This window comes from Ancylobacter crimeensis, from assembly GCF_023016805.1.
Lineage (GTDB): Bacteria > Pseudomonadota > Alphaproteobacteria > Rhizobiales > Xanthobacteraceae > Ancylobacter > Ancylobacter crimeensis.
The window spans coordinates 1-57186 of the sequence record NZ_JALKCH010000013.1; the positions used below are offsets into that span (position 1 = coordinate 1).

Annotated in this window: 48 protein-coding genes, 2 tRNA genes and 1 riboswitch (1 of these 51 only partly in view); of the genes, 16 read left to right on the forward strand and 34 right to left on the reverse strand. The window is 67.1% G+C overall.

What is annotated here, in order from left to right; all coding sequences use genetic code 11:
* Positions 1-463: 463 nt before the first annotated feature.
* A complete protein-coding gene (locus MWN34_RS17080; protein WP_247030517.1) occupies positions 464-1699 on the forward strand; it encodes an MFS transporter in 1236 nt (411 codons plus the stop codon).
* 160 nt (positions 1700-1859) lie between these two features.
* Here the strand turns inward: MWN34_RS17080 and MWN34_RS17085 are convergent, their stop codons facing one another.
* From MWN34_RS17085 to MWN34_RS17115, 7 genes are all read right to left on the reverse strand, one after another.
* The gene (locus MWN34_RS17085; protein WP_247030518.1) at positions 1860-2015 is read right to left on the reverse strand and encodes a hypothetical protein; all 156 of its coding nucleotides are present in this window, start codon (positions 2013-2015) and stop codon (positions 1860-1862) included.
* Positions 2016-2274: 259 nt separating this feature from the next.
* Positions 2275-3654, reverse strand: a complete 1380-nt coding sequence (locus tag MWN34_RS17090) for an aspartate aminotransferase family protein (protein ID WP_247030519.1) — start codon at positions 3652-3654, stop codon at positions 2275-2277.
* 178 nt (positions 3655-3832) lie between these two features.
* Positions 3833-5242 (reverse strand): amidase, encoded by a 1410-nt coding sequence (locus MWN34_RS17095; protein WP_247030520.1) that lies wholly within the window; start codon positions 5240-5242, stop codon positions 3833-3835.
* A gap of 140 nt (positions 5243-5382) precedes the next feature.
* Positions 5383-6417 carry an ABC transporter substrate-binding protein gene (locus MWN34_RS17100; protein ID WP_425532138.1) on the reverse strand — a complete coding sequence of 345 codons (1035 nt, stop codon included), beginning with the start codon at positions 6415-6417 and terminating at the stop codon, positions 5383-5385.
* Between the two features lie 55 nt (positions 6418-6472).
* On the reverse strand, positions 6473-7273 hold the full coding sequence (locus MWN34_RS17105; protein ID WP_247030521.1) for an ABC transporter permease: 801 nt from the start codon (positions 7271-7273) through the stop codon (positions 6473-6475).
* Positions 7266-8186, reverse strand: coding sequence for an ABC transporter permease (locus MWN34_RS17110; RefSeq protein WP_247030522.1), 921 nt, complete (start codon positions 8184-8186; stop codon positions 7266-7268). Before MWN34_RS17110 ends, MWN34_RS17105 begins: the two co-directional genes overlap by 8 nt.
* Positions 8187-8188: 2 nt before the next feature.
* A complete protein-coding gene (locus tag MWN34_RS17115) occupies positions 8189-9295 on the reverse strand; it encodes an ABC transporter ATP-binding protein (RefSeq protein WP_247030523.1) in 1107 nt (368 codons plus the stop codon).
* A gap of 206 nt (positions 9296-9501) precedes the next feature.
* On the opposite strand from MWN34_RS17115, the gene MWN34_RS17120 reads away from it, so the two are divergent.
* Positions 9502-11124 carry an amidohydrolase gene (locus MWN34_RS17120; RefSeq protein WP_247030524.1) on the forward strand — a complete coding sequence of 541 codons (1623 nt, stop codon included), beginning with the start codon at positions 9502-9504 and terminating at the stop codon, positions 11122-11124.
* A 255-nt stretch (positions 11125-11379) separates the two neighbouring features.
* On the opposite strand, the gene MWN34_RS17125 is transcribed toward MWN34_RS17120, so the two are convergent.
* Positions 11380-12828 (reverse strand): amidase, encoded by a 1449-nt coding sequence (locus MWN34_RS17125; RefSeq protein WP_247030525.1) that lies wholly within the window; start codon positions 12826-12828, stop codon positions 11380-11382.
* Between the two features lie 315 nt (positions 12829-13143).
* On the opposite strand from MWN34_RS17125, the gene MWN34_RS17130 reads away from it, so the two are divergent.
* Complete coding sequence (locus MWN34_RS17130; RefSeq protein ID WP_247030526.1) at positions 13144-14601, forward strand: AMP nucleosidase; 1458 nt, start codon at positions 13144-13146, stop codon at positions 14599-14601.
* A 188-nt stretch (positions 14602-14789) separates the two neighbouring features.
* Here the strand turns inward: MWN34_RS17130 and MWN34_RS17135 are convergent, their stop codons facing one another.
* The 5 genes from MWN34_RS17135 to MWN34_RS17155 all read right to left on the reverse strand — a co-directional run bounded on the left by MWN34_RS17135 (position 14790) and on the right by MWN34_RS17155 (position 19530).
* Positions 14790-15668 (reverse strand): helix-turn-helix domain-containing protein, encoded by an 879-nt coding sequence (locus MWN34_RS17135; RefSeq protein WP_247030527.1) that lies wholly within the window; start codon positions 15666-15668, stop codon positions 14790-14792.
* A gap of 65 nt (positions 15669-15733) precedes the next feature.
* A complete protein-coding gene (locus tag MWN34_RS17140; protein ID WP_247030528.1) occupies positions 15734-17044 on the reverse strand; it encodes an NtaA/DmoA family FMN-dependent monooxygenase in 1311 nt (436 codons plus the stop codon).
* A 43-nt stretch (positions 17045-17087) separates the two neighbouring features.
* Positions 17088-17897: an amino acid ABC transporter ATP-binding protein gene (locus MWN34_RS17145; RefSeq protein ID WP_281503072.1), complete on the reverse strand. Its 810-nt coding sequence runs from the start codon at positions 17895-17897 to the stop codon at positions 17088-17090.
* Entirely contained in the window at positions 17894-18610 is a 717-nt protein-coding gene (locus tag MWN34_RS17150) for an amino acid ABC transporter permease (protein ID WP_247030529.1), read from the reverse strand. Before MWN34_RS17150 ends, MWN34_RS17145 begins: the two co-directional genes overlap by 4 nt.
* A gap of 65 nt (positions 18611-18675) precedes the next feature.
* Entirely contained in the window at positions 18676-19530 is an 855-nt protein-coding gene (locus MWN34_RS17155) for a substrate-binding periplasmic protein (RefSeq protein WP_247030530.1), read from the reverse strand.
* A gap of 235 nt (positions 19531-19765) precedes the next feature.
* On the opposite strand from MWN34_RS17155, the gene MWN34_RS17160 reads away from it, so the two are divergent.
* From MWN34_RS17160 to MWN34_RS17180, 5 genes are all read left to right on the forward strand, one after another.
* Positions 19766-21124, forward strand: coding sequence for an LLM class flavin-dependent oxidoreductase (locus MWN34_RS17160; RefSeq protein WP_247030531.1), 1359 nt, complete (start codon positions 19766-19768; stop codon positions 21122-21124).
* Between the two features lie 50 nt (positions 21125-21174).
* A riboswitch (cobalamin riboswitch) is annotated at positions 21175-21401 on the forward strand.
* 163 nt (positions 21402-21564) lie between these two features.
* The gene (locus MWN34_RS17165; protein WP_247030603.1) at positions 21565-24375 is read left to right on the forward strand and encodes a ribonucleoside-diphosphate reductase subunit alpha; all 2811 of its coding nucleotides are present in this window, start codon (positions 21565-21567) and stop codon (positions 24373-24375) included.
* 112 nt (positions 24376-24487) lie between these two features.
* Positions 24488-25603 carry a ribonucleotide-diphosphate reductase subunit beta gene (locus MWN34_RS17170; RefSeq protein WP_247030532.1) on the forward strand — a complete coding sequence of 372 codons (1116 nt, stop codon included), beginning with the start codon at positions 24488-24490 and terminating at the stop codon, positions 25601-25603.
* A 275-nt stretch (positions 25604-25878) separates the two neighbouring features.
* Complete coding sequence (locus tag MWN34_RS17175) at positions 25879-26604, forward strand: ATP-binding cassette domain-containing protein (protein WP_247030604.1); 726 nt, start codon at positions 25879-25881, stop codon at positions 26602-26604.
* Between the two features lie 98 nt (positions 26605-26702).
* Positions 26703-27725, forward strand: a complete 1023-nt coding sequence (locus tag MWN34_RS17180) for an LLM class flavin-dependent oxidoreductase (protein ID WP_247030533.1) — start codon at positions 26703-26705, stop codon at positions 27723-27725.
* Positions 27726-28063: 338 nt separating this feature from the next.
* Here the strand turns inward: MWN34_RS17180 and MWN34_RS17185 are convergent.
* From MWN34_RS17185 to MWN34_RS17225, 9 genes are all read right to left on the reverse strand, one after another.
* Positions 28064-28139: transfer RNA gene (locus MWN34_RS17185), tRNA-Phe, on the reverse strand.
* Between the two features lie 148 nt (positions 28140-28287).
* Positions 28288-28551: a DNA gyrase inhibitor YacG gene (gene yacG, locus MWN34_RS19815; RefSeq protein ID WP_281503073.1), complete on the reverse strand. Its 264-nt coding sequence runs from the start codon at positions 28549-28551 to the stop codon at positions 28288-28290.
* Positions 28548-29171 carry a Maf-like protein gene (locus MWN34_RS17195; protein ID WP_247030534.1) on the reverse strand — a complete coding sequence of 208 codons (624 nt, stop codon included), beginning with the start codon at positions 29169-29171 and terminating at the stop codon, positions 28548-28550. Before MWN34_RS17195 ends, yacG begins: the two co-directional genes overlap by 4 nt.
* Positions 29172-29277: 106 nt before the next feature.
* Complete coding sequence (locus MWN34_RS17200; RefSeq protein WP_247030535.1) at positions 29278-29751, reverse strand: arsenate-mycothiol transferase ArsC; 474 nt, start codon at positions 29749-29751, stop codon at positions 29278-29280.
* Between the two features lies 1 nt (position 29752).
* Positions 29753-30262 (reverse strand): UPF0262 family protein, encoded by a 510-nt coding sequence (locus tag MWN34_RS17205; protein ID WP_247030536.1) that lies wholly within the window; start codon positions 30260-30262, stop codon positions 29753-29755.
* Positions 30263-30271: 9 nt separating this feature from the next.
* Positions 30272-31564 carry a histidinol dehydrogenase gene (gene hisD, locus MWN34_RS17210; protein WP_247030537.1) on the reverse strand — a complete coding sequence of 431 codons (1293 nt, stop codon included), beginning with the start codon at positions 31562-31564 and terminating at the stop codon, positions 30272-30274.
* 124 nt (positions 31565-31688) lie between these two features.
* Positions 31689-32237, reverse strand: coding sequence for a DUF2948 family protein (locus MWN34_RS17215; protein WP_247030538.1), 549 nt, complete (start codon positions 32235-32237; stop codon positions 31689-31691).
* 99 nt (positions 32238-32336) lie between these two features.
* Positions 32337-33626 (reverse strand): UDP-N-acetylglucosamine 1-carboxyvinyltransferase, encoded by a 1290-nt coding sequence (murA, locus tag MWN34_RS17220; RefSeq protein ID WP_247030539.1) that lies wholly within the window; start codon positions 33624-33626, stop codon positions 32337-32339.
* A 131-nt stretch (positions 33627-33757) separates the two neighbouring features.
* Entirely contained in the window at positions 33758-33940 is a 183-nt protein-coding gene (locus MWN34_RS17225; protein WP_247030540.1) for a hypothetical protein, read from the reverse strand.
* Positions 33941-34188: 248 nt separating this feature from the next.
* Between MWN34_RS17225 and MWN34_RS17230 the strand changes: the two genes are divergently transcribed.
* Positions 34189-34263 (forward strand) — tRNA-Thr (locus MWN34_RS17230).
* Between the two features lie 79 nt (positions 34264-34342).
* A complete protein-coding gene (locus MWN34_RS17235) occupies positions 34343-35857 on the forward strand; it encodes a DUF6538 domain-containing protein (RefSeq protein ID WP_247030541.1) in 1515 nt (504 codons plus the stop codon).
* A gap of 152 nt (positions 35858-36009) precedes the next feature.
* Here MWN34_RS17235 and MWN34_RS17240 read toward each other — a convergent pair whose 3' ends face one another.
* The 4 genes from MWN34_RS17240 to MWN34_RS17255 all read right to left on the reverse strand — a co-directional run bounded on the left by MWN34_RS17240 (position 36010) and on the right by MWN34_RS17255 (position 40061).
* Positions 36010-36834, reverse strand: coding sequence for a ParB N-terminal domain-containing protein (locus tag MWN34_RS17240; protein ID WP_247030542.1), 825 nt, complete (start codon positions 36832-36834; stop codon positions 36010-36012).
* A 430-nt stretch (positions 36835-37264) separates the two neighbouring features.
* Entirely contained in the window at positions 37265-37789 is a 525-nt protein-coding gene (locus MWN34_RS17245; protein ID WP_247030543.1) for a hypothetical protein, read from the reverse strand.
* Positions 37790-37841: 52 nt separating this feature from the next.
* The gene (locus tag MWN34_RS17250; protein ID WP_247030544.1) at positions 37842-38549 is read right to left on the reverse strand and encodes a hypothetical protein; all 708 of its coding nucleotides are present in this window, start codon (positions 38547-38549) and stop codon (positions 37842-37844) included.
* A gap of 906 nt (positions 38550-39455) precedes the next feature.
* On the reverse strand, positions 39456-40061 hold the full coding sequence (locus tag MWN34_RS17255; RefSeq protein ID WP_247030545.1) for a recombinase family protein: 606 nt from the start codon (positions 40059-40061) through the stop codon (positions 39456-39458).
* Between the two features lie 670 nt (positions 40062-40731).
* On the opposite strand from MWN34_RS17255, the gene MWN34_RS17260 reads away from it, so the two are divergent.
* The 5 genes from MWN34_RS17260 to MWN34_RS17280 all read left to right on the forward strand — a co-directional run bounded on the left by MWN34_RS17260 (position 40732) and on the right by MWN34_RS17280 (position 44470).
* Positions 40732-40968, forward strand: coding sequence for a hypothetical protein (locus MWN34_RS17260; RefSeq protein ID WP_247030546.1), 237 nt, complete (start codon positions 40732-40734; stop codon positions 40966-40968).
* Positions 40969-41072: 104 nt separating this feature from the next.
* A complete protein-coding gene (locus MWN34_RS17265; RefSeq protein ID WP_425532139.1) occupies positions 41073-42068 on the forward strand; it encodes a zinc-dependent alcohol dehydrogenase in 996 nt (331 codons plus the stop codon).
* Positions 42069-42081: 13 nt separating this feature from the next.
* Positions 42082-42483: a 6-pyruvoyl trahydropterin synthase family protein gene (locus MWN34_RS17270; protein ID WP_247030548.1), complete on the forward strand. Its 402-nt coding sequence runs from the start codon at positions 42082-42084 to the stop codon at positions 42481-42483.
* A gap of 116 nt (positions 42484-42599) precedes the next feature.
* The gene (locus MWN34_RS17275; protein WP_247030549.1) at positions 42600-43673 is read left to right on the forward strand and encodes a glycosyltransferase family 4 protein; all 1074 of its coding nucleotides are present in this window, start codon (positions 42600-42602) and stop codon (positions 43671-43673) included.
* Positions 43670-44470 (forward strand): small ribosomal subunit Rsm22 family protein, encoded by an 801-nt coding sequence (locus MWN34_RS17280; protein ID WP_247030550.1) that lies wholly within the window; start codon positions 43670-43672, stop codon positions 44468-44470. Before MWN34_RS17275 ends, MWN34_RS17280 begins: the two co-directional genes overlap by 4 nt.
* Here MWN34_RS17280 and MWN34_RS17285 read toward each other — a convergent pair.
* The 5 genes from MWN34_RS17285 to MWN34_RS17305 form a co-directional block, all read right to left on the reverse strand.
* Positions 44420-45256: a RibD family protein gene (locus tag MWN34_RS17285; RefSeq protein WP_247030551.1), complete on the reverse strand. Its 837-nt coding sequence runs from the start codon at positions 45254-45256 to the stop codon at positions 44420-44422. The two genes, MWN34_RS17280 and MWN34_RS17285, sit on opposite strands and share 51 nt — an antisense overlap.
* Before the next feature lie 9 nt (positions 45257-45265).
* Positions 45266-46159: an SDR family oxidoreductase gene (locus MWN34_RS17290; protein WP_247030552.1), complete on the reverse strand. Its 894-nt coding sequence runs from the start codon at positions 46157-46159 to the stop codon at positions 45266-45268.
* A 134-nt stretch (positions 46160-46293) separates the two neighbouring features.
* Positions 46294-49473 carry an efflux RND transporter permease subunit gene (locus MWN34_RS17295; RefSeq protein WP_247030553.1) on the reverse strand — a complete coding sequence of 1060 codons (3180 nt, stop codon included), beginning with the start codon at positions 49471-49473 and terminating at the stop codon, positions 46294-46296.
* A gap of 168 nt (positions 49474-49641) precedes the next feature.
* Positions 49642-50910 (reverse strand): efflux RND transporter periplasmic adaptor subunit, encoded by a 1269-nt coding sequence (locus MWN34_RS17300; RefSeq protein WP_247030554.1) that lies wholly within the window; start codon positions 50908-50910, stop codon positions 49642-49644.
* Positions 50911-50926: 16 nt separating this feature from the next.
* Positions 50927-51778, reverse strand: coding sequence for an alpha/beta hydrolase (locus MWN34_RS17305; protein ID WP_247030555.1), 852 nt, complete (start codon positions 51776-51778; stop codon positions 50927-50929).
* A gap of 156 nt (positions 51779-51934) precedes the next feature.
* Here MWN34_RS17305 and MWN34_RS17310 point away from each other — a divergent pair, with 156 nt between their 5' ends.
* Positions 51935-52861, forward strand: a complete 927-nt coding sequence (locus MWN34_RS17310; RefSeq protein ID WP_247030556.1) for a LysR family transcriptional regulator — start codon at positions 51935-51937, stop codon at positions 52859-52861.
* A gap of 23 nt (positions 52862-52884) precedes the next feature.
* Here the strand turns inward: MWN34_RS17310 and scpA are convergent, their stop codons facing one another.
* The 3 genes from scpA to MWN34_RS17325 form a co-directional block, all read right to left on the reverse strand.
* Positions 52885-55044 carry a methylmalonyl-CoA mutase gene (gene scpA / locus MWN34_RS17315; protein WP_247030557.1) on the reverse strand — a complete coding sequence of 720 codons (2160 nt, stop codon included), beginning with the start codon at positions 55042-55044 and terminating at the stop codon, positions 52885-52887.
* Between the two features lie 40 nt (positions 55045-55084).
* Complete coding sequence (locus tag MWN34_RS17320; protein ID WP_247030558.1) at positions 55085-55483, reverse strand: hypothetical protein; 399 nt, start codon at positions 55481-55483, stop codon at positions 55085-55087.
* Positions 55484-55549: 66 nt separating this feature from the next.
* Positions 55550-57186: the 3' portion of a methylmalonyl-CoA mutase family protein gene (locus tag MWN34_RS17325; RefSeq protein ID WP_247030559.1), read on the reverse strand. Its footprint extends 271 nt past the window's final position; only the last 1637 of its 1908 coding nucleotides appear in the window; its start codon lies off the right edge, out of view; its stop codon occupies positions 55550-55552.

The window sequence follows — 57186 nt, forward strand, 5'->3', positions numbered from 1 at the left end:
CATGGCCTAATCGCCAAGGGGGGTGTTTCCTTGCGCACCCACACAAACAACGCGCGACACCAAACCAAAAACCGGAAGACCGGCCACCAGCCCCAACCTCGCCTCCGGCACGGGAAGCCGGCTCAAAACCAGCCGCCGCCAACATGAAAAGATCCCGGCTACCCGCAAGGCAGGTCTTATCGTCCGTCGGCAAAAGATCGACAGCCCACGCAGATCGCCGATCATCTCCGAATGGCAGGCCTGCGGTCAGGCCGCATCCGCATCCGCTCGCGCTGTGCACATCGCGAGCGTGTGAAAGATGATCCACAACCCCGGGCCATCTTGCTGCGTGGCCGCTCGTCTTGCCCTATCCGGAAGGCGCGCGCGCACGTCCACCTCCGAGCCCGCGGGTGACATGGCCGGCATCGGCGTTTATTCCTGAAAACCGGACCGCCCGACACGCTCTCACCGGATGGAGGTGGATGTGTACGCTCAGCTCGGCGCCATCATCGTCGCAACCAGCCTGGTTCAACTCGCGAATGGATTCTTCACGACCGTCATCTCCCTCCAGCTCGCCCTGGGCAGCTTCAGCGCGACGTTCGAAGGGGTCATCCTCAGCGCCTATTTCATCGGCTTCACCATCGGATCGGTGACCTGCGGCGGCATCATCCAGCGCATCGGCCACATCCGGAGCTATGCGGCCTTTGCCGGAATCGTGGTGGCGTGTACAGCCGTCATGGCGCTGTGGGTGAACGATCTCGCCTGGGCGCTGCTGCGAGCGGCCATTGGATTCGGCTGCGTCGGCCTTTTCGTCACGACGGAGAGCTGGCTCAATGCAAAAGCCGTGGCTTCGGCGCGGGGCAGGGTGTTTTCGACCTATATGGTCGGCACCTTCCTGGCTCTGGCGCTCGGCCAACTGCTGGTCGGGCGCCTGTCGCTGGAAGGCGACACGCCATTCATCATCATCATGGGGCTGTTCGCCGGTGCGCTCGCCATCGTCAGCCTCACGCGGGCCGACGCCCCCATCATCACGCGCGAGGAACGCCTGCCTTACGGAACGGTGATGCGGGCCGCGCCTCTGGCGGTGCTCGGCGCCGGCATCGCCGGCATGATTGCGGCGAGTTTCTATGCGGTCGTCCCGATGTGGATGCTCGCCCGGCAGATCGACCAGCGGACGATCGGTCTCGTCATGTTGACTGCCGTTCTGGGCGGGCTGGCCTTTCAGATTCCGGTCGGCTGGCTGTCCGATCGCGTCGACCGTCGGCTTCTGCTCGCTATCCTAGCCGGGGGCTTCGCGGCGAGCGCCGTAGGCCTCGTCTTCGCGCCCCGCGCGCTCGAGGTGGTGCTGCCGCTCGCCTTCGTCTTCGGCGGACAGATGTCCACTCTCTACCCCGTCTGCGTCGCCCACGCGCTCGATCATATGGCGCCCGGGCAAATGGTGTCGGTGAGCGGCCGTCTCATTCTGGTGAGCGGTGTCGGATCCACGATCGGCCCTTTTACGGCCACCTGGATCATGTCGCATCTCGATTTGAACGGGGTGCTCTATTTCATGGCCGCGGCGGCTCTCATCGTCGTCTGCGCCGCGCTGCTTCTGGCGCTGCGGCGGAGCGAGGCACCGGTGATCAGCGCCCCGGCCATCGTCATCGCCCCCCAGGCCGTTCAATTCGAACCCGGCGCGCCGGCCGCAGCTTCCATGGAACGCCGTAACCCGGCTGGTTGACACATGCCGGCGGACAAACCGTTGATCCGGACGATCTGCCGCGTGTGGACGAAAGGGGCAGCATTCCTGATCCGCGCGCTCCGACCGCGCTCCAACGCGCCAGCGGCCCGCTCCCGCCGCCATCGCTGACATTCCATTCGTCGGGCCGGTCTTCCTCGACTCAGCAGCCAGCCTGCATCCGGTGGCGGCTGATGCGCGGGGAGGGGGTGGGCAGCGGGGAGGGGGCCGTCGTGATGCGCGCCTGCGGCTGGCTCACGAATTGCGGCTGTTCGATCGGCTGTTCCGGCGGCGGCGGTGTCTGTTGCTCGAGGTTCATGGCCTGTGGCTCCTGGGATCTCTCCTCCAAGCAACGATGCCATGCGGTTCTCGGTTCCCCTGGAGCCGCCGACGAATGGCGGATAGCGATCGGACGGCGCCCGTCGCCCCTTCATGCGCGAAGCAGCGCGGTCATGGCCGTCCCCAAAAGAAAGGCCCGCCCCGGGTGAGGGACGGGCCGGCCAAGGCGGGATCGCCTCGGGAAACGGTGCCGGGGCTGGACCTATGTGTCCACCCCGGTTGCGCCGCAGCAGCGCGGATCAGGCGTCCGGCATGCCGGCGGCGATCCAGGCGGTGATGTCGTCGAGCGTCGCCTTGAAGCGGCGCAGCATCTCGTCGATCTCGGCCTCGGTGATGATCATGGGCGGGCAGAAGGCGATGGAATCGCCGATGCCGCGCACGATCAGGCCATGCTCATGCGCGTGATCGAAGAAGCGCAGGCCCACCTTGCCGAAGGGCTCGAACTTGGCCTTGGTCGCCTTGTCCGCCACCAGCTCGACGGCGGCGATGAGGCCGATGCCGCGGATCTCGCCGACATGGGGGTGATCGGCGAACTTCGCCAGACCGGCATGCATATAGGCGCCGAGTTCCTTGGAGCGGGCCACGAGGTCGCGCTCCTCGATGATGGCGAGGTTCTCCAGCGCCACCGCGGTCGAAACCGGATGGGCGCCGGTGGTGTAGCCGTGGCCGAACACACCGAGCTTCTCGGAGGCATCGGCCATCGCCTGGTAGATGAAGTCCTTCATCAGCACCGCGGCGAGCGGCTGGTAGGAGGAGGTGATCTGCTTGGAACAGACGAGAATGTCCGGCTCGATGCCGAGGGTCTCGCAGCCGAACATGGTACCGAGGCGGCCGAAGCCGTTGATGACCTCGTCGGCGACGACAAGCACGTCATATTTCCGGCAGATCTCCTGTACGCCGGCCCAATAGCCCTTCGGGGGAACGAGCACGCCGCCGGCGCCCATCACCGGCTCGCCGATGAAGGCGGCGACCGTCTCCGGCCCCTCGGCGAGGATGGTGTCCTCGAGCTCCTTCAGGAGCCGCTCGGTGAAGGCTTCTTCGGTCTCCCCCGGCAAGCCGGCGCGATAGAAATGCGGGCGCGAGAGGTGGCGCACGAAGGGCAGCGGCAGGTCGAAGCCCTTCTGGTTGGTCTGCAGCCCGGTCAGCGAGCCGGCAGCCACCGTGATTCCGTGATAGCCGCCGTCGCGGGCGAGGAACTTCTTCTTCTCCGGCCGGCCGATCGCGTTGTTGTAGTACCAGACGAACTTGACGACGCTGTCATTCGCCTCGGCGCCGGAATTGGTGAAGAACACATGCTCCAGCCCGGCCGGGGCCAGCTCGGTGAGCTTGGCCGCGAGCAGCGCGGAGGGGGCGTGCGCCTTCTGTGAGAACACATGGTAATAGGGCAGCTTCTCGAGCTGCTTCGTCGCCGCGTCGACGAGGCGCTGCTCGCCGAAGCCGAGGCCGACGCTCCACAGGCCGGCCATCGCCTCGATATATTCGCGGCCCTCGTCGTCATAGACATAGATGCCCTGGCCGCGGTCGATGACGATCGGTCCCTGGCGCTCCAGCCGGCGCAGATTGGTGATCGGGTGGATGTGATGGGCGACGTCGAGGCTCTGTAGCGAATTGGTCAGCATCGGAGGACTGTCTTCCGGCGGTTGGGGGAAAGGGTCCCGGCGGCGTGTGCCGTCGGGCTCAGGGCGGAATGTGGCGCCGCGCGCGGGCGGCGTTGCGGGCCGCAAGTTCCGCTCACACTAGCGGCAGAATGGTCTCATGCCCAGCAATCGGGCATGGCAAATCGTTCTCCTTCCGGCATCACAGCCCAGGCGGGCGGCGTTGCGGCCATTGCGTCGCTTCGTGGTAGCGCGCGCCGATCGCCAATATGTCGGCATCCGCGCCGCTGCGGCCGAAGATCTGCATCCCGGTCGGCAAGCCGGCCTCACTGAAGCCGCAGGGCACGGCGAGCGAGGGCAGGCCGATCAGGCTGACCGGCACCACGACCTCCATCCAGCGGTGATAGGTGTCCATCGCCCTGCCGTTGATCGTCTCCGGCCATCGCCACTCGACGGGGAAGGGCCAGACCTGCGCGGCCGGCATCACAAGCGCGTCGAAGCGCTCGAACAGCCGGGCGGCGGCGGCGAACCAGCGGGAACGGGTGAGGCTCGCGCGGTAGACCTGTTCGGCGGTGACGGTACGGCCGAAGCTGATTTCCCATTGCGTTTCGGGTTTCAGCAAGGCGCGTCTGGCCTCGTCGTCATAGAGCGCGCCCTTGGAGCCGGCATTGAGGAAGCCGCGCAGATGGATCCAGGCGTCCCAGAGTTCGTCCGCGGGGAAGGGCGGGGCCAGCGGCTCGACCGCCGCGCCGAGATCCTCCAGCACCGCCAGCCCGGCCTCGCAGCGAGCGAGAATGCCGGGCTCGCAGGGATAGGCGCCGCCCCAGTCGCCGAGCCAGCCGATGCGCTTGCCGCGCAGATCGGCGGACAGGCGCGCGCTGAAGGGTTCGCCGGCGCGGCCGAAGGGCACGTGCGGGTTCTCGCCGGAGAGCGTTTCCAGAAGGCGCGCGAGGTCGTCCACCGTGCGGGCCATGGGGCCGTCGGTCGCCAGCGTTGCGGAGAAGGTGTCGCCGTCGGCATCGCCGGGCACGAGGCCATAGGTCGGGCGGAAGCCGTAGATGTTGCAGAAGGCGGCCGGGTTGCGCAGGCTGCCCATCATGTCGGAGCCGTCGGCCACCGGCACCAGACGCGCCGCCAGCGCCGCCGCCGCGCCGCCGGACGAGCCTCCGGCCGAGCGCGCGGGATCGTAGGGATTGCGCGTCGCGCCGAACACCGGGTTGAAGCTGTGGCTGCCATGACCCCATTCCGGGGTGTTGGTCTTGCCGGTGAAGATCGCGCCGGCGGCGCGCAGGCGGGCGGCGAGCAGGTCGTCGGCCTCGGGCACGAAGTCGCGATGCAGCGGCGAGCCATAGGTCGTGGCGAGGCCGCGAACGGCAACGAGATCCTTTACCGCGAAGGGAATGCCATGCAGCCAGCCGGAGGGCGCGGCCTCGTCGGCGGCGCGGGCCTCGTCCATCAGGGCGTCGGGGTCGCGCGGGGAGACAATGGCGTTGATCGCCGGGTTCACCGCCTCCAGCCGGGCGAGATAAGCGGCCATCACCTCGGAGGGCTTCACCTCGCGCGCGGCGATGCGGCGGGAGAGCGCGCCGGCGTCGAGATCCATCAGGTGCATGGGCGCGTCCGTGAACTGGGCAGGTCCGTCAGTCGGGCAGGTCCGTCAGTCGGGCAGGTCTGCCAGCCGGCAGGGGCAGCCGGCCGCGCACGGCCGGCTGCGGAGGGTCGGGCGGCCGGGAGCGTGCCCGGCCGCGCGCATCACTTGTTCACATCGGTCCAGATGCGGGCATAGAGCTGGGAGACCTCGGGCGAGCAGGCCTTCAGGAACTCGCCGGCCTTCTCATACTGCGCGGGAATCACCAGTTCCGGCGCATCCTTCATCTCCGGCGGCAGGAAGGCGGCCGAGCCCTTGATGCCGTTCGCATATTTCGCGAAGGCGGAGATCAGCGCGGCGTTCTCCGGCTCCATGATGAAGTTCAGGAACTTCTTGGCGTTCTCGACATTCTTGGCGTCCTTCAGGATCGTCGCGCTGTCCATGAAGATCGGGTAGCCTTCCTTCGGATAGCCGAAGGCGACGTCGGGGTTCTTGAGCCGGGCGCGCATGATCGCGCCGTTCCAGTAATACACCGCGGCATAGTCGCCGGAGGGCAGCTTCTCGGTCACGCTGTAATCCATGGCCAGCCATTTCGGCTTGGCCTCGATCAGCTTGTCGCGCACCTTCTTGAGCAGGACCTTGTCGTCCGTGCACCATTCGCCGCCCAGATATTTGATGGCGGCGAACAGGACGTCGTTCATTTCCGGCTCGACATTGATCTTGCCGACCAGCTCCTTGGGCGGATCGAGGAAGATGGCGGCGGTGTTGATGTCGCCGCTATACATCTTCTTGTTGATGCCGATGCCGGAGAAGCCCCACTGCCACGGCACGCTGTAGTGCCGGCCAGGATCCCACGGCACGTTCACCCAGCGCTCGTCGACATTCTTGAAGTTCTCCATCTGGTCGGGGCGCGATTCCAGCAGCAGCCCTTCCTTGATCCAGATCGGAATATAGTTCGCCGAGGGCACCACGATGTCGAAGCCATGACCGCCGGCGCGGATCTTGGCGAGCGCGGTGTCGTTGGAATCGTAGTCGGTGACCGTGACCTTGACGTCGTATTTCTGCTCGAACTTCTTGATCATTTCGGGGCTGGTATAGTCACCCCAGTTGTAGATGTTGAGCGCGCCCTCGGCCGCGGCGGTGCCGACCGACCCCAGGATCGCGAGAGCCGCAGCGGCGGCCTTCATCTTCCACGTCACGTTCCGTCTCCGTCTGGTTTTATGGTTTGAGCGGATCTGATGGGCAGCCCGCGGTTCAGGCCTTCTTGCGGTTGATGAAGAAGAAGACCGTCACCAGCAGGATCGACAGGGCCAGGAATGCGGTCGCAATGGCATTCACCTCCGGCGTCACGGTACGCCGGATCTGGCCGAGCATGTAGGTGGGAAGGGTGTCCTGACCGCCGGACTTGACGAATTCGGTGATCACGACATCGTCGAGCGAGATCACGAAGGCCAGCATGAAGCCGGCGATGATGCCGGGCCGCAGCAGCGGCAGCGTCACCCGTCGGAAGGCCTGCCAGGGCGTGGCGTAGAGGTCGGCCGCGGCCCGCTCCAGAGAGGCGTCCATGCTCTCAAGCCGCGCCCGGATCGGCAGATAGGCGAAGGGGATGCAGAACGCGGTGTGGGCGAGGATGAGATAGCCGAGGCCGGAATAGCCGGTCCATACCTTCACCCGCGAGAACACGATGAGCAGCGCCACCGCGGTGACGATTTCCGGCACCATCAGCGGCGTGTTGATGAAGGCGTATTTGAAGGCGAGGCCGCGATAGGGCGCGACACGCGTGGTCGCGATCGCCGCCATGGTGGCGGCGATGGTCGCAACGCCGGCGGCCCAGATGGCGACGATGAAGGAGCGCAGCGCCGCATCCTGCACCGCATCGTTCTGCGAAGCCGCCACGAACCAGCGCAGCGACAGGCCGCCCCACACGGTGAGGGATTCGCTGCCGTTGAAGGCGTAGACGACCAGCGCAAGGATCGGCAGATAGAGAAGCGCGAAGGTGAAGATCGCGATGGTGCCGAAACCCGGCTGGGAGCGGACGTCGAAGCGATTAGCCATGGCCGCCTCCGGCGCGCGCGGCGTTGCGCACATAGAACAGCAGGGCGATCATCACCACCGCCATGAGGGTGATCGACATCGCCGCGCCGAGCGGCCAGTTGCGGCCCGCCCCGAACTGCAGCTCGATCAGGTTGCCGAGCATCATGGTCTTGCCGCCGCCGAGCACGCGGGGAATGACATAGGCGCCGAGCGAGGGAATGAAGACGAGGATGGAGCCGGCCACGATGCCCGGCTTCACCAGCGGGATGATGACCCGCCGCAGCACCGCGAGCCGCCCGGCATAAAGATCGTAGCCGGCCTCGACGAGCCGGAAATCCAGCTTCTCCATGCTGGCATAGAGCGGCAGCACCATCAGCGGCAGATAGACATAGACCATGCCGAACAGCACCGCCCAGTCGGTATACATGATCGGCAGCGGCTCGTTGATGACGCGCAGCCACATCAGCAGGCTGTTCAGTATGCCCTCGTTGCGGATCACCTGCTGCATCGCGAAGGTGCGGATGAGCAGGTTGGTCCAGAACGGGATGGTGACCAGGAACACCCACATCTCGCGGGTTTCGCGCGGCCGGGTGGCGATGAAATAGGCGGTCGGGAAGCCGAGGATCAGCGTCGCCGCCGTGGTGATCGCCGAAAGGCTCAGCGAGCGCCACATGATGATGAGGTTGGCGTCGGCCAGCGACAGCGTGTCGTCGAAGATGTCGCGCTGGAGCAGGACCGAGAACCAGCCGTCCAGCGAGAAGATCGGCTTCACGTCGCCATAGTCGCCCTTCGTCATGAAGGAATAGGCCAGCATCACGAAAAGCGGGCCGATGGCGGCGACGAAGATGATGACCAGAGCGGGGGCGGAGAGCAGCCACCGGCGGCGGGTGGTCTCGCTCTCGGCGCGTCGTGCGGCGTCGGCTGCGCTGCCCATGGTCAGTCCCTCAGCACCTGGGCGGCGTCGGCTGCGATCTCGATGCCCGCGGCGTCGCCGACCTGGAAGCCGGCGACGCCATTGCGGCTGTTCTGCTGGCGCACGATGAAGGTGCCCCCGCCGGCGAGCGCGACATGGATGTGGGTGTCGGTGCCGAAATAGACGACGTTCTCCACCCGGCCGGAGACCTGTCCGCCCTCGCGCACCGCGCGGGCATGCTCGGGCCGCACCACGATGGTCACGCTCTCGCGCGGCACCAGCCCTTCGGCGACGGTGGCGGGGATCTCGGCGCCCGAGGCGAGCTTCACCCGCGCGACGCCGGAGGACAGGCTCAGCAGGGTGGCGGGCAGGAAATTGCTCTCGCCGATGAAGTCGGCGACGAAGCGGTCGGCCGGCTTGTCGTAGATGTCCGTCGGCGCCCCGATCTGCAGCACGCGGCCCTTGGACATGACCGCGATGCGGTCCGACATGGTGAGCGCCTCTTCCTGGTCGTGGGTCACGAACACGAAGGTGATGCCGGTCTCGTGCTGCATACGCTTCAATTCGATCTGCATCTCCTTGCGCAGCTTGTAGTCGAGCGCGGAGAGCGGTTCGTCGAGCAGCAGCACCTTCGGGCTCGGCGCCAGCGCGCGTGCAAGCGCGACGCGCTGGCCCTGGCCGCCGGAGATCTGGTCGGTGCGGCGCTGGGCCAGTTCCTCCATGCGCACCAGCTTCAGCATGGCGGCGACCCGGCTGGCGATCTCCGCCTTGGGCCGCCCCAGCATCTGAAGTCCGAAGGCGACATTCTCCCACACGGTGAGGTGGGGGAACAGCGCGTAGCTCTGGAACACGGTGTTGATGGGCCGCTTGAAGGGCGGCAGGCCGGCGATATCCTCGCCGTTCAGCAGGATCGCGCCCTCGGTGGGGAACTCGAAGCCGGCGATCATGCGCAGCAGGGTGGTCTTGCCGCAGCCGGAAGGCCCCAGCAGCGTGAAGAACTCGTTCTCGCGGATCGCCACCGACACATTGTCGAGTGCCCGGAGCGAGCCCGCCCCCTGGCCGAACTCCTTGACGATCCCCCGAGCCTCGATTGCAACGCGCTTGCCCTGTGGCACGGCAGGCTCCGGCATACTGTGCATCCGTCTCGTCTTCTGGCGGCCGATGGAGGCGAGGGAAGGGGCTCGCATCCGGATTGTTGTTGGGAAGCCTATGTGAGCGCTTGGCGGTCGGCAAGGCGGCTCGTTATGAATGTGATCAAATTTTGGGACGGACTAAAATTTGGGGACAAATGATGCCGAGTGCTGATTTTCTTGTCGAAAATGCCCGTGTCCTGACCATGGATTCGGCACAGCCGCGTGCTGCGGCAATCGCCGTCGGCGGCGGGCGCGTCCTTGCCGTGGGCGCGCGGGAGGATCTGGCGGGCCTGGCCGGGTCGGGCACGCGCCGGATCGACGCCGCCGGCGCCACCGTGCTGCCGGGCTTCGTCGAGAGCCACATCCACCTCTTCACCGGCGCGGCGCAGCTCTCCAGCCTGTCGCTCGCCGGGCTGGAGGGCTTCGAGCCCATCGCGAGCGCCATCCGCGCCCGCGCGGTGCGCGAGCCCGGCACCCGGATGCTGATCGTCGAGCAGGCCGGCTACGGCATGTTCGGCGGCGAGCCGATCACCCGCCAGCTGCTCGACCGCATCCTGCCCGACCGCCCGCTCGCCCTGTTCGCCAGCGACCATCACACCATGTGGGGCAACACCGCCGCGCTGGAGATGGCCGGCCTCATCGACGGCCTCGCCGTATCGCCCGGGAACGAGGTGGTTCTGGGCCCGGATGGCCGCGCCGCCGGCGAGCTGCGCGAGTTCGAGGCCTTCGCCCCCATCATCGCGCTCACCCCCACCGGAGGGCGCGAGGCCCTCGGCCTCCTCGGCAGGGAGCCCGCCGCCGGCCTCACCGCTGCCGAGCGCGCGACCGACCGGGCCATCATCGAGCGCGGCCTCGCCTATTGCGCCTCGCTCGGCATCACCGCGTTCCACAACATGGACGGCAATGTCTACCAGCTCGAACTGCTGGGGGAGATCGACCGCGCCGGCGGCCTGATCGCGCGCGGCCGCGTGCCGTTCCGCTTCCTGCCGGGCATGGCGCTGTCCGAACTCGACCGGGCGGTGGAGATGCGCGCCCGCTGGCAAGGTGGCCGGCTCAGTTCCGATTTCGTGAAGATATTCATGGACGGGGTGGTCGAATCCTACACCGCCCATATGTTCGAAGACTACAGCAACGCCCCGGGCCTGCGTGGTTCCTCCTATTTCGAAGCGGCGGAGTTCGACGCCATCGCCACCGCCATCGACGCGCTCGGCTTCCAGATCACCGTGCACGCCATCGGCGACGCCGCCGTCAGCCGTACGCTGGACGGCTATGCCGCCGCCCGCCGGGCCAATGGGGCGCGCGACAGCCGCCACCGTATCGAGCATATCGAGGTGCTGGCCCCCGCCGATCTGCCGCGTTTTGCCGAGCTCGGCGTGATCGCCTCGATGCAGCCGACCCACGCGCCGGGCGGCGCCTATCCGATGGAGCCGATCCGCACCATGCTGGGCCGCGAGCGCATGGCGCTGTGCTATGCGTGGCAGAGCATCCGCGCCAGCGGGGCAAGGCTCGCCTTCTCCAGCGACTGGCCGATCGCGCCGATGGACCCGCTCTACGGCATCCGCACCGCCATGACCTGCCCCGCCGCCTTCCCCGGCCTGCCCGACCAGCGCCAGACCCTGACCGACGCCATCGCCGGCTTCACCCGCGACGGCGCCTATGCCGCGTTCCGCGAGGACGAGCAGGGCGTGCTGAAGGCCGGGGCGCTGGCGGACCTGGTGATTCTGGACGGCGATATCGAGGCGATGGCGGCGGAGGCCGTCGACACGCTGAAGGTGGCGGCGACGATGTGCGACGGGCGCATCACCTATGAGCGGGGCGTGGGGTGAGGCGGCGGAGGCCTGTTTCTGCAAGCGCCTTGCCTTCACCTCTCCCGAGGGGAGATGTTGGCGCGCAGTGCCGGGTGAGGGTGAGGGTGTTTCGGAGGCGGGGGAGCGTCGCGGCCTCTCGCCCCAACCCTCTCCCCTTGAGCACCGTCATGCCTGGCCATGACGGCTCTACCGCAACAGCCCGGCTGTATCGAGCCTCGCCCTTCCAGCCCGTAAAGGACGACGCGCGCCGGGCGGTGGCGCCCGCCCGCCTCCTCACGCCCGGATCGACGGGCGCCGGCTGAACCACGGTGCGGCTTCCTCCAACCGCGCGCACACGCCGAGCAGCCGCTCGTCATGGCCATAGGGCGCGGCGAGGTGAATGCCGACCGGCAGCCCGTCCGCGGTCCAGTGCAGCGGCAGCGAGGCGGCGGGCTGGCCGGAGGCGTTGAAGGCGGCGGTGAAGGGCGAATAGTCGAACACCATGCCCTTGCCCATCCGGTATTCCACATAGTCGCGGCCGGCGTGGTCGAACCGCCCGAGGCGCGCCGGCGGCTCGGCCAGCGTCGCGGTCAGCAGCAGGTCGTAGCCGCCGGCGGCGAAGAAGTCGGCCATCTCGCGGCCATAGGCGTGCACCTTGTTGACCGATTCGAGATAGTCCGCTCCGCTCACGCCGCGGGCATAGGCGATGGCCGAGCGGGCGACATCCTCGATCTCGTCCTCGGCGATCGGGCGTCCCCGACGGCGCGCGGCGCCTTCCACCGAAAGCGCGGTGCCGCAGGCCACCACCTTGGTCCAGGCCGCCATCATGCCGCGGGTATCGGCCACGGGCCGCGCCTCGACGAGGGTGTGGCCGAGGCTCTCCAGCAGCTTCGCCGCCGCCTCCACCGCCGCGACGCAGTCCGGGTGGATGGGATCGCCGGTCAGGTTTGTGGTGGTGAAGGCGATGGTCAGCCTTTCCCGCCGTCCCAGCGCCGCGCCGAAGGAGGCTTCCAGCGGCGGGGGCGAATAGGGCGCGCCGAGGTCGATGCCGTTCGTTGCGTCCAGCAGGGTGGCGGTGTCGCGCACCGAGCGGGTGAGGAAGCCGTCGATCGCCATGCCCGCCCAGCCCTCGCCGACATAGGGCCCGTCCGGCAGCCGGGCGCGGGTCGCCTTGAAGCCGAACAGGCCGCAGGACGAGGCCGGGATGCGCACCGAGCCGCCGCCATCCGAGCCATGGGCCACCGGCACCATGCCGGAGGCCACCGCCGCCGCTGCGCCGCCGGAGGAGCCGCCCGGCGTGTGGCCGGGGTTCCACGGGTTGCGGGTGGGCCCGCCATAGACCGCCGATTCGGTGGTGGGGCCGACGCCGCCCTCGGGCGAGGTGGTGCGCCCGAAGGTGACGAGCCCCGCCGCTTTCAGCCGGGCATAGATCGCCGAATCCTTCGCGTAGCGGGTCTCGGCGAACAGCCGCGAGCCGTTGTTGGAGGGAAAGTCGATGGCCTCGGCGCCGAGATCCTTGAGCAGGAACGGCACGCCGGTGAGAGGTCCTTCCGGCAGGCCGTCCGCGATCAGCCGGCGCGCGACATCCTCCTGCAGCATCGTCACCGCGTTGAGCTGCGGGTTCAGTGTCGCCACGCGGCGCAGCGCTTCGTCCAGCAATTCGCCGGGGGTGACCTCGCCGCGCTTTACCGCGGCGGCGATCCCGGTGGCGTCGCAGGTGTCGAACAGTTCGCCGATGCTCATGATGCCTTCCCGATGCTCCGATGAGGGCGCGGCGCGCCCGATTCACCGGTGAACCGATAGCCGATCCGGCCCTGCGCCGCGAGCGGGCGCAGAAGGGCAAGGCGCTTTCGGAGGAAGAGGCTTTCGAGGGTTGCCTTCTTGTCTTTGCGCTGCGGCCGACGCACAACCTCATCCGCCCGAGCCGAGTGTCCGCAGGTTGGAGGGCTTTCGGTGAACGCCGGTTCACCGAAAGCCCTCAAGGTCTTTGTTTTACGCATTTTCCTTACGCGAACCGACATCCACTTCGCTTGAAAATGCTTTGGAGTGACGGATTGCATGACGTTCGAGATCGCCGCGACCCCGGAAGCCGCCATCGACCGGCTGGAGCGCCTCTACAGCACCGCCCGCGAGGGGCTGCGCCATGACCTGATGCGCTTCTTCGAGACCGGCCGGCCGCCGGGCGCCGAGGAGCGCGAGCGCTACCGCTATCCCCTGCTGCGGGTGACTTGGCGGCCCGACCAGCGCTCCTTCGTCCGTACCCAGCGCGGCTATGCGAAATTCGCCGTCACCGGCGTACACCAGACCACGGTGACCCAGCCCGCCGAGTTCCGCACCTATCTGCTCGACCAGCTCCGCCCGCTGGCGGAGGATTACGGCGCGATCATCGAGACCGGGCCGAGCACGCAGCAGATTCCCTATCCCTATGCGCTCGACGGCGGCGACGAGCTGGGCCGCGGCGACGTCACCGCCTCCGAGCTGGCCCGCTATTTCCCGACGCCGCTGCTCTCGCTGGTGGGCGACGAGATCGCCGACGGCACCTTCGAGCTGGTGGAGGGCGAGCCGCGCCCGCTGGCCCTGTTCGACGCGGTGCGCACCGATTTTTCGCTGCGCCGGCTGGTGCACTACACCGGCACCGACTGGCGGGCCTTCCAGCCCTGGATCCTGCTGACGAATTATCACCGCTATGTCGACCAGTTCGTCCGCCTTGGCCTCGCCGAGATCGCCGGCGGCACCGCCGAGGCGCTGGTGACGCCGGGCGGCGTGCGGATCGACCGCGCCGGCCTCGACGAGACCGCCTTCGAGCGGGTGATGAGCGCGCCCTGGCACCGCTTCCAGATGCCGGCCTATCATCTGCTGCGCGCGAACGGGGCCGGGGTGACGCTGGTGAATATCGGCGTCGGCCCCTCCAACGCGAAGACCATCACCGATCATCTCGCGGTGCTGCGGCCGCATTGCTGGCTGATGGTCGGCCATTGCGGCGGGCTGCGGCAGACCCAGATCATCGGAGACTATGTGCTCGCCCATGCCTATCTCAGGCAGGACGGCATCCTCGACGAGCTGGTGCCGCCCGACATCCCCATTCCCGCGCTGGCCGAGGTGCAGGTCGCGCTGCAGCAGGCGGCGGGCGATGTCACCGGTGAGCAGGGCGACCAGCTCAAGCGCCGGCTGCGCACCGGAACCGTGGTGACGCAGGACGATCGCAACTGGGAGTTGCGTTGGACCCAGGAGCGCCGGCGCATCAACCTGTCGCGCGCCATCGCGGTCGACATGGAGTCGGGCACCATCGCCGCGCAGGGCTACCGGCTGCGGGTGCCCTACGGCACGCTGCTCTGCGTGTCCGACAAGCCGCTGCATGGCGAGATCAAGCTGCCCGGCGCCGCAAACGCCTTCTATGAGCGCGCGGTGAGCGAGCATCTGAAGATCGGCCTCGCCGCGCTTGATCGGCTGAAGGAGACCGGCGCGACGATCCACTCGCGCAAGCTGCGCTCCTTCGACGAGCCGCCCTTCCGGTGAGGCGAGGGGGCGGCTGTCTGGGGTGCATCTCGATGGTATTTTGATAGGGGGAAGACGCCCGGCGCGACGACGCATCGGCGCCCGGGATGCGCAAGGCCGGCCTGCGCAGTGCGACCGCGCGATCGGGGTGGATGGCTGGACTCATCGTCCACCTCACTGCACTCATCGGACCGCAGGCTAAAAGGTATCTAGTTCGGGTGACGGTGCCGCATGTGGAGCATGAAGAGCTCGGCCTGCGAGGAGATCGACAGCTTCCCGTAGAGCCGCTTGCGGTGGACCTTGACGGTGTGCTCCGAGATGCCGAGGCGCAGCGAGATCGAGGGATTGGTGTGTCCCTTGAGGACATGGGACGCGACCTCGATTTCACGGCGCGTGGCATGGAAGCCGCGCAGCCAGCCGAGCTCGGCGGGCGTGGTTTCCGCAATCGGTGGGTCCGCGCTATTTTCGCAAGAAGGCGCAATCGGTTGTGTCATTTCGAGGCGGGCCTCGATCAGCGCATGGCGGCGAACCAGCGATGCGATCAGCGGCTCCATGCCGTGAAGATCCGCCAGCACCGATGCACCGAACGGTGCGGACCCTACACAGCGCCCCAGCGAGATATGGATGGTGTGCCCTGGCTCGACGGGACAGAGCAGCCCGATCTCGTCCACCAGCGGTATGTCCTTGTAATAGGACTGGAAATAGGCGCTGTTGACAAAGCCGGGCCCGGAAAGCTCGCCGCACCGGCTGACCCCGATGGGCCGCCGTTCCAGCGCGGCGCGGTAATAGGGATCCAGCCGGTAGGCCTGCTTCATGTAGCTGTGCTCGAACCGCTCCGGGTCGATCGCCGAGCAGCGTTCCAGCACGATCGGCGCCCCGTCCGAGCGGAAGGACAGCATCACGCAGCTGTTGAAGGGCGCGATGGCGTGGAGCGCCGTGCGCAGCGTCGCGTGGAATCCGGGCATGCCGAGCTGGTCGACGATGCCGCCGAAGATCTCCGGCAGCGGTGTCGCGGGCAAGGCCAGCGCAGCCTCCTGCGGAAGCGCGAGGGCCGCCGCTTCGTCCGTCCATCCCCGATACATTGTCATGGCTGCCTCGCATGCGGAACGCCCCACGCGAAGCAAAAGGCGGACCATCGCGGGCCGAGAGGGCGTCAGTAGTCCAGCAGGTTGTCCCGCAGATGCGGATGCGCATAGGCCTTTCGCATCAATCCGCGTTTCTGCAGCGCCGGCACCAGCCCGTCCTCGATCTCGGCGAGGGTACGGCGATGGAGATTGGGCAGGGAGAACAGGAAGCCGTCGCCGCCGACCGCCTGCATCACCTCGCCCATCTGTTGGGCAACATCCTCCGGCGAGCCTACCAGCTCGACGCCGTCGCCATCCTGCGTAAAGGACGTAATCGCCTCACGCAGCGTCTTTTTTCCGGCCTGGCGGATGAAATCGTCGAGCAATTGCTGATGACCCTCCGTCGTCAGCGTGCCCACCGGCTGGTCGAGGTCGAGCTTGGTGAAGTCGATATTGGTGATCTTGCCGAGGAAGGCGAGCTTCAGGTCGCGCTGCGTGAGCGCCTGCTCGCGCCGTTCCGCCTGGATGGCCTTCGCCTCCGCCATGTTGGAAGCGATGATCGGCGTGACCAGGAACATGACCTTGCAGTGATCTGGATTGCGGCCCGCCGCCGCCATGCGGGCCCGCACATCGTCGCGATAGGCGCGCATGTCGTCGATGCCGACAACACTGGTGACCACGGTGTCGGCGTGCTGGGCGGCGAACTGGCGTCCGCGCGGAGAGCCGCCGGCCTGCGCGATCACCGGGCGCCCCTGCGGGGCCGGGCCGCAATTGAGCGGGCCGCGCGAGCTGTAGTACTGACCCTTGAAGTCAATCTGGTGGACCTTCTCATGGTCGATGAGAATGCCGTTCGCCTCGTCCGCCACGATGGCGTCGGCATCCCAAGAGTGCCAGAGCTTGTCGACGATATCGAGATATTCGTCGGCCATGTCATAGCGCAGGTCGTGCTTGGTGAGTTCGTCATAGCCAAGATTGGCAAAGGCGAATTTCGAGGAGCCCGTGACCATGTTCCAGCCGGCCCGGCCTCCCGAGATCTGATCCATGGTGGCGACGAGGCGCGCGACGACGAACGGATGGTAGGCATAGGTCGCCAGCGTCGGCACGATGCCGATGTGCGAGGTCGCGCCCAGCATCAGGCTGGCGAGAACCGAGGGGTCCTGCTTGGGCACCGAGATGCCGTTGCGCAGATAGATCTCCCGTGAACCGCCGAAGCTCTCGCCGATATAGGGGCCGTCCTCCAGCAGGATGTAGTCGAAGCAGGCGCGCTCCAGCGACCGGGCGATGTCCAGGAAGAGGCTCGGCTGCATCCAGGTTTCGGCGATGCGGCCGGTCCATTGCGCCCCCCAGGCCTGGACGCTGGATCCCTGGAGGAAGAGGGCGAGGTGAAACGGTTTGGACATCTGACGCATTCCCGAAATTCAAGACGCAGGCAGCCGGGCTGCCTCAGTGCAGGATCGAACGGATGAAGGAGGCGAGGCGCGGATTGTCGGGCGCGTCGAAGATGCGCTCGGGAGGGCCGGATTCGACGATGGTGCCGCCTGAGATGAAGTGCACCTGATCGGCGAGACGGCGGGCGAAGCCCATTTCGTGGCTCACGACGATCAGCGTCATGCCGCGCTCGGCAAGGCCGCGGATGGTGTCGAGAATGCCGGAGACGAGTTCGGGGTCGAGCGCGGAGGTCGGCTCGTCGAACAGGATGAGCTTGGGCTGCATGGCCAGCGCGCGGGCGATGGCGACGCGCTGCTTCTGCCCGCCGGAGAGCTCGTCCGGGTAGCGGTCGTGCTTGTCGGCAAGGCCGACTTCGGCGAGCAGCTTTTCCGCGATGGCTATCGCCTCGTCGCGCCGCTGCCGCTTAACCATCACCGGCCCTTCGATCACGTTCTCCAGCACGGTGCGGTGGGAGAACAGGTTGAAGTGCTGGAACACCATCGGCATTTCCGAGCGTGCCGCGCGCAGTGTCCTCTCCGGCGCGATATGGAAGATGTTGCCTTCCTCGCGGCACAGGCTGCGGCCGTCGAAGGTGATCTCTCCGGCGCTCGGCGTTTCAAGGAAGTTGACGCAGCGGATCAGGGTGGACTTGCCGCCCCCCGACGGACCGATGAGGAAGGAAACCTCGCCCGGCCGAACCACCAGATCGACGCCCTTGAGGACATGGAGCGGGCCGAAGGATTTGTGCAGGCCGCGCACTTCGAGCAGGGGGGCGGCCCTGCCGGCTTCGTGCGGGTGGGCGGCGCTCGTCAATGTATCGTTCATGGCATCACCGCGGGCTGGGGGGCGAGGGCGCGGTCGCTGGGGCGCTTCTTGCGCAGGTAGCGGGGGGTGAGCCACTGCTCGATGCGGTGCACCAGCAGCGAGGCCACGAAGCTCATGGCGAAATAGATGATCGCCACCATCATGTAGACCTCCATGCTGCGGAAGGTGTTGGAGATCACGATGGTGCCGTTGCGCAGCAGCTCGTTCACCGAGATGAAGGACACCAGCGAGGAATCCTTCAGCAGCGCGATGAAGTAGCCGCCGATCGTCGGCACGGCGATGCGCAGGGCCTGCGGCAGCACGATGCGCCCATAGATCATCGGCCGCGACATACCAATCGAAAGACCTGCGGCACGCTGGCCGGAGTCGATCGACAGGATGGCGGCACGGAACACCTCGGAGAGATAGGCCGCAAGATTGAGGCTGAGGCCCAGCACGCCTGCCCAGAAGGCAGGCAGCAGGATGCCGATGCTCGGCAGGGTGAAATAGATGACGAGCAACTGCACGATCAGCGGCACGTCCCGCCAGATCTCGACATAGGCGGCGAGCGGCCATTCCAGCCATCGCCGCCCGCTCAGCCGCCCCAGCGCCACCGCCAGCCCCAGCACGAGCCCGAAAGCCATGCTGAGGACCGAAAGCTCGACGGTGACGAGTGCACCCTGGAGCAGGAACGGAAAATAGCGGGGGATCAGGACGAAGAAGAAATCATACATCGCGAGCCGTCTCTACCTCTCCGATTGTGAAAGCCGATCAGGCTTCGCGGACGATGCCTCCGGCCTCACTTCATCAGCTTGGCCTGGTAGTCGGCCCACGCGCCGTACTTCTCGAGGATCTTCTGGCGCGTGCCGTCCTTCTCCATGCCGATGAGCGCGTCGTTGATGGCTGCCAGCAGTTCCGGACACTCCTTGCGCACGCCGATCGCGGTGCCACCGAGGACGTAGTCGGCCTTCGCTTCGGCGTCGGCCCATTCCGGCTTCGAGTGGTAATAGAGGGGCTCGCCGACCGTGCGCAGGTCGTTCATGGTTTCGAGCTGGCCCTGCAGCGTGGCCTGGTCGAGCACGACCGCGTCCACCTGGCCGTTGCGCAGGGCGACGAACGGGGCACCGAAGTCGTTGAAGTCCTGGACCTGACCGATCTTGCCGGCATCGGCGAGCGCATGGGCGTTGAGCGAGTCCATCGTGCCGAGCGTAGAGGCGACGGTCTTGCCCTTCAGGTCGTCGAGCGTCTTGATCGGCGAGTCCTTCTTCACGATCACGAAGTCGTAAAGCAGGAAATAGGGGCGCGAATAGGTGATGCCGGCACCCTGCACACGCTCCTGCGTCACCGCCATGCCGGAGAGGATGATATCCCAGCGCCCCGCCTTCAGGCCGGGGATCAGCGAGGTCCATTCGGTGATGACATAATCCTGCTTCGGCACGCCGATGCGCTTGCCGATCTCCTGGAACATGTCCCATTCGAAGCCGGCATAGGTGCCATCCTCGTTCTTCCAGACGAAGGGCTTGAGACCCAGAAGGCCGTTGCCCGAGGTGATGACGCCCGCCTTCTTGATGTCGTCGAGGCAGGTGGCATGCGCGGTGGTGGCGCCGAACATGAGCGCGGCGGCGAGAATGGCTTTTCCGATCGAGAGCTTCATGGCGCGGTACCCCCTGGTGATCGCGGTGACGCAGGGGCGTATGGACGGCGCCGGCTGCGGACGATGGAGGCATTTCACAGGGCGCGGGTGAGCCGAAACAATAACTCCAACGGGGTATTGCTCGCGCGTTCGCACTGTTTCAGTAGGATGGGGCGCGCGTCCGGTCGGCGCGCCGGCGCGGCGCAGGCCCGCGCGTCCGGCCGGACCGGCCCTCTCCGCGCCACACGGACGTGCCATGACCCAGCTCAGGAAAATGGTTCTCGGCGGCCTGTTCGAGGCGAACGGCTATCACTCCGCCGCATGGCTGCTGCCGAGCGCCGAAGACCGGGCGCCGACGGATGTCGATTATTTCCGGCGCATCCTGCAGACCGCAGAGGCCGGCAAGCTCGACTTCTTCTTCCTGGCCGATACGCCCGCCGCGCGAACCGAGAATCTCGATGCCTGGAGCCGCGGCCCGCTCTACATGAACATGCTCGAGCCGATCACGCTGCTGTCCGCCATCGCCGGCTCGACCTCGCATATCGGGCTGGGAGCGACCGCTTCCACCAGCTTTTACGAGCCCTACAATGTGGCGCGGCTCTTTGCCTCGCTCGATCATATCAGCGGAGGCCGGGCGGCGTGGAACGTCGTGACCTCGGCCAACGACTTCGCCGCCCGCAATTTCGGCCTCGACCGGCTTCCCCCGCACGACCGGCGCTACGCCAAGGCGCGCGAATTCTTCCAGATCGTCAGCGCGCTGTGGGACACCTGGGAGGACGACGCCTTCATCTATGACAAGGCGAATGCCCGGATGTTCGAGCCGGCACGGTTCCATGTGCTCGATCACGAGGGCGAGTTCTTCAAGGTGCATGGCGCGCTCAACATGGCCCGCCCGCCGCAAGGCCGGCCAGTGATCTTCCAGGCCGGTGCCTCGGAGGCGGGCAAGGAACTCGCGGCAGAGACCGCTGAAGTGGTGTTCGGCACCGGTGCCAGCCTCGCCGAGGCGACCGCCTTCTACCGCGACCTCAAAGGCCGGATGCCCCGTTTCGGCCGCCACCCGGACGAACTCAAGGTGCTGTCCGGGGTGTCCATCGTGGTCGGCGACAACGAGCAGCATGCGCGCGAGACGTGGGCGCACTGGCAGGACACGGTGCCGATCGAGATCGGCCTCATGTATCTCAAGACCGATCTCGAAACGGACCTTTCCGACCTGCCGCTCGACGAGCCGGTGCCCGCGCATCGCATTCCCGCGACATCGAACCATCATCAGGTCTATTTCGAGGAGATCGTGGGGCTGATCGGGCAGGGATTGACGCTGCGCCAGGTGTGCAAGCGCTACAACCGCAGCAAGGCGATTTTCTTCGGCGACGCGGTGGGAGTGGCCGATCAGATGCAGGCATGGGTCGAGGCCGGCGCGTCGGACGGCTTCATGATGGCGTTTCCGGTACTCCCGGACAGTCTCGTGGAATTCACCGGCAAGGTGGTGCCAGAGCTGCAGCGCCGGGGCCTGTTCCGCACCGAATATGAGGGGCGCACCTTGCGGGAAAATCTGGGCCTTGCCCGTCCCGCCAACCGCTATGCCGCCCGGTCCATTCCGGTGTCGCAGGCAGGATAGGCGCCTGTGGGCGGCGTCATCTATCTGTTGACGCACTTCATCGATTGACCCCTATATATAGAGGTCGACGGTCCTTCGAGTCGCAAGGCGAGAAGGCTAAGAGGGAAGCCGGTGAGCCCATTCGTGGCGAGGCCGGCGCTGCCCCCGCAACTGTAAGCGGCGAGCCGATATCCACCCCGAGGCGTCGGCCGAGGGAGCCACTGGGGTGCTGTCCCGGGAAGGCGGATGCCGGTCGCGACCCGCGAGCCAGGAGACCTGCCGCGACCTCAGTGATCGTCCTCGGGCGGGGTGTCCCGGTGGAACGCTTGGTCGTTCGCCGGCTCGTCCGTGCGTGCATCCTGTCGTCTCCGCTCGGCCCTTGCCCCACGCAACGGGGTTTGCAGCCGATGTCTGTCGTCCTTCCTGCCGAACGCTCCTTCGAGAACCGCGCCGCCGGGCCCATGCCATCGGGCACGTCCGCTGCGCTTGCTTCCGCCTATCAGGTCATCCGTCGCAACGGTGCGGTGACGCCGTTCGACGCCTCCAAGATCGCGGTGGCCCTGACCAAGGCTTTCCTGGCGGTGGAAGGCTCCAGCGCCGCGGCTTCGCGCAGGGTCCACGACATCGTGGCCGATCTCACCGGTCAGATCGTCGCCGGCCTGACCCGTCGCGCCGACGCCGGACGCACCTTTCACATCGAGGATGTGCAGGACCAGGTCGAACTCGCGTTGATGCGCGGCGAGCACCACAAGGTCGCACGGGCCTATGTGCTTTATCGCGAGGACAGGGCACGCGAGCGCGCCGCCGCCTCGTCAGCCGTCGCGTCCGCGGCTGCCCCGACGCTCGCGATGAGCCTGCCCGACGGCACCCGCGTGCCGCTCGATCTCGCCCGTCTGGAGGCTGTGGTGGGAGAGGCCGTCTCCGGCCTTGCCGATGTTTCGGCCGACACCATCCTCGGCGAGACGCGGCGCAATCTCTATGACGGCATCGGTGAGGACGAACTCGCGCTCGCCCCCATCCTCGCCGCGCGCACGCTCATCGAGAGCGAGCCGAACTATGCGAAGGTCTCGGCCCGGCTGCTGCTCGACAAGCTGCGCTGCGAGGCGCTGTCCTTCCTCGTCCGGCGGTCGGAACAGGCGACGCAGGCCGAGATGGCCGTGCGCTATGCCGAGTATTTCCGCGCCTACGTTGCCCGTGGCATCGTCGAGCAACTGATCGACCCGGAGCTTGGCCATTTCGATCTCGAGCGGATCGCAGCGGCCCTGCTGCCGGAGCGCGATCTGCAGTTCGACTATCTCGGCCTGCAGACGCTGTATGACCGCTATTTCCTGCACGCACGTGGCCATCGTTTCGAGCTGCCGCAGGCCTTCTTCATGAGGGTCGCGATGGGACTTGCACTGCGGGAGGTCGATCGCGAGGCGCGGGCCATCGAGTTCTATCAGCTGCTGTCGTCCTTCGACTTCATGGCCTCGACGCCGACCCTGTTCAATGCCGGCACGCTGCGCCCCCAACTCTCTTCCTGCTTCCTCACCACGGTGCCGGACGACCTCGACGGAATCTTCAAGTCGGTGAAGGACAATGCGCTGCTCGCCAAATATTCCGGCGGCCTCGGCAATGACTGGACGCGCGTGCGCGGGCTCGGCGCGCACATCAAGGGCACCAATGGCGAAAGCCAGGGTGTTGTGCCATTCCTCAAGGTGGCGAACGACACCGCCATCGCGGTGAACCAGGGCGGCAAGCGCAAGGGCGCGGTGTGCGCCTACCTGGAGACGTGGCACGTCGACATCGAAAAATTCCTCGACCTGCGCAAGAACACCGGAGACGACCGTCGCCGCACCCACGACATGAACACTGCCAACTGGGTGCCCGACCTGTTCATGGAGCGCGTCGAGGCGAACGGCACGTGGACGCTGTTCTCACCCGACGAGACGCCGGACCTGCACGACCTCTACGGGACCGCCTTCAAGGCCGCCTATGAAGCCTATGAGGCCAGGGCGGGACGCGGCGAGATGCAGGTGTCGCGGCAGGTGAGGGCGGTCGATCTGTGGCGGCGCATGCTGACCATGCTGTTCGAGACCGGCCATCCGTGGATCACCTTCAAGGATCCGTGCAACATCCGCTCGCCGCAACGCCATGTCGGGGTGGTGCATTCCTCCAACCTGTGCACCGAGATCACCCTCAACACCTCCGACGAGGAGGTGGCGGTCTGCAATCTCGGTTCGGTGAACCTCGCCGCCCATGTGACGGCGGAAAGGTTCGACGGCGAGCGGCTGGCCCGAACCGTCCGCATCGCCATGCGGATGCTCGACAACGTGGTCGACATCAATTTCTACACCATCCCCGAGGCGCGCCGCTCCAACCTGAAGCATCGCCCGGTGGGCCTCGGCATCATGGGTTTTCAGGATGCGTTGCAGACGCTGCGCATCGCCTATGCCAGCGAGGCGGCGGTACGGTTCGCCGATGAGAGCATGGAGACGGTGAGCTTCCACGCCATCTCCGCCTCATGCGATCTGGCGGCCGAGCGCGGGCGCTATCCTTCCTTCGAGGGCTCGCTGTGGTCGAAGGGTGTGCTGCCGATCGACAGCATCGAGGATCTGGCGCAAAGGCGCGGCGGGCTGGATCTTGACCGCTCGACGACGATGGACTGGGAAAGCCTGCGCGCCCGCGTGACCAGCATCGGCATGCGCAATTCCAACACCATGGCGATCGCGCCGACCGCGACCATCTCCAATATCTGCGGCGTGTCGCAGTCGATCGAGCCTGCCTACCAGAACCTCTTCGTCAAATCGAACATGTCCGGCGACTTCACCGTGGTGAATGCCGCGCTGGTGCATGACCTCAAGGCGCGCGGCCTGTGGGACGAGCTGATGGTGTCGGATCTCAAATATTACGATGGCAGCGTCGGCAGCATCGACCGTATCCCCGACGATCTCAAGGTGCTCTACGCGACCGCCTTCGAGATCGAACCTTCCTGGCTCATCGAGGCGGCGGCGCGGCGGCAGAAATGGATCGACCAGGCCCAGTCGCTGAACCTCTATGTCGCAAATCCGTCAGGTCGGAAGCTCGACGAGACCTATCGGCTGGCGTGGCGGCGGGGCCTCAAGACGACCTATTACCTGCGCTCGCGCTCGGCGACGCATGTCGAGAAATCGACACTGAAGGGTACCGACGGAAAGCTCAATGCGGTCTCCGCTCCGGTTGCGGCAGCGCCCGAAGCGGGCTTCGGGCCGGCCTGTTCCATCAACGATCCCGAGTGCGAAGCCTGCCAGTAAGCCGCGCCTCGCTCTCTTGTTCACCGCCGGCTCCTGCCGGCCCCGGTCACTACGGCGCGCCCGCCGTCACGGCGGGCGGCATGACCGTCCATGATCTCAGACGGAGTCCACCATGCTCGACTGGTCCGACACCAACCGCCCCACCGCCCTCCCGCCCGCACTTGCGAATATCGGAGACGGCACCGGCCTGGGTGCGATAAAGCGCGGTGCGTCCCGCGTCACGGTCGACGAAAAGCGCATGATCAACGCCCGCGCCGACGTGAATCAGCTTCTGCCGCTGAAGTACCGCTGGGCGTGGGAGAAGTATCTCGCGGCCTGCAACAATCATTGGATGCCGACCGAGGTGTCGATGCAGGCCGATATCGCGCTGTGGAAGGCGCCAGACGGGCTCACCGAGGACGAGCGGCGAATGGTGAAGCGCAATCTCGGCTTCTTCGCCGCCTCGGAATCGCTCGTGGCGAACAACATCGTGCTCGCCATCTATCGCCACCTCACCAACCCGGAATGCCGGCAATATCTGCTGCGCCAGTCCTTCGAGGAGGCGGTGCACACCCATACCTTCCAGTACATCGTGGAAAGCCTTGGCCTCGACGAGGGCGAGCTTTTCAACATGTATCGCGAGGTGCCCTCCATCACTGAAAAGGCGGCGTGGGCGCTCCGACATACGCAGAGCCTCGACGATCCCGCCTTCCGCACCGGCACGCCGGAGGCGGACCAGCAGTTCCTGCGCGACCTCGTGGCCTTCTACGTCGTGTTCGAGGGCGTGTGGTTCTACACCGGCTTCGCGCAGATCCTTTCGCTCGGCCGGCGCAACAAGATGGTCGGCATCGCCGAGCAGTACCAGTACATCCTGCGCGACGAGAGCATTCACCTGAATTTCGGTATCGACGTCATCAACCAGATCAAGATCGAAAACCCCGATCTGTGGAGCCGAGCCTTTCAGGAGGAGGTGCGCGGCATGCTGAAGGATGCGGCCGAGCTGGAAGCCGCCTATGGGCGGGATACCATGCCGCGTGGCCTGCTGGGGCTGAATGCGGCGTTGTGCGAGCAATATATGCACGTCATCGCCAATCGCCGCTGCGCCCAGCTCGGCCTCGCGCCGGTGTTCGCGGAAGCCGAGAGCCCATTCCCGTGGATGAGCGAGGCGATGGACCTGAAGAAGGAAAAGAACTTCTTTGAGACGCGCGTGATCGAATACCAGAACGGTGGCGCGCTTGCATGGGATTGAAGCAATCCTCGACAGGTCGACACGCGCAAGATGCATTTTTTCGAATGATTGAAAGGAGGCTGGTGCGGCGGGAATGCTGACAGTCGACGTCGCATGACTTGCAGGATTTGACGTCCACACAGCGATCATCGTACGCAAGGGATCACAATGGTTCGCCTCCGGAAAGGGACGTGCAGGTGACATCCCCGATCGCATCGCTCGCTGCGACGTCGCCGGCGCCGGTGAAAGGCCCGCTGTTCGATCTCGACGCCGTGTCCTTCGCGGTGCAGGGTCGCATGCTGCTGCATCCGCTCACGCTCACGCTCGAGTCGGGACGCTTCATCGGGCTGATCGGTCACAATGGCTCGGGTAAGTCGACCCTTTTGAAGATCCTCGCCCGTCAGCAACCTGCGTCCGGCGGCACGGTCCGGTTCGCCGGCGGCCCGCTCGACACATGGAGCGACCGCGGCTTCGCCCGCAAGCTCGCCTATCTGCCGCAAGCCACGCCTCCGGCTTCGGGCCTTCTGGTGCGCGAGCTGGTGGCGCTCGGCCGCTATCCGTGGCACGGCGCGCTCGGCCGCTTCTCCGACATCGACCGCCGCAAGGTCGAGGAGGCGATCGAGCTCACCGGCATAGCCCCCTTCGCCGACCGTTTCGTCGACACGCTGTCGGGCGGCGAGCGGCAGCGCTGCTGGCTGGCCATGCTGGTCGCGCAGGACGCCGAATGCCTGCTTCTCGACGAGCCGACCTCCGCGCTCGACATCGCCCACCAGATCGAGGTGCTTGCTCTCGTTCATCGGTTGAGCCAGCAGCGCAGGCTCAGCGTGGTGGCGGTGCTGCACGACATCAACATGGCGGCGCGGTTCTGCGACGAGCTTCTCGCGTTGAAGGGCGGCCGGCTGATCGCCCGCGGCACGCCGTCGGAACTGGTGACGCCGGACCGTCTGGAAGACATCTACGGCGTGCGGATGGAGGTGCTGGCGCGCGCGGGCGGTTCGCCGGTGGCGGCGCCGGTCTATTGATCGGCTTGTGGCTCTATTGACGAGCTTGCCGCTCGCCGCAGAGCACCCATGTCTGGTGTCGCTGCGTTCGTTCCGCCTCGCACAGGGTGTTCCGAATCATGAAGAAGATCGGCTTTCTGTCCTTTGGTCACTGGAATCCGTCGCCGCATTCCGGAACGCAGTCCGCTGCGGACGCGCTGCTGCAATCCATCGACCTCGCTGTCGCGGCGGAGGAGCTGGGGGCGGATGGCGCCTATTTCCGGGTACACCACTTCGCCCGGCAGCTCGCCTCGCCTTTTCCGCTGCTGGCCGCCGTTGGCGCGCGGACGAAGAACATCGAGATCGGCACCGCCGTCATCGACATGCGCTACGAGAACCCGCTCTACATGGCCGAAGATGCCGGCGCGGCCGATCTCATTGCGGAGGGACGTCTCCAGCTCGGCATCAGCCGTGGCTCGCCGGAGCAGGTGATCGATGGCTGGCGCTATTTCGGCTATGCCCCGCCCGAGGGCCAGAGCGATGCCGACATGGGGCGCCGCCATGCGGAGGTATTTCTGCAGGTGCTGAAGGGTGACGGATTCGCCGAGCCCAACCCGCAGCCCATGTTCCCCAATCCGCCGGGCCTGCTGCCGCTGGAGCCTCATGCGCCGGGTCTGCGCGAGCGCATCTGGTGGGGTGCGGGCTCGGACGCCACCGCGGTGTGGGCCGCGCAGCGCGGCATGAACCTCCAGAGCTCGACCCTCAAGGACGACGAGACCGGCGAAGCCTTCCACATCCAGCAGGCAAAGCAGATCCGCGCCTTCCGCGCCGCCTGGAAGGAAGCCGGCCACAGCCGAGAGCCGCGCGTTTCGGTGAGTCGCAGTATCTTCGCGCTGGTGGACGACCGGGACCGCGCCTATTTCGGCCGGGACAACGAGCGCGAGGACAAGGTCGGCTACATCGACGCCAATACCCGCGCGATCTTCGGCCGGAGCTATGCCGCCGAGCCCGACAAGCTGGTGGAAGAGCTGCGTAAGGACGAGGCCATCGCCGAGGCTGACACGCTGCTGCTCACCGTGCCGAACCAGCTCGGCGTCGCCTACAACGCCCATGTCATCGAGGCCATCCTCACCCATGTCGCGCCGGCCCTCGGCTGGCGGTGATAAGGGGGAGGAGATCCGCTCTCGGTCCGGCCGCTCGCCCGAATGACCTTCCGCCAGTTCGGGCGAAAACGCAGTGCCAGGGGCCGTCGCCGCTGAAAATTCAGCCGAGATGCTGGGTGGATGGTTGGAGACGGGATTTGTCCTGCGTAGGACGCACGAGCGGCTGGGTCCTTGAGCATATGACCGAGATGCCCGGCTCGTAGAGGGACCGCGGCAGCATGACCACCTGTCCCGGCGCAGGAAAGTGCTGTGCCGGCCGTCGCAGGGAATCTGTTTGGTAGGTTAGGCGCGCAAAGGCTGGGATTGGGAGCTTTGGTAGGCTGCTGTGGGCTTCAAAATGGTGCCCAGGGACGGAGTCGAACCGCCGACACTGCGATTTTCAGTCGCATGCTCTACCAACTGAGCTACCTGGGCGCCGGGCGGTTCGGTGAACCGCTGAAGCGAGGCGGGTTATAGTGGCTCGTTTTGAGCGTGTCCATATCCTCGCCTGTGGAAATCCCCGCCGGAATGACAGGACGGCACCCGTTCATGTTTGCCGAAGGCGCAGGTTGTTCGGGTGCCCCTACCGCTCCTGCGGTCCCTTGGGGGCGAGCGTGGGGTCGCCGTCCTCGTCTTCCTCCGGCGAGCCGGGGATCGCATAGACCCCGTTGAGCCAGCGATTGAGATCGACATCGGCGCAGCGGCTGGAGCAGAAGGGGCGGTATTGCTCGGTCGCCGGCTTGCCGCAGATCGGACAGGTGCCGCCGGTAAGCCTGTCGCTCCCCGCCGCCTCGCGTTTTGCCTTGCCCGGGCCTTTGCGGGCGTCTTCCGGCTTGTCCGCGCTCATGCCGCTGCGCTCCAGCCGGCATGCAGAGGATAGCCTTCTCCGCCCAGCAGCGCCGCCGTCTCGGCGAGCGGCAGGCCGACGACATTGGTGTAGGAGCCGATCAGCTTCACCACGAACAGGCCGGCGATGCCCTGGATCGCATAGCCGCCCGCCTTGCCGCGCCATTCGGTCGAGGCGAGGTAGGCTTCGATGTCCTGATGCGAGAGACGCTTGAAGCGGACGCGGGTTTCGACCACGCGCGTGCGTAGGGCGCCCTTCGGGGTCACCAGCGCTATGCCGGTGTGGACCCGGTGGGCGCGTCCCGACAGAAGGCGCAGGCAATCCGCGGCCTCGTCGGAAATGTCGGGCTTGGGCAGGATTCGACGACCCACCGACACCACGGTATCGGCCGAGAGCAGATAGGCATCGGCATAGGTGCCGGCCCTTTCGGCGCGGGCGCGGGCGACGCTCGCCTTGCCTTCGGCGAGGCGGAGCGCCAGGTGCCGGGGCAGTTCGCCGCGCTCCGGGGTCTCGTCGATATCAGCCGGCAGAAGGGCGTCGGGCTCTATGCCGATCTGGCCCAGCAGGGCCAGCCGGCGCGGAGACCCGGAGGCCAGCACGAGTTTCGGGCGACCGTTCACGTCGCGGATCTCCTCACGATCTGGTGGGCGCCGCAGCGCGGGGGCGCACGCTACTTGAAAGCCGCCATCCTGTGAACGTCCCGAGGTGCGAAGCGGACAGTGGCTCTCAGGCGCGGAAGCGGGTGCGGATGCGCATTTCCAGTTCGTCGCGCACGGCGCGATAGGCGTCAAGACGTTGTTCACGATTGCCGGAAACGAGGGTTGGATCGGCCGTGGGCCAGTATTCGATGTCGATCGCGTTGGTGCGGGTCAACTCGATCGCACGGTGATGCGCATCCGGCGAGAGGGTGATGACGAGATCGAAGGCCAGGCCTTCATTCTCCTCCAGTTCTTCCAGTGTCTGGGGACGATGGCGGCGGTTGTCGAGGCCGATCTCGTCCAGTGTCGCGGCGACGAAAGGGTCGACCTCGCCTTTCATCACGCCTGCAGACCCGACATAGAGCGAACGGCCGAACAGATGGCGCGCCAGGGCAGCAGCCATGGGCGAGCGCACGCAATTCTGGCCGCACATGAAGAGCACGGATTGCGGTCGCGCCGTGCGCGGGAGTTCACGGATGGGCGCGGTGGCGGGTGCGCTCATCTCACCCCTTCCAGTGCAGAGCGCAGATCAGGGTGAACAAGCGGCGGGAGGTGTGGAAATCCAGCGCGATTTTCTCCTTCAGCCGCTCGCGCAGAAGTTCCGCCCCTTCGTTGTGAAGCCCGCGCCTGCCCATGTCGAGCGCCTCGATCTGGGCGCGGCTCGCCGTGCGGATCGCCTCGTAATAGGTTTCGCACATGAAGAAATAGTCCTTCACCGCCTTGCGCAGCGGGCTGAGCGAAAGATGGTGCGACACGACCGGTTCTCCGTCCTGCCGTGCGATATCGAGGACAAGGCGGTTGTCGGCGAGGCTGACCAGCAGGTCGTAGGGGCCGGGATCGGGGTCGCCGAGCGGGAAGAACGCGTTCTCCTCGATCAGGTCGTGGATGGCGATGGCGCGCTCGTGCTCGATGTCGCGCGAGGCGGCGCCGATCGACGCCTTGTCCAGCCGCACCGCCACCAGGCGGCGCGTCTCGGCATGGGGATCGGTCTCGCGATCAGCCTCCTGCGCCATCGGCTGCCCTCAGAGATTGAGACGGATCGCCACCGAGCGTGCGTGCGCGCCGAGCCCTTCCGCCGTGCCGATGGTCACAGCCGCCGGTCCGAGCGCGCGCAGCTGCTCGGGGCCGCATTTCAGGAAGGAGGTCCGCTTCATGAAATCCAGCACGTTGAGGCCGGATGAGAAGCGAGCCGAGCGGGCGGTCGGCAGCACATGGTTCGAACCGCCGACATAGTCGCCGATCGCTTCCGGCGTATGTCCGCCGAGAAAGATCGCGCCGGCGTGGTGGATGCGTTCGGCAAGGCCTTCGGCGTCCGCAGCCATGATCTCCAGATGCTCCGGCGCCACGCGATCGACCAGCGCCGGTGCCTCCTCGAGCGAGGCGAGGCGGATCACCGCGCCGTAATCGCGCCAGCTCGTCCCGGCGATCTCGCAGCGCGGAAGGGTTGCGAGCTGCCGTTCGACGGCGGCGATCACGGCTTCCGCGAGCGCATCGTCGTCCGTCATCAGGATGGACTGGGCGGCGGTGTCGTGCTCGGCCTGCGCGAGAAGATCGGCGGCGATCCAGTCGGGATTCTGCTCGCCGTCAGCCACCACAAGCACCTCGGAGGGGCCGGCAACCATGTCGATGCCGACCGTCCCGAACACATGCCGCTTTGCCGCGGCGACGTAGGCATTGCCGGGGCCGACGATCTTGGCGACGGGGGGAATGGTCTGCGTTCCATAAGCCAGGGCTGCAACCGCCTGCGCGCCGCCGATGCGATAGATCTCGTCTACACCGGCAAGTTCAGCCGCGGCGAGGACCAGCGGGTTCAGCACGCCGTCGGGAGCAGGCACCACCATGGCGAGGCGCTTCACGCCCGCGACCTTCGCAGGCACTGCGTTCATCAGCACCGAAGATGGATAGGCGGCGGTGCCGCCCGGCACATAGAGGCCGACGGCGTCCACCGGCGTCCAGCGATGACCCAGTTCGACGCCGATCTCGTCGGTATAGCGCTCGCTCCGCGGCAATTGGCGGCTGTGATAGGCATGGATACGGTCATGGGCGAGGCGCAGGGCCGCCACGATCTCCGGCTCGGCAGCCTTGAGCGCCGCGGCGATTTCGGAACGATCCACGCGAATACCGGACGCAGCGAGGTCGATACGGTCAAAGCGCTTCGAAAGCTCGATCAGCGCCGCATCGCCGCGGGTGCGCACATCCTCGACGATCGCGGCGACCGCTTCGGCGACATCCTGAGACACCTCCCGCTTGGTGGCCAGGAAAATGCGGAACTGTTCGGGAAAGTCGGGTGAGCGCGTATCGAGACGGAGCGGCATGGTGTGTTCCTGCAAGGCGGTCGGCAATGCGATGCCGACCTATCGCAACCGGGGCGACGGAACACAAGAGCACAGGCGCCGCAGGCCGGGTACCGGCAGGTGAGGAAGCGAGGGGGCGGTCGCCTCAGGCCATGGCGTCGTGGCAGGGCGTACCCTTGGCATCCCAAGCCGGACCAAGATCCTGAAGGCCGACCTCCAGGCATTCGACGGTAAGTTCGACCTCACCGCCGCCGGAGAACAGCAAGGTCACCACCCCGGAGGGAGCATCCGTCTCCTCGAAGGAAACCGCGAGAAGGTTCAGGACGGCGTCCTTGCGGCTGAGATCGATCCCGCGCAGGCGAGCGCTGATCACACGCTCGAAATGCATTCCCGAGCGACGGCGCATACAGGGTGGCGCACCGATGGCCGCTGCCCTCGCAGGATGACCCGGGGTGGCTGCAAAGCCCACTGCCACCGGCGTGGCGCCCGCCATCTGGACAGGGGCGGGAAAACCGCCAGCGGTCGCCTCGGCCTTGACCGCCGCTTCCCAGTCGAAGCGATTGGCCAGCAACGCGAAACGGTGCTCGCGCTGCAGGAACACCATGTCGCCTACCCGGACGACGGCATCCTGCAGATGCGCCGACAGGATCGCCAGATCCTCGCCGTCGAGCGCGATCAGCTTCAGGCTGCTCATGATCGTCTTGCCTCAACTTGCATCTTCGCCGTGTTTCAGGTCGCAGATGGCGTCGCAAGGCGCTTGCCGCAAGGGGCGTGAACAGCGCCCGCCGCATCCTTATCCGGCGATGCGCTCGATCTCGGCGCCGCAGGCTGAGAGCTTCTCCTCCAGCCGTTCGAAGCCGCGGTCGAGATGATAGACCCGGTGGATCATGCTCTCACCCTCTGCCGCCAGCGCACCGATGACAAGTGAGACGGAGGCCCGCAGATCCGTCGCCATGACCGGCGCGCCCTTCAGCCGCTCCACCCCTTCGATCGTCGCAACCTGGCCGTCGAGATGGATGCTGGCGCCGAGGCGGGCTAGCTCCTGCACATGCATGAAGCGGTTCTCGAAGATCGTCTCGGTGATCGTCGAGGTGCCCTTGGCCCGGGTGGTCAGCGCCATGAGCTGCGCCTGCAGGTCGGTCGGGAAGCCGGGGAACGGCTCGGTCGTGACCTCGACCGGCGCAATGCCCGCGCCGTTGCGCTTCACCTTCAGGCCTTCATTGGAGACGGTGATTTCGGCACCGGCACCCCGCAGGGTATCGAGTGCCGATTCGAGCAGGTCGCCCCGTGCGCCGGAGAGCATGACCTCGCCACCGGTCATAGCCACCGCCATCGCATAGGTGCCGGTCTCGATGCGGTCCGGCAGCACGGTGTGGCGCGCGCCCCTGAGCCGGGGGACGCCGGTGATGCGGATGGTTTCGGTGCCCTGTCCCTCGATGCGCCCGCCCATCGCGTTGATGCAGTCGGCGAGGTCGACGATCTCCGGTTCGCGGGCCGCGTTCTTGATCACCGTGTCGCCCTTGGCGAGGCTGGCGGCCATGATGGCGGTGTGGGTGGCGCCGACCGACACCTTCGGGAACACGATCTGTGCCCCGACAAGCCCTTTCGGCGCGCGCGCCAGCACATAGCCGCCGTCAATCTCGATCTCGGCCCCGAGTGCGCGCAGCGCATCGAGATGGAAATCGACCGGCCGCGTGCCGATGGCGCATCCGCCGGGCAGCGAAACCTTCGCCTCGCCCATGCGCGCGAGCAGGGGAGCGATGACCCAGAAGCTTGCCCGCATCTTGGAAACGAGTTCATAGGGCGCGGTGGTATCGACGATGACACGGGCATCGATTTCCATGGTCTGGCCGGCATAGGCATCGTCGCCGCGCCGTTTGCCGTTCACCGTGATGTCGATGCCGTGATTGCCGAGGATGCGCTGCAGCTGCGCGACATCGGCGAGGCGGGGCACATTTTCGAGGACCAGCTTCTCCTCGGTGAGCAGGCCGGCGATCATCAGCGGCAGCGCGGCATTCTTCGCACCGGAGATCGGAATGGTGCCATTGAGCGGATTCCCGCCGACGATGCGAATACGGTCCATCGGGGTGGGTACCTCCTGAAAAAAAAAGGGTGGAAGGCCCCACCGGGGCCCGCCGCGGCACCTTGGGTGCGGCAGCTCGTCTCTGCTGATCGTCTATCGCGTGTTCGGGATCGAGACAACGCGCGTGACGTTCAACCCTGCTCCCGGGGCATGCCGGATGGGCTGTCGGCGGCTTCACCGGTATCATCGGGAGACGAAGCCGGCGCTGCCGCCCGTCCACGTGCTTGCGCTTTGCGCCGCCTCAGGTTTTCCCGCAGCGCGGCAGCGAGTCGCTCGGCCTTCTCGCGGGCGGTCTGGTCATCGTCCATGGACATGGGAGGATCCCGAGTTCGCGCAGTGTCGCGATGGTGGAATAGGCCCGCACCCCAGCGGCAGCAAGCCTTGAGACGATCGCGGCGTTTCCGTGTGGATCGGAGTGAGCCGTGGAGGATGGACGAAACCCGCCATCGATGCACAGGATACGGGGATAGCCAGCAGCTTTCTGCGCGAGACGCTTGCGCGGTGCGATCCTCTGTGGCAAACGTCGCCCCGCTTCGGGGACGTCGCCACGTTCCCCCCCGGCGCTGCGGTAGCTCAGTGGTAGAGCACTCCCTTGGTAAGGGAGAGGTCGAGAGTTCAATCCTCTCTCGCAGCACCATAATTTCCTTAGGAATTCCAATAGTTTACTGATATCTCTATGCTTTTTCTGGCGCCATTGCTACAAAATGGTGCTACAAATGGCTCTGCGCATGGTCCGTCCCTTCCGCCATCCGAAGACTGGTATTTTCTGGTTCCGCAAGGGTGTCCCTGTTGATCTGCGGCTCCGCGTTGGCAAGCGCGAAATCACTCACAGCCTAGCGACACGAGACCCTGATACCGCCAAGGAACTGGCCGCGCCACTAGATGCGGAGTGGACCGCCCGTTTCAAGTCGCTCCGGTCAGGCGTTACAGTTCTGACTCAAAAACAAATCGTTGCTCTCGCTGGCCGCGTCTATCGTGCGTGGGTCGCGGGTATGAGCGATGAGCCGGGGCCGGCAAGTATATGGGAGCGGTTGGAAAAGCTGGCGGGTGAGCGTCTACAGGCCGGTGGCGCGGTGAAGTGGTTTGCGTCAGAGGTCGATGCGGAGTTGCTGCGGGAAGGCTTGGCTGTTGATGAAGCCACCCATGCACGTTTGATAGCGGAGACGGACAAGGCTTTTGTTCAGTCCGCTCGCTTGTTGAAGCGCCGCGCCCAAGGCGACTACGGTCCTGACCCCGATGAGGGGCGCTTTCCAGAATGGACTGCGACGGGGGACGTTGGGGCCACGCGGCAGGAAACAACCGTCCCCCTCATGGGCCTCTTTCAGGGCTATCTGCGGGAACTTCAAGCGTCCGGTCGTGGGGGCGAAGCTGAGCGCCGTTGGATGCCTGTCCTTCGCGCCTTCATCGAAACCCTCGGACACGATGATGCGCAGCGCGTGACGAAGGAAGATGTCATCCGCTGGAAAGACCAGAGGCTAGAGACCCGTGCGCCTAAGACCGTGCGCGACACGGAAATCGCCGCTCTCCGGGCCGTCTTCGCGTGGGCAGTAGATAACGCCAAGCTCTCTGAGAGCCCCGCGAAGGGTGTCAAAGTGCGCCTCACGGAGAAGCCGCAGGCGCGAGAGAAGGGCCTGACAAAGGCCGAGGCGGCCGCCGTGCTCAAGGCTGCACGGGACTACCGGAAGTCTGACCGTGAGTACCTGCAAACCGCCGCCGCCAAGCGTTGGGCGCCGTGGTTATGTGCTTACTCCGGCGCGCGCGTCTCCGAAATCACGCAACTCCGCAAGGAGGACATTCGGCAGGACGATGGTATCTGGTACATGCGTATCACGCCTGACGCGGGGTCGGTGAAGACTGGTCAATACCGGGACGTGCCCTTGCATGAGCATGTCGTGGCCGAAGGTTTCCTCCGCTTCGTGGAAACCGCCGAGACCGGGCCGCTATTCTTCGCCGCTGGGGAGCGCAAGAGCAAGGTTCACCCATCCAAGCAGGTCGCCCAGCAGCTCGTTGAGTGGATACGCGGCCTCGGCATCATCGGGCAGGACGTGAAGCCCAATCATGGTTGGCGGCACGCACGCAAGACCATCGGCCGGGAGCTTGGCTTGAACCCGCGCGTGCTGGATGCCATTGAGGGGCACGCAAGCCGCACCGCAGGCGACGACTACGGAGATGTGACGCTGAAAGCCAAGGCTCTGGTCGTGTCGCAATATCCGCGCTTCCACCTTGAATAGCTGCTTGAGCCTGCGCCCTCTGGTGTTATGGAAAAAAATGAAGCCCCTCGCTGGGCTTCTCAGACACGTTGAAAACAAAGAGTTTGCAGCGTGTCGCTGTCGTCTGTAACTGGTCCATTGGACCGACAACACCGCACAAACCGTTGCCGTTGCTAGAAAGGCATCGCACCGCCGTCTTCCGCCCGCTTATCCCAATGCTCTGAAAACTCCCCGTCCGTCTCATGCTGGGCCTTGAGCGCGTCCAGCATGCTCGCCATGAGTTTCAGCATTTCGTCCCTCACCGCGTACTCCGAAGCGTCCTCGAAGCGGTCCTTCAAAGCAGATAGGGTCACACAGAACGGCTCCACTTCGGGGACCCTTTCCGCCTTGCCCGTGATCGAGCCGCCCTCTCCGATGAAACCATCGTGGCCCCCCATCTTGGCCGCTGTCCTAGGAAAATCTAGCTGCATCCATCGCAGCACTGTCGTCTTCGGCGCTCCGACCTGCGCGGCTATCTCGGCATAGGACAGGAAGTCCCCTGCCGCTGACGTTCCGTCCCTTCTGTGGCCACCCTTGGCAACGTGCTGCCGCGTCCTGATGAACGCCCGGAACATCTTTCGCCGCTCCTTGGGCTTCAGCGGAAGGCCGTGCACGTCGTTCGCCTTCGCCGCCCGCCACTGCGCCTCTGCGCGCGACAGGGTCACGGCGCTCGCCTGCACCGTGTCGCCCCCGATACGCTCAATCGCCCTGAAGCGGTGGTGCCCGTCTATGATGACCGGCACCGTCTCCTCGCCCACGAAAGCAATCGTGATAGGCGCGACCACCGTGCCTGCCTTGTAGAGGCCTGCCAGCTTGGTCACGTTGCCCGCATCCAGTGCACCGCGTATCTGATAAACAGGGTCGCGCCTGATGTCTTCCAGCTTCACCGTGAAGGGGCCGACATCGCCGCCCTTGGCCTCCGCTGCGGCTTTCCGCACGGCCTCTATCGCCTTCACCATCGCGCGCGCCTGCCTGATTTGCCTGTCCGCCGACCTACGGGAGGGGCGCGCATTGTCAAGGTCGTCCTTCCATCCACAGCCCTGCGCATCCCCCGGAGAGGCGCCTCTACCAGCCGCCCGCGGCGCCAAGCGGTGAACACGCGGATGACCTCGGCGCGGACCTGCTTGGCCTTGGGGGTTCGCGAGAGGAGGCAGACGAGGAGGGCTTGTTCCTCGTTGAGGTAATAGGCGGTGCCGGGGCGGCCTCGTCCGAGAGCGTCGGCTGATTTAGCGGGCGCTGCCCGCAAAACCCCAAACCCTTCAAGCTCAACGGCGTTTGGGCCGATGATGTCCTTTCGGATGTCCCTCGCCCGAGACATCCCGAGCCTCTCCGCGAGGTCCGTATCAAGCACCCTCGGCTCATCATGCCGCCGCTCTCGAAGGTGCGTGGCTAGGCGTCGTCCCAAGGATAGCCCTCCGGTGGCTTAGGAAGGCCGTAGGTAAGCGTTCGTTCGGTGACTGCGCCTGTGGCGGTCGGTACGATGGAAGCCGCTTCCGTGGCTGCGACAGGGCCCCGTACCGCCGTCTTCGCTTGTCCCTTCGCGGGGGCGCCGTTCTCCATGACATCCGCCATCCACGGCCCGAAGGTCTTCACCCGCTTTTCCGCAGCGTTCGCCGCTATTTCCTTCAAGCCCGCGTGGGTGAGGAAGGCCGCCCTATCGAAGGTCGGGACTGCCTTCTTGCCTGCGGTATCGAAGTCCTCTCGCCGCAGTGTCACCCTGTTCGCGTCCGACACGCGCAAGCCTGCAAGGACAGGCCGCGTTCCGTGCGGTGGTTTTGGCTCATAGCCAATCGCCTTCAGCACATCGTGCGCCATCATGAGGCGCCCGTGAACGGGGTGTCTCGCCGCTCTTATCGTGCCCCCATCGGGGTAGCGCAGGTTGTGCAGGGTGAGAGATGCTGTACTGTCGTTCATGGGCGTGGTGTCTGCTGTCTCGCGGTGCTGCGGAGGGACGTGGCTATTCATATCACGCCGCCGCCGCTTCGGGGGCCGTGGCACCGGCAAGGCGGGCCGCAAGCCGCCGCTCCACTTCGGCCTCAAAGGCGGCTTCACGTTCGGCCTCACGCGCCGCGCGCTCACGGTCACGCTCTGCCCGCTCATGGCGAATGCGGTCCTCAAGCTCCTGCTTCTCCGTCTCCCTCGCGAGATACTTCCGCGTCATCGCCAGCGGACGGAAGCGCCACATGAGGCGAAGCCAGAGCTGATGCAGACGCCAGTAGCGCACCCCCACCACAAGGTCGCGCAAGAGGAGAACAATGAGCCCGAGGGTGAGAAGCGGGATGCCGATGGCGCACCACGGATAATGACCAATCCGCTGCACCCCTGCGGACGGCCCGGAACGGCGCAGCAGATCGTCCATAGAGTAAGAAAAGTCAAAGTGCCCCACACTCACCAGAAGCGTTCCCGGCCCTTCATCGGTCTCGCGGTCGAAGACCCCTTCCCACTCCATGGCAAGACTGCCGATGAAGGGCAGCTTCACTATGGGCAGCACGTCAATGCGCCGCGCCACCTCGTCAATGAAGGCATCCTGCTCGGCCTTGCTCGGCACCGGCAGGGCACCCTTCCTCACCCGCTCAACCTCCTCGGAGACAGCGGCAGAGGCCCGCTGATAAACGGCTTCAGGCATGGCTTCAGGAGCCGCGAGAGGGGCGGCGGAAGAGGTCGTTACGGTCATGTTGAGGGGAGCCTTACGCGCTACGTCCGGGCGCCGGGAGGGCGCTCTGAGATGACGGACGGTCATCTGAATAGGGGGCGAGGATTTCCGAGGTCCAACAAGTTTTTTGAGTCCAAGCCGGGGATGGACTCACTAAGGTGATGGAGGGCGGGAACGGTCCTGTAGGTCTCCGCTGCTCTCGTGGTTTATTCGCGCAGTTGCCGGCTCTTGATCTCGGAAAGGGGACAGACGCCCCCTCGGAGGTACGCAAAGAGCTATCCAAGCGCCCCGCCATCGTCGGCTACCTGCCTAGTCGCAAGAGCCGAATAGCACCGAAACAGCCACGTAATCCGGTAATACCTCCATCGAAGAAATTACCATCAGCATCTTTTCCTCTGTAGATACCACCGCCCGAACTGTGGCGCCTGTGCAACTTATGTTCCCTGTTGCTTCGCTGAAAACGCAGTACATGTCCTTGCGCATGTCGTTACCGGAAAACGTACCGTATCCGTGCGGCTCCCCGCTGATTGTGTTGGGGAGTGCGATGTCAACTTTAAGTGACTGGACCCCAGTGAGTTGGTACGCTTTCAACGTGGGTGGGGTTCCCTCACGCGTGATGGATTTGCCCTCGTGCACTCTGCATGACCAGTTTGTTTTACTGAGCGGCACCGCGCGCGCTTCGCTCATCTGGCCGACAACAAGATGCAACGCCAATGTGCACCGAACCAACCCGTTTGACATCAAGTCTTATTCCCCCGCCGTAGCCGTACTATGCCACCTTATCCCGAAAGGGAAAGTGGCGTGAGGTGGCGGGGCTGGGAGGCGCCCTAACCCCCTCGGATTGCGGTTCTAGAGCGTCGGTTATTCCTCTTCAGCAAGGGCGTTTCTTCTACCTATAGTGGGTGATTTGATCATGAGATACTACATCTATGCATCAACGCCTCCTAGTGCCCGATAGACGCTTCCACGACCTATCCCCAACTCCTTGGCAACCTGCGTCACCGTCATCCCCTGCGCATGCAGCCGCCGCGCATCCTCCGCCTTGGCCCTCGCGGTCGGCTTGCGTCCGAGGTAGCGACCCTCCGCCTTGGCCTTGGCGATGCCCTCCTTCTGTCGCTCAAGCATCATCTCGCGTTCGAACTGTGCGAACCCCGCGAAGATGTTCAGGATCAGCCGCCCCGTGGCGCTGCGCGTATCGACCGTCTCGCCCCCGAGGTTCAGCACACGAAGGCTGACGCCCTTGGCTTCAAGCTCCTTCACGACCTCCCAAAGGTTGATCGTCGAGCGCGCCAGTCGGTCAATCTTGGTGACGACGAGCGTGTCCCCTTCGCGAACGTAGTCCATCGCGCGCGCCAGCACGGGACGCTCGCCCACGGACGATGCCTGTTCGGTGAAGACCCTGCCGCATCCTGCCGCCTCAAGGTCACGGCGCTGGGCGTCGAGCCCGGCCATCTGTTCGGCCGTTGAGGTGCGCCCGTAGCCGACCAGTATCGGAGCTGGGGGCGGCATGGGCGTGCCATTGGGCACCGCCATTCCCTCTGCTTGATGTGGCGCCGTTTTCCTACGCCCCCGCCGTGCCATCGTAGAACCCTTTCGCGTCCAAAAAGTCTAGGCATGAGAGTCGGCCGCGTCCAGAATGTCAACCCCTATTCTATTGGACGCGATTGGGCACCGAACCGGACACGTCCACATGGGCAGGGTCTATTGGGCGCCGTGTGCCGTTCGCTCGCTCCCCGAGCACAGGCCTGCACGTCGCTTGCCCCCGGCGTCACGTGTTTTTGAGCTATTCCGTGTGTCCGTGCGGAGGGGCGGTGGGGGGAATTTGCGCGGTTCTCTATATCTCGATGCCCACTCAGATTTTTCCCGGAAATTGCCGGGGGTGATGCGGCCGCACCGGGCTGATGGGTGCGGTGGCTTCGGTTGACAGCCGTCGGCCTGTGGTACATACCGTTGCTACAAAATCAAAACTGGCTGTCAGAAAAAGTATTTATATATCAATGAATTGTTGGGAATTTCTGCGAGTTCAATCCTCTCTCGCAGCACCATCGAAAATCCAACAAAATCAAAGAGCTAGACCCGCAGCGTGCGTCACGCGGCATTGGCTTCTGTCTGTTTCCCGGACGGATTGCCGGTGCTTGCCCAATCCGTGCGGGAACGCCGGCAGGGCCGGATCGTTGATCCTCGACACAGAGGAGACGATGCCATGGTCGATCCCACCCCGCCGATCACCCCGCCGCCCGGTCCGGATATTCCACCGCCCGCCGAATCGCCGGATAGCCCGCCTGTTCCGATCGAGGAGCCTGTGCCGAGCGATGATCCGGACATCGTGCCGAATATCGACCAGCCGGAAATCCTGCCCGGAGAAACGCCGCCGGAACTGCCCCCGGACAGTCTTCCCCCCGATGTCCAGCCGCCCAGCCAGCCGCCGCCGTCCTTCTGACGGGAGGGTAGAATCGGTCCGATGAGGTGGACAGTGAGGCCAGTCAGTCCGAAGGGGCCGGCGTTCGGCGAGGCGGGGCGGAGCCGGTCTCGCTGGTGCCGGTCATCGCCGTGAGCCGCTCCGCGCAGGCGCGCGCTTTCTGGACGATGGGCGAAGGGCTCGGCGCGCTTCGGGACGAGGCGCTGGCGCCTCCCGCCGACGGCGAGGTCGAGGTCGAGACGCTGTTCTCCGGCGTCAGTCGCGGCTCGGAGGGGCTCGTCTTCGCCGGCCGGGTGCCGCAAGAGGAATGGCAACGGATGCGGGCGCCGTTTCAGGCCGGCGATTTTCCAGCGCCGGTGAAATATGGCTACTGCCTTGCCGGCCGCATCGCGTCCGGTTCGCCGGGTGCCGGCAGGTTGGTTTTCGTGCTGCACCCGCATCAGGATCGCTTCGTCGTTCCGGCGGACGCGGCTATACCGGTTCCCGAAGGAGTGCCGGCGGCGCGGGCGGTGCTGGCGGCGAATATGGAGACGGCGCTTAACGGGCTGTGGGATTCCGCTGCCGGACCGGGCGACCGGATCGTCGTCGTCGGTGCCGGCGCGGTGGGGCTGCTTGTCGGGTTCCTCGCCGCCGCGCTGCCGGGTGCCGAGGTTACGATGGTCGACACTGACCCCGCCCGCCGCGATACGGCTGCCCGGCTCGGCCTTGGTTTCGCCTTGCCGCAGGAGGCGCCGTGCGATGCGGATGTCGTATTTCATGCCAGCGCCAGCGCCGCCGGGCTCACCACGGCGATCGGCGCCGCGGGCCGCGAGGCTGCGATTGTCGAGATGAGCTGGTACGGGGAAGGTATGATCGCCGTTCCGCTCGGCGGCGCGTTCCATGCCGGGCGGCTGAGGCTGATCGCGAGCCAGGTGGGGCAGGTGTCTCCCAGCCGTCGGCCGCGATGGAGCCATCGGCGGCGGCTCGTGAAGGCACTCGAACTGCTGCGCGACCCCCGGCTCGATGCGCTGCTCGGCAGGCCGGTGCCCTTTGCCGAACTGCCGGCGCGCTTCGCCGCGATGCTGGCAGGGCGCGATCCGTGCCCGCTGGTGGTCTATCCGGCGGGCGAAGGGCTGATCTGAGGAGAGACCACATATGTATGCCGTCGAGGTGCGCGATCATATCATGGTGGCCCATTCCTTCCGGGGCGAGACCTTCGGCCCGGCTCAGGCGCTGCATGGGGCGACCTTCGTGGTGGATGTCGCCTTCTTCCGTGCGGCGCTGGATGCCGATGGCGTCGTGGTCGACATCGGCCTTGCCCATGAGGCGCTGAAGGCGGTGCTCGGTCCGCTGAATTACCGCAATCTCGACGAGCTGGATGCCTTTGCCGGGCGCAACAGCACCACTGAGGCGCTGGCCCGGCACATCTTCGAGGGGGTGGAGGCCGCGATCCGGGATGGCCGGCTCGGACCGGGCGCAGTCGAGATCGCGCGGCTCCGGGTGACGCTGCATGAGAGCCATGTCGCCCGCGCGTGGTATGAGGCGGACGTTGCCTGAGCAGCGCCTGCACCGCGACGCATCTTGGCCGGGTCGGGATCTTGCGCAAAGCGCCGGGCGCGCCATGTCCCCCTGAAATGTCTTCCGTCCCCGATCGCTCGCCGGATATCGCCGCCTTGTCCGCTTCCTGCTGTTCGCTCGCTTTCGCCATCCCCGGCGATATCGAAACGCCCACCGGCGGCTATGGCTATGACCGCCGGCTGATCGCGGAATTGCGCAAACTCGGCTGGGAGGTGGCGCATGTGCCGCTGCCCGGCAGCTATCCCTTCCCGGACGAGGCGGCGCGGGCGGCGACGCGGGAGCGGCTGGCGCAGGTGCCGGCCGGCGTGCCGCTGCTGGTGGACGGCCTCGCCTTCGCCGTCATGGCCGAGGAGGCGGCGGTGCTGGCGGGACGGCGGCCGCTGGTCGCGCTCGTGCATCACCCTCTGGCGCATGAGACGGGACTCGACCCCGCCATCGCCGCGAAGCTGCGGGCCAGCGAGGGCGAGGCACTGGGTTTCGCTCGTGCCGTCATCGTCACCAGTCCGGCGACGGCGCAGGCACTGGCTTCGGAATTCAGGGTCGCGCCGGAGAAGATCACCGTTGCGGTGCCGGGCACCGATCCCGTCCCGCCGGCGCGCGGTTCCGGCGGGCCGGGCGTGCGGATGCTGAGCGTGGGCTCGCTGCTGCCCCGCAAGGGACATCTCGATTTGGTGACGGCGCTGGCAAGTCTTACCGCTCTCGACTGGAGCCTCGACATCGTGGGCGGCGGCGGGCTCGATCCGCCCTATGCGCGGATGCTGGTGCGCGCGGTGGAGGAGGCGGGGTTGACGGAGCGCATCAGCCTGCGCGGAGCGTTGAAGCGCGATGCGCTCGACGCGCTCTATGACGGCGCCGACCTCTTCGTGCTGGCCTCGCATTATGAGGGCTACGGCATGGCCTATATGGAAGCCGTCGCCCACGGCCTTCCGGTGGTCGGCACCACCGGGGGCGCGATTGCCGAGACGGTGGGCAGCGCGGCCGAACTGGTCGCGCCCGGCGACGTTCCTGCTTTGCGCGACGTGCTGGCGCGGCTGCTGGCCGAGCCGGCCGCGCGGGAGAGGCTCGCCGTCCGGGCGCGAGAGGCCGCCAGCGCGCTGCCGTGCTGGCCCGACACCGCCCGGCGGGTCGCGGGCGCGATCGCGGGGCTTGCTGCCGGAGCGCGCGGATGAGCAGCTTTTCCGCTGATTGGCTCGCTTTGCGCGAGCCGGCGGACCTCCGGGCGCGATCGCGTGATCTGGCGCAGGGTCTCGCCTTGCGCTGGGTGGGCGGGCGGATCGTCGATCTCGGCGCCGGCACCGGGGCCAACCTGCGGGCGCTGGCGCCGCTGCTGCCCGGTCCGCAGCACTGGTGCCTCGTGGACCATGACACGGCGCTGCTGACGGTGGCGGCCGGGCGCCGGGTCCGCGATGCCGGCGGCGGCGCGGTTACGATCGAGACCCGCCGGCTCGATCTCGCGGCACCGGGGTGGGAGGCGGCGCTGACAGGGGCCGACCTCGTCACCTGCTCGGCGCTGCTCGATCTTGCCGGTGCCGCGCTTCTCGGCCGGCTGGTCGAGGCTGTGTGCCGGGCGCGGGCCGCCTTCCTCGCCGTGTTGAGCGTGGACGGGATGGACGACCTCATGCCGGCTGACCCGCTCGACAACGCGGTGCTCGACGCCTTCCATGCCGATATGCGGCGCGACAAGGGGCTTGGCGCCGGACTTGGCATCACCGCACCGGGCCTTGCCGCGCGGATGTTCGCCGAGGCCGGCTATCGGGTCGCCACCGCGCCATCTGACTGGAGGATCGCCGCGCGGGACGAGCCGGAACTGGCGCGGGCGCTGATAGAGGGCTGGGCCAAGGTGGCGGCGGGGCGGCTTGACGATGCGGCCTGCGCGGCCTGGCGCCGGCGGCGCGAGGGCGAGGTCGCTGCCGGTTCACTCGAGATCCGGGTGGGCCATCTCGATGTGCTCGCCTGTCCCGCCTGAGCCGTTCACCGCGAAGTCGCAGTCGAACAGCACGTCGCCGCCCAGCGCGAAGATGCGGGTTGGTGGACGCTCGCAATCCGACAGATGGCGGGGGTGGCGCAGGGTGAAGCCGGACGGGCCGTCGCCCATCAGCAGCGGGGCGACGATGAGGTGCAGCCGATCCAGCGCGCCGCTGTCGATGAAGCGCGAGACCGTTTCCGCCCCGCCCTCGATGAGCAGGCGCGCCAGCCCCACGGCGTGGAGGGCGGCGGCGAGGTCGGCCGGGGCGAAGCCGTCTGCCGTTTCCGTCACGCGGACCACCTCGACGCCTGCCGGCAGGTCCACCGCCGCGTCACGGCCCACCAGCACCACGCGGCGGGCGCCGTCTTCGCGGAACAAGGCAAGGTCGCCCGGCACCCGGCCGCGCCGGTCGATCACCACCCGCGCCGGGTTGGGCGCGTGGTCGTGGCGCTCGACATGGCGCACGTCGAGCCGGGGATTGTCGGCAAGCGCGGTGGAGGCGCCGATGACGACCGCATCGACCAGAGCGCGCAACCGGTGCAGATGGCAGATGCCGCGCCGGCCATTGATGTATTTGGACTCGCCGAAGCTGTTGGCTATGCGTCCGTCCAGCGATTGGCCGAGCTGGGCGATGACGAAGGGACGGCTCTCGCCGGCATGCACGAGCGGGGCGAACAGGCTGTCGCGCGGCACGAGACGTGGTTCGCCGGCCCGCCGTGCGGCCCCCAGCACCTGCCAGGCCTCCGAACTCTCGTCGCGGGCGCTTCGGTCGGCATCGAAGGACATTGCGGCCGCTCAACCGTTCACGATGGTTCCGCCATTGGGATGCATGACCTGCCCGGTGATGTAGGACGCCTCCTCGCTCGCCAGGAAGACGTGGCAGGAGGCGACCTCGTTCGGCTGGCCCGGTCGTTTCATCGGTGCGTGCTTGCCGTGCTCCGCGGTTTTCTCCGCGTCGAATGAGGCCGGGATCAGCGGCGTCCAGATCGGGCCGGGGGCGACCGCGTTCACCCGGATCCCCCGCTCCAGCAGCGCCTGCGACAGCGAGCGGGTGAAGGCCACGATGGCGCCGCGGGTCGCGGAATAGTCGATCAGCGCCTCATTGCCCTTATAGGCGGTCACCGAGGTGGTGTTCACGATGGCGCTGCCCTGCGGCATGTGCCGGAGCGCCATCTTGGTGAGGAAGAAATATCCGAAGACATTGGTGCGGAAGGTACGTTCGAGCTGTTCGGCGGGGATTTCCAGCGGGTCCTCCACCATGTGCTGCTCGGCGGCGTTGTTCACGAGGATGTCGAGCGCGCCGAACTGGGCGATCACCTTCGTCACCGCCTCCGCGCAGAAATCCTCCGAGCCGATGTCGCCGGCAAGGCTCATGGCACGGCGTCCCTCGCTCTCGATCAGGGCGAGGGTCTTCGCCGCATCCTCGTGCTCGTCGAGATAGAGGATGGCGACATCGGCGCCCTCGCGCGCCATGGCGACCGCGACGGCCCGGCCAATGCCGCTGTCGCCGCCCGAGATGAGGGCGACCTTGCCCTTCAGCCTGTCGGCGCCGGGAAAGCGCGGCATGTAGTCGGGCTCCGGCACCATCTCCGCTTCGATGCCTGGCTGGCGGTCCTGGTGCTGCGGGGGAATGGTCTGGTCCTGCGCGGCCTCGGTCGCGGTCTTCGGCGGAGCGGTGTGCTCGTTCATCGCGGAGCCTCCTGTGACGTATCCTCATGGCGGACACGCCCGGGCCAACGCCGCGCGGGGAGGTCGGTTCCGTATCGGTAACAGAGGGGGCCCGGCGCGGGGCGGGGGGCGGGAAACCCCGCGCCGGGCAGGTGCTATTCCGCCGGCGCGGGAGCGGGCGGGGTTGCACCATGGTGTGTCAGCGCCCTGTTGCCAGTCAGGCGTCGCAGCGCGACGTAGAACACCGGCGTCAGGAACAGGCCGAAGAAGGTCACGCCGATCATGCCGGAGAACACCGCGACGCCCATGGCGTGCCGCATCTCCGCGCCCGCGCCGGTGGAGAGCACCAGCGGCAGCACGCCCATGATGAAGGCGAAGGAGGTCATCAGGATCGGCCGCAGCCTAAGGCGGCTCGCCTCGATCGCGGCCTCCACCGGATTACGCCCGGCGAATTCCAGCTCGCGGGCGAATTCCACGATGAGGATCGCGTTCTTCGCCGAGAGCCCGACCAGCACCACGAGGCCGATCTGGGTGAAGATGTTGTTGTCGCCCCCGCCCATCCATACGCCGAACAGGGCGGCGAGCAGGCCCATCGGCACGATGAGGATGATCGCGATGGGCAGGGTCAGGCTCTCATATTGCGCGGCGAGCACGAGGAAGACGAGCAATATGGCGAGCGGGAACACCAGCACCGCGGAATTGCCGGCCAGGATCTCCTGGTAGGTGAGGTCGGTCCATTCGAATTCGAAGCCGGGCGGCAGCACCTCGGCGGCGATGCGCTTCGCGGCGTCCTGCGCCTGTCCGGACGAGAAGCCGGGGGCGGGCGAGGCGTTGATGTCGGAGGTGAGGAAGCCGTTATAGCGCATGGCGCGCTCCGGCCCCGCCGTCGCCTGCACCTTGATGAGCGCGGAGAGCGGGATCATCTCGCCGGAATTGGAGCGCACCTTCAGCTTGCCGATGTCCTCCGGGCGGGCGCGATAGGGCGCATCGGCCTGGGCCCGCACCGAATAGGTACGGCCGAAGGCGTTGAAGTCGTTCACATAGAGCGAGCCGAGATAGACCTGGAGCGTCTCGAACACGCTCGCCACCGGCACGCCGAGCTGGCGGGCCTTGGTGCGGTCCACATCGGCGAAGATCTGCGGCACGTTGATCTGGTAGGTGGTGAACTGGCCGGCGAGCTCGGGCGCCGCCATCGCCTTCGCCATGAAGGCGTTGGTGACGTCGCTCAGCGCCTCGTAACCGCGTCCGGCACGATCCTCGATCTGCAGCTTGAAGCCGCCCACCACGCCGAGGCCCTGCACCGGTGGGGGCGGGAACATGGCGATGAAAGCGTCCTTGATCGAGGCGTATTTCTGGTTGAGCGCCATCGCGATGGCGCCGGCGCTGAGCGAGGGGTCCCGCCGCTCGTCGAACGGCTTCAGCACCGAGAACACGATGCCGGCATTGGACGAGTTGGAGAAGCCGGCGATGGACAGGCCGGGAAAGGCCACCGCGCTCTCGACACCCGGCTGGGCAAGCGTGATCTCGGTCATGCGGCGGATCACCTCTTCCGTACGGTCGAGCGTGGCGCCGTCCGGCAACTGGGCGAAGCCGACCAGATACTGCTTGTCCTGCGCCGGCACGAAGCCGGAGGGCACCGCCTGGAACATCCACCACGTCGCGCCGAGCATCACGGCGTAGAACAGCATGACGAGGCTCTTGACGTGCAGGATGCCGCCGACGCCCTTGCCATAGCCCTGCGAGCCGCGGCGGAACACGACGTTGAAGCCGCGGAAGAACCAGCCGAACAGCGCGTTGATGATGCGCTGCAGGCGGTCCGGCGGGGCGCCGTGGCCCTTGAGCAGCAGGGCCGAGAGGGCGGGGGAGAGCGTCAGCGAATTGACCGCCGAGATGACGGTGGAAATGGCGATGGTGAGCGCGAACTGCCGGTAGAACTGGCCGGACAGCCCGCTGATGAAGGCGAGCGGCACGAAGACCGCCACCAGAACCAGCGCGATGGCGACGATGGGCCCCGACACCTCGCTCATCGCCTTGTAGGAGGCCTCGCGCGGCGAGAGCCCGGCCTCGATGTTGCGCTCGACATTCTCCACCACGACGATCGCGTCATCGACGACGATGCCGATGGCCAGCACGAGCCCGAACAGGCTGAGCGCGTTGATGGAGAAGCCGAACACATACATCACCGCGAAGGTGCCGATGATGGAGACCGGCACCGCCAGCAGCGGGATGATGGAGGCGCGCCAGGTCTGGAGGAACACCACCACCACGATGACCACCAGCAGCACCGCCTCGAACAGCGTATGTACGACCGCCTCGATCGAGGCGTCGACGAAGCGGGTGGTGTCGTAGACGATGGCGTAGTCGACGCCTTCCGGCATCGTCTTCTTGATCTCCTCCATCGTCCTGCGGACATTGGCGGCGATCTCCAGCGCGTTGGAGCCGGGCGCCTGGAACACGCCGATGCCGACCGCCTGCCGGTTGTCGAGCAGCGAGCGCAGCGCATAGTCCGAGGCGCCCAGCTCGATGCGGGCGACGTCGCGCAGCCGCACCACCTCGCCATCCGCGCCGGTCTTCACGACGATGTCGCCGAACTCCTCCTCGCTTTCGAGGCGGCCGCGGGCATTGATGGAGAGCTGGAGGTCCACCCCGTTCGAGGCGGGCGAGGCGCCGACGCTGCCGGCCGCCGCCTGCACGTTCTGGGCGCGGATCTCGTTCACCACGTCGCCGGCGGACAGGCCGTGTTCCGCGATCTTCTGCGGGTCGAGCCAGATGCGCATCGAGTAGTCGCCGCCGCCGAAGATGTCGATCTGGCCGACGCCGGGGATGCGGGCCAGCCGGTCCTTGACGTTCAGCACGCCGTAATTGCGCAGGTAGTTGATGTCGTAGCGGTCGTTCGGCGAGACGAGGTGCACCACCATGATGAAGTTGGGCGAGCTCTTGGCGGTGGTCACGCCGAGGCTGCGCACCTCTTCCGGCAGGCGCGGCTCGGCCTGGCTGACCCGGTTCTGCACGAGCTGGGTGGCCTTGTCCGGGTCGGTGCCGAGCTTGAAGGTGACGGTCAGCGTCATCACGCCGTCGGTCGTCGCCTGGCTGGACATGTAGAGCATGTCCTCGACGCCGTTGATCTGCTCCTCGATGGGGGTGGCTACGGTCGCGGCGATCACCTTGGGCGAGGCGCCGGGATAGGTGGCGCGCACGATGACCTGCGGGGGCACCACTTCGGGATATTCCGAAATCGGCATGATCCTGAGCGCCAGCAGGCCGGCGACGAGGATGAGCACCGAGAGAACGGCGGCGAAGATCGGGCGGTCGATGAAGAAGCGGGACAGGTTCATGGCTGATCTCCCCCCACGGGAGCTGACGGACGAAGGAAACGGCCCGCCGTCCCGACAAGCGGGTCGGCGGCGGCGCGCGGGGCGCGCAGGCGTTACGCAGGACAGGCGCTGCACGCATTGCGTGCAGCAGGACATGACCGGCCCGCAGACGCGGGACCGGCGCCTTGATCAGTCGCCGGCGGCGATATCGGTGCGCGCGGGAGTGCCTTCGGCCTTCGCCGTCATCGGCACCTTTTCCGGCGCGACCACAGCGCCGGGCCGCACGCGCTGCAGCCCATTGACGACGATGGTCTCGCCCGGCTTGAGCCCGGAGGTGACGATGCGCAGCCCCTCGGCCGGCGCGCCGAGCTTCACCTCGCGATAGATCGCCTTGTTGCCGGCATCGACCACGAAGACGAACTTCTTGTCCTGATCGGTGCCGACCGCGCGCTCATTGATGACGATGGCCGGCTCGGTCCGGGCCCGGCCCATGCGCACCCGCGCGAACTGGCCCGGCTTCAGTCGCCCGTCGGCATTGTCGAAGGTGCCGCGCAGCCGGAGCGTGCCGGTGGCGGCCTCCACCTCGTTGTTGACGAGCTGGAGATGGCCGCGCACGGGCGTGTCGCCGGTGGTGCCGGTGCTGATCTCGATGGGGATGCGGTCGATGGCGTCGAGGGCGCCCGGGCCGTCGCCGATGGAGGCCAGAGCCTTGCCGACCGTATCCTCGTCGGCGTCGAAGCTGACATAGATCGGGTTCACCGAGACGATGGTGGTGAGCACGGGGGCGGTGGGGCCGTCGGCGACGAGATTGCCGGGCGTGACCTCCAGCCGGCCGACCCGTCCGTCGATGGGCGCGCGCACCTGCGTGTGGTCGAGGTCGAGCTGTGCGGAGACGACGGCGGCCTTCGCCGCGCGCAGATTGGCCTCGGCCTCCTTGTAGTTGTTGACGCGCTGGTCGAGCTCCTGCACCGACACCACCTTGGCGTCGACGAGGCGCTGACCGCGGTCCATCTCGCTCTTGGTATAGGCGAGGCGGGCCTCGGCCGCGGAAACCTGCGCCTGCGCGCGGTCGAGCGTCGCCTGATAGGGCGCGGGGTCGATGGTGACGAGCAGATCGCCCTTCTTCACCAGCGCGCCCTCGCGAAAGCGGGCCTCCTCCAGCGCGCCGGAGACGCGGGCGCGCAGCTCGACGCGCCCGACCGCCTCCAGCCGGCCGGAGAATTCGTCCCAGCTCATCGAAGGCTTGGCCTCGACGGTGGCGACCGAGACCGGCATGGCGGGCGGCGCGGCGGCGGCAGGGGGATCGCCGGCATCGGCAAGGCTGCTCGGCCAGATGGTGAAGCCCGTGGCGAGCGTCACCGACAGTGCGGTCAGCCCGGCAAAGGCGAAGCCGGTGGCGAGACGGGCAGACGTGCCGCGGTTGGATGTCCGGCGGGTGGATGTGGACGGATGGCTCATGACATTCTCCCGGCCGTCAGGGCCGCGTGCTGTCTGAAAGACGTTCCGGCACCGCCCTTTCCGACGGGCGGGCGAGGAAGTCGCGAAAAACGCTCCGCAACGGCCCGCACCAGTCGGGCGGCATTGCGGGGGAAGCGTCGGGATTCTCGGCCAGCGCCGCCGGCCAGCGCGTCGGGGCGGGCACCACATGCGTGGTGACCGGCACGCCGCCGGCCTTCAGCCGCTCGCCATAGGCAAGGCTCTCGTCACGCATCGGATCGTCCTCGGCGGTGAGGATCAGCGCGGGCGGCAGCCGCCCAAGCCGGTTTGAACCGAGCGGGGCGGCATAGGGATGGGCGGCCTTCTCGGCCGAGCCGAGATAGCGGTGCCAGCCCTCGGCGAAGCGGCACCCCACCGCGCCGGCTTCCGCGGCGCGGATCGAGCGGGTGGCGAGCGCCGGATCGAGCATGGGCGAGATCAGTATCTGCCCGGCGAGCGGGGGGCCGCCCTGGTCCCGCGCCATCAAGGCGAGCGCGGCGGCAAGGTTGGCGCCCGCTTCCTCGCCGGCCACGAACAGCCGCGCCGCCCGCCCCGCCCAGCAGGAGCGGCGGGCATGGAGCGCCTGCAGCGCCGCGAAGGAGCGGTTCAGCGGCTCCGGGAACGGATGGGCGGGGGCCAGCGGATAATCCACCGAGGCCACCAGCGCGCCGGCTTCCGCCAGCAGCCGCGCCACGCACTCCCCGCAGGCCGGCGAGCCGGCGGTGAAGGCGCCGCCATGCAGATGCAATACGAGTGCGGGCGAGCGCTGGCTGTCCGCCGGGCGATAGAAACGCACCGGCAGCCGGCCCTCGCCGGTTTCAAGCTCACTCTCGCTCCAGCCGCAGCCCATGGTGATCGCTATCCAAGGGCGGAATGGCCCTGTTGCGATGCAAAAGTTAGCCATGCATGATAGGCAAATAAATCGCGCAAATGACATTTCATTGTTCCTATTTGTGAACAATGAAACAGATTGATCGCTCCGATCACGCGGACGGGATGGAAGGCCATGGATCAGCTTGCTGCAATGCGGGCCTTCGCCGGCGTGGTGGAAACGGGCAGCTTCACCCGGGCCGCCGACCGGCTGGACATGCCGAAGGCGACCGTCACCAAGCTCGTGCAGCAGCTCGAGGCGCGGCTCGGCACCCGCCTGCTCAATCGCACCACCCGCCGCGTCGGCGTGACGCCGGACGGCGCGGCCTATTACGAGCGCGCCAACACCCTGCTGAACGACCTCGACGAGCTCGATTCCAGCATGGCCTCGGCGCGGGCGACGCCGCGCGGGCGGCTGCGCGTCGATGTCTCGACCGCGCTGGCGCTGCTCGTCATCATCCCGGCGCTGGCGAGCTTCCACGCCCGCTTCCCCGACATCGCGCTCGACCTCGGCGTGTCCGACCGCCCGGTGGACCTCATCGCGGAGAGCGTCGACTGCGTGATCCGCGGCGGCGACCTGCTGGACCCGACGCTGGTCGCGCGCCGCATCGCCGCGCTCGACATGGTGACCTGCGCCACCCCGGCCTATGTCGCGGAGCATGGGCCGCCGGCTCACCCCACGGATCTTGAGAGCACGCATCGCGGGATCAACTATTTCAGCCCGCGCACCGGGCGCAGCTTTCCCTTCACCTTCGAACGCGACGGCGAGGCGGTGGAGGTTCGGCCGCGCCACATGGTGTCGGTGAACGATTCCACCGCCTATGTCGCGGCGGCGCTGGCCGGGCTCGGCATCGCCCAGCTTCCAGCCTTCATGGCGCGCCCCCACATCGCCGATGGCAGCCTCGTGCGGGTGCTGACCGACTGGGCGGTGGAAGGGATCGACGTCCATGTCGTCTACCCGCCGAACCGCCATCTCAGCAGCCGCGTGCGCGTCTTCGTCGACTGGATCGCGGAGCTGTTCGCGACGTCCCGGTTGCTGCAGCCTGGGCCGTTGGTGGGGTGAGGAGGGCGGCGTGGCTTCGGCCTTTACGCCGCCGGTCCGGGATGTCCCAGCCTCTCCGCGAGGCGCCGCACCAGCGTGGCGGCGGCCTCCGCGATCACCGTGCCCGGCGGATAGATCGCCTCGGCGCCGGCGGCGTGCACGGCGGCGTAGTCCTGTGGCGGCACCACCCCGCCGACCACGATCATGATGTCGCCCCGCCCTTCCGCCTCCAGCGCCGCCTTCACCTGCGGCACCAGCGTGAGATGCCCGGCGGCGAGCGAGGAGATGCCGATGACGTGCACGTCGTTCTCCACCGCCTGCCGCGCCGCCTCCTCGGGCGTTGCGAAAAGCGGCCCGATATCGACATCGAAACCGAGATCGGCGAAGGCGGAGGCGATGACCTTCTGGCCGCGGTCGTGGCCGTCCTGCCCCAGCTTGGCGACCAGAAGGCGCGGGCGGCGGCCTTCCTCGGCCTCGAACGCCTCGACCAGCGCGCGCACCTCGTCGACCTTGTGGGACACCTGGTCCATCTCCCGTCGATAGACGCCCGTTATCGCACGGATTTCGGCACGATGGCGGCCGAAGACGCGCTCCAGCGCATCCGAGACTTCACCGACCGTCGCCCGGGCCCGGGCTGCGTCGATGGCGAGCGCGAGCAGATTGCCGCTCCCGCGCGCGCCGGCTTCCAGTGCGGCCAGTGTCGAGGCCGTGGCGGCGGGATCGCGCTCGGTCTTGAGCCGGCGAAGTTTCTCGATCTGCGCGCTGCGCACCGCGGAATTGTCGATGCGCAGCACGTCGAGCGCCGGCTCGTCGGCGATCCGGTAGCGGTTCACGCCCACCACCGTCTGCGCGCCGGAATCGATGCGCGCCTGCGTCACCGCGGCGGCTTCCTCGATGCGCAGCTTGGGAATGCCGGCCTCGATGGCATTCGCCATGCCGCCGAGCTTTTCCACCTCCGCCAGATGGGTGCGGGCGCGGGCGGCGAGATCGGCGGTGAGGCGCTCGACGAAGAAGGAACCGCCCCACGGGTCGATGGCACGGGTGGTCCCGCTTTCCTGCTGTAGCAGGATCTGTGTATTGCGGGCGATGCGGGCGGAGAAGTCGGTCGGCAGTGCCAGCGCCTCGTCCAGCGCATTGGTGTGGAGCGACTGGGTATGGCCCTGCGTAGCCGCCATCGCCTCGACCATGGTGCGCATGACGTTGTTGAACACGTCCTGCGCGGTCAGGCTCCAGCCGGACGTCTGGCAATGGGTGCGCAGCGGCAGCGATTTGGGGTTCTTCGCGCCGAGGCCCTGCATCAGTTCCGCCCAGATGAGGCGGGCCGAGCGCAGCTTGGCGATCTCCATGAAGGCGTTCATGCCGATCGCCCAGAAGAAGGACAGGCGCGGGGCGAAGCTGTCGATCGGCAGCCCCGCCGCCATGCCGGCGCGCACGTAATCGACGCCGTCCGCCAGCGTATAGGCCAGCTCCAGATCTGCCGTCGCCCCGGCCTCCTGCATGTGGTAGCCGGAGATCGAGATGGAGTTGAAGCGCGGCATCTCCCCGGACGTGAAGGCGAAAATGTCGGAGATGATCCGCATGGAGGGCGCTGGCGGGTAGATGTAGGTGTTGCGGACCATGAACTCCTTGAGGATGTCGTTCTGGATGGTCCCGGAAAGCTGCGCCGGCTTCACGCCCTGTTCTTCCGCCGCCACGATGTAGAGCGCCAGCACCGGCAGCACCGCGCCGTTCATCGTCATCGACACGCTCATCGTATCGAGCGGGATGCCGGCAAACAAAGTGCGCATGTCGAGGATGGAATCGATCGCCACGCCGGCCATGCCGACATCGCCGGCGACGCGGGGATGGTCGCTGTCATAGCCGCGATGGGTGGCGAGGTCGAAGGCGACCGAGAGCCCCTTCTGCCCCGCCGCGAGGTTGCGGCGGTAGAAGGCATTCGAGGCTTCCGCCGTGGAGAAGCCGGCATATTGCCGGATCGTCCAGGGCTGGGTCACGTACATGGTGGGATACGGCCCGCGCAGGAAGGGCGCGATGCCGGGGAATTGCCCGCCAATGCCGAGCCCTTCGATATCCGCGGGACCATGCACCGGGTTCACCGCGATGCCCTCGGGCGTCACCCATGGCTGGCCACCGGCAGCGGGATGAGGGCCGGGTCGGGCCGGGCTTCGCCACGGGCGGGCTGAAAGGTCGGGAATGCGGCTCATCGCGCGCCTCCATTTCGGGCGCGAGGGGAAGGTGGGGCGGCTATTTCCGCTGCGCGAGCCAGGCGCCGAAGCAGGAACTGGTCGGCGAGTGCCAGCGGCCATTGGCGCGACGCATGGAGGCGTTGCCCTCCACCACGGCCTGATCGGCGCCGTTTTCCACCAGAAGCTTCACCTGCCCCTTCGCCGTGATCGTGCCGGTGATCGAGATCAGCCACGCGCCGGAATAGCTCACCACGCCCTTCTCGATCTCCACATCGAAGGTCTTCATCTCCCCGCAACCGTCCTTCAGCGGCCGGGCCGCCACGGTCCAGATCCCGTCGAAACGGTGCGGATCGGCCGCCGAGGCCGGGGTGGCGATGGCGAGCAACGCCAATGCGGCGGCCGTCGTCAGTGCCGCGTGCGGCGCGGGCAGGCAGGAGCGGGGGGCAGGTGCTGTCATGATGTCCGGTTCCATGGTCCGGCGTGCCGGAGAGAAGCCGCCGGCAGGGCGGAGGCATCGCGGCGATCATCGTCCCGAACCTCCCAGTCCCGCAAGATGTTCCGGCGACCCGGAAGCGCCCGGGCCAGCGTGTCGTGCCGGCGCACCGTCAGGATCCGGCGCGCGCTGCGCGGCGCCGAGCACGGCGAGCGCGTCGCAGCCGGCGAACAGGAAGCCGTCCATGCCGGCGGCGCGGAGCGGAGGCTCGTTGCCGCCCGGCTTTCCGGCCAGCAGCAGATGGCGCACCCCGGCGGCCTTCAGCGCGCGGGCCAGCGGGGCGGCGCGGGTCTCATACAGCATATCGGGCCCGCACAGGCAGGCGAGCGGGGCGCCGCGGGCCGCCGCGACAAGCGCCTCGTCGTCGAGGCCGGCCTCGCTCGCCTCGACCTTCAGCCCGCCGGCCGCGAACAGCGCGCGGGCGAAGCCCAGCCGCGCCGCCGCTTCCACTGCACTGCCGAGCGGGAGAAGGCGCACCGCGGCGCCGGACGCCTCGCCGCGGGCGCGGAGCTGTTCGAAGGCTTCGGCCAGCCGCACGCGGGACAGCGGCTCGCACTGGATCGCGCCCTCGATGAAAGGCGTCGGCTGCGCGGGCGGCGCCGGGGCAAGCACGGCGGGCACGGCCTCGCCGGGCAGCGCATATTCCGAAGTGCCGGTGATCGGCAGGCGGCGGGTGGCGACGAGCGTGGCGCGGGCGCGCTGCGTCTGTGCCAGACGACGCTGCCAGGTGCCGGCGGTGAGAGCTTCCACCATGCCGCCCTCCTTCTCGATGGCGCGGACCATCTCCCACGCCGCCCCGGCGAAGGCCTCCGTCCGCTCCTCGATCGCCCCAGCACCGGCGGCGGGGTCGGTGACGCGGTGCAGGTTCGCTTCCTCGATCAGCACATGCTGGGTGTTGCGGGCGAGGCGGCGGGCGAAGCCGTCGGGCAGGCCGAGCGCGGCGGTGAAGGGCAGAACGGTGAGGCTGTCCGCTCCGCCGACCCCGGCACCGAAGGCGGCGATGGTGCCACGCAGCAGGTTCACATGGGTGTCGTGCCGGGTGAGCATCCGCCACGAGGTCTCCATGTGCAGCGCCAGCGGCGGCGGGTCCTCGAGCCCACATTCCCCGAGCAGGAAACGCCAGAGCAGCCGGGCGGCGCGCGCCTTGGCGAGCGTAGCCAGCAGGTCGACATCGGCGGCGAGCGTCACCTCGATGAGGCGGGCGGCCTCCGTGAGGTCGAGCCCCGATTCGTCCAGCGCGCGCAGATAGGCGAGCGCGGTGGCGAAGGTGCCGGCGAGCTCCTGTGCCTCGCTCGCCCCGGCATCGTGGGCGAGCCGCCCGTCGGCGCGCACCATGGGCCGGGTGAGGCCGCGGGCGCGCAGCGCGGCGACCGTCTGGCCGAGCCGGGCGGCGAGCGCGTCCCACTCGATCGGCGCCGCCCCGCGCGCGGCGAGATCGCCGATGGGATCGAGCCCGGTGCGCAGGTCGAGGCGGGCGGGATCGAAGCCGCCGAGCCGGTTTGAGACCGCCAGCGCCAGGTCGCGGCCGCGAAAGCCGCCGCATTCGATGCGCAGCGTCACGATCTCGGCCAGCACCCCCTCCAGCACGCGCCCGATCGCCTCCGCGGTCTCCGGCAGGCCGAAGCCATCCGCGGCGGGGGAAGATGCGAAGACCAGCGTCGCGCCAT

What these genes read in the sequence shown, in the direction of transcription:
- MWN34_RS17085 (WP_247030518.1), bottom strand. Translation starts at nt 2,015, where the DNA reads ATGAACCTCGAGCAACAGACACCGCCGCCGCCGGAACAGCCGATCGAA.
- MWN34_RS17090 (WP_247030519.1), bottom strand. Translation starts at nt 3,654, where the DNA reads ATGCTGACCAATTCGCTACAGAGCCTCGACGTCGCCCATCACATCCAC.
- MWN34_RS17095 (WP_247030520.1), bottom strand. Translation starts at nt 5,242, where the DNA reads ATGCACCTGATGGATCTCGACGCCGGCGCGCTCTCCCGCCGCATCGCC.
- MWN34_RS17105 (WP_247030521.1), bottom strand. Translation starts at nt 7,273, where the DNA reads ATGGCTAATCGCTTCGACGTCCGCTCCCAGCCGGGTTTCGGCACCATC.
- MWN34_RS17110 (WP_247030522.1), bottom strand. Translation starts at nt 8,186, where the DNA reads ATGGGCAGCGCAGCCGACGCCGCACGACGCGCCGAGAGCGAGACCACC.
- MWN34_RS17115 (WP_247030523.1), bottom strand. Translation starts at nt 9,295, where the DNA reads ATGCCGGAGCCTGCCGTGCCACAGGGCAAGCGCGTTGCAATCGAGGCT.
- MWN34_RS17120 (WP_247030524.1), top strand. Translation starts at nt 9,502, where the DNA reads ATGGATTCGGCACAGCCGCGTGCTGCGGCAATCGCCGTCGGCGGCGGG.
- MWN34_RS17125 (WP_247030525.1), bottom strand. Translation starts at nt 12,828, where the DNA reads ATGAGCATCGGCGAACTGTTCGACACCTGCGACGCCACCGGGATCGCC.
- MWN34_RS17130 (WP_247030526.1), top strand. Translation starts at nt 13,144, where the DNA reads ATGACGTTCGAGATCGCCGCGACCCCGGAAGCCGCCATCGACCGGCTG.
- MWN34_RS17135 (WP_247030527.1), bottom strand. Translation starts at nt 15,668, where the DNA reads ATGACAATGTATCGGGGATGGACGGACGAAGCGGCGGCCCTCGCGCTT.
- MWN34_RS17140 (WP_247030528.1), bottom strand. Translation starts at nt 17,044, where the DNA reads ATGTCCAAACCGTTTCACCTCGCCCTCTTCCTCCAGGGATCCAGCGTC.
- MWN34_RS17145 (WP_281503072.1), bottom strand. Translation starts at nt 17,897, where the DNA reads ATGAACGATACATTGACGAGCGCCGCCCACCCGCACGAAGCCGGCAGG.
- MWN34_RS17150 (WP_247030529.1), bottom strand. Translation starts at nt 18,610, where the DNA reads ATGTATGATTTCTTCTTCGTCCTGATCCCCCGCTATTTTCCGTTCCTG.
- MWN34_RS17155 (WP_247030530.1), bottom strand. Translation starts at nt 19,530, where the DNA reads ATGAAGCTCTCGATCGGAAAAGCCATTCTCGCCGCCGCGCTCATGTTC.
- MWN34_RS17160 (WP_247030531.1), top strand. Translation starts at nt 19,766, where the DNA reads ATGACCCAGCTCAGGAAAATGGTTCTCGGCGGCCTGTTCGAGGCGAAC.
- MWN34_RS17165 (WP_247030603.1), top strand. Translation starts at nt 21,565, where the DNA reads ATGCCATCGGGCACGTCCGCTGCGCTTGCTTCCGCCTATCAGGTCATC.
- MWN34_RS17170 (WP_247030532.1), top strand. Translation starts at nt 24,488, where the DNA reads ATGCTCGACTGGTCCGACACCAACCGCCCCACCGCCCTCCCGCCCGCA.
- MWN34_RS17175 (WP_247030604.1), top strand. Translation starts at nt 25,879, where the DNA reads ATGCTGCTGCATCCGCTCACGCTCACGCTCGAGTCGGGACGCTTCATC.
- MWN34_RS17180 (WP_247030533.1), top strand. Translation starts at nt 26,703, where the DNA reads ATGAAGAAGATCGGCTTTCTGTCCTTTGGTCACTGGAATCCGTCGCCG.
- yacG (WP_281503073.1), bottom strand. Translation starts at nt 28,551, where the DNA reads ATGAGCGCGGACAAGCCGGAAGACGCCCGCAAAGGCCCGGGCAAGGCA.
- MWN34_RS17200 (WP_247030535.1), bottom strand. Translation starts at nt 29,751, where the DNA reads ATGAGCGCACCCGCCACCGCGCCCATCCGTGAACTCCCGCGCACGGCG.
- MWN34_RS17205 (WP_247030536.1), bottom strand. Translation starts at nt 30,262, where the DNA reads ATGGCGCAGGAGGCTGATCGCGAGACCGATCCCCATGCCGAGACGCGC.
- hisD (WP_247030537.1), bottom strand. Translation starts at nt 31,564, where the DNA reads ATGCCGCTCCGTCTCGATACGCGCTCACCCGACTTTCCCGAACAGTTC.
- MWN34_RS17215 (WP_247030538.1), bottom strand. Translation starts at nt 32,237, where the DNA reads ATGAGCAGCCTGAAGCTGATCGCGCTCGACGGCGAGGATCTGGCGATC.
- murA (WP_247030539.1), bottom strand. Translation starts at nt 33,626, where the DNA reads ATGGACCGTATTCGCATCGTCGGCGGGAATCCGCTCAATGGCACCATT.
- MWN34_RS17225 (WP_247030540.1), bottom strand. Translation starts at nt 33,940, where the DNA reads ATGTCCATGGACGATGACCAGACCGCCCGCGAGAAGGCCGAGCGACTC.
- MWN34_RS17235 (WP_247030541.1), top strand. Translation starts at nt 34,343, where the DNA reads ATGGCTCTGCGCATGGTCCGTCCCTTCCGCCATCCGAAGACTGGTATT.
- MWN34_RS17240 (WP_247030542.1), bottom strand. Translation starts at nt 36,834, where the DNA reads ATGGTGAAGGCGATAGAGGCCGTGCGGAAAGCCGCAGCGGAGGCCAAG.
- MWN34_RS17245 (WP_247030543.1), bottom strand. Translation starts at nt 37,789, where the DNA reads ATGAACGACAGTACAGCATCTCTCACCCTGCACAACCTGCGCTACCCC.
- MWN34_RS17250 (WP_247030544.1), bottom strand. Translation starts at nt 38,549, where the DNA reads ATGACCGTAACGACCTCTTCCGCCGCCCCTCTCGCGGCTCCTGAAGCC.
- MWN34_RS17255 (WP_247030545.1), bottom strand. Translation starts at nt 40,061, where the DNA reads ATGGCGGTGCCCAATGGCACGCCCATGCCGCCCCCAGCTCCGATACTG.
- MWN34_RS17260 (WP_247030546.1), top strand. Translation starts at nt 40,732, where the DNA reads ATGGTCGATCCCACCCCGCCGATCACCCCGCCGCCCGGTCCGGATATT.
- MWN34_RS17270 (WP_247030548.1), top strand. Translation starts at nt 42,082, where the DNA reads ATGTATGCCGTCGAGGTGCGCGATCATATCATGGTGGCCCATTCCTTC.
- MWN34_RS17280 (WP_247030550.1), top strand. Translation starts at nt 43,670, where the DNA reads ATGAGCAGCTTTTCCGCTGATTGGCTCGCTTTGCGCGAGCCGGCGGAC.
- MWN34_RS17285 (WP_247030551.1), bottom strand. Translation starts at nt 45,256, where the DNA reads ATGTCCTTCGATGCCGACCGAAGCGCCCGCGACGAGAGTTCGGAGGCC.
- MWN34_RS17290 (WP_247030552.1), bottom strand. Translation starts at nt 46,159, where the DNA reads ATGAACGAGCACACCGCTCCGCCGAAGACCGCGACCGAGGCCGCGCAG.
- MWN34_RS17295 (WP_247030553.1), bottom strand. Translation starts at nt 49,473, where the DNA reads ATGAACCTGTCCCGCTTCTTCATCGACCGCCCGATCTTCGCCGCCGTT.
- MWN34_RS17300 (WP_247030554.1), bottom strand. Translation starts at nt 50,910, where the DNA reads ATGAGCCATCCGTCCACATCCACCCGCCGGACATCCAACCGCGGCACG.
- MWN34_RS17305 (WP_247030555.1), bottom strand. Translation starts at nt 51,778, where the DNA reads ATGGGCTGCGGCTGGAGCGAGAGTGAGCTTGAAACCGGCGAGGGCCGG.
- MWN34_RS17310 (WP_247030556.1), top strand. Translation starts at nt 51,935, where the DNA reads ATGGATCAGCTTGCTGCAATGCGGGCCTTCGCCGGCGTGGTGGAAACG.
- scpA (WP_247030557.1), bottom strand. Translation starts at nt 55,044, where the DNA reads ATGAGCCGCATTCCCGACCTTTCAGCCCGCCCGTGGCGAAGCCCGGCC.
- MWN34_RS17320 (WP_247030558.1), bottom strand. Translation starts at nt 55,483, where the DNA reads ATGACAGCACCTGCCCCCCGCTCCTGCCTGCCCGCGCCGCACGCGGCA.